We start from the raw sequence: 56,787 nt of genomic DNA, 5'->3' as shown, positions 1-56,787 counted from the left end.
TGTAGACGGGGTATGCGGGGGAGGGGGGATGCGCGGGATTTAATCTGCCATATAAACAAAACCCCCGGCCTGGGCCGGGGGTTCTGGTATCACTCGTCGAGGAAGGAGCGCAGATGCTCGCTTCGCGTCGGGTGGCGCAGCTTGCGCAGCGCCTTGGCTTCGATCTGACGGATCCGCTCACGCGTTACGTCAAACTGTTTGCCCACTTCTTCGAGTGTGTGGTCGGTGTTCATGTCGATACCGAAACGCATGCGCAGTACTTTGGCTTCACGGGCAGTGAGGCCGGACAGCACTTCGCGAGTCGCTTCTTTGAGGCTCTCAACAGTGGCGACATCGATTGGCGACTGCATGGTCGAGTCTTCGATGAAGTCACCCAGATGGGAGTCTTCGTCATCACCGATCGGCGTTTCCATGGAGATCGGCTCTTTAGCGATCTTCAATACCTTGCGGATTTTATCCTCAGGCATTTCCATGCGTTCGCCCAGCTCTTCCGGAGTCGGTTCGCGACCCATTTCCTGCAACATCTGCCGGGAAATACGGTTGAGCTTGTTGATCGTCTCGATCATGTGCACCGGAATACGGATGGTGCGGGCCTGGTCGGCGATCGAGCGAGTGATCGCCTGACGGATCCACCAGGTGGCATAAGTCGAGAACTTGTAACCACGACGGTATTCGAACTTGTCTACCGCTTTCATCAGACCGATGTTGCCTTCCTGGATCAGATCGAGGAACTGCAGGCCACGGTTGGTGTACTTCTTGGCGATCGAGATCACCAAACGCAAGTTGGCTTCAACCATCTCTTTCTTCGCGCGGCGGGCCTTGGCCTCACCGATCGACATGCGACGGTTGATGTCCTTGATTTCAGCGATGGTCAGACCGGTCTCGGTTTCCAGCGCAATCAGCTTCTGCTGGCAACGAAGGATATCCGGCTGCACGCGACCGATGGCTTCGGCGTACTTGCTCTTGCCTTTGGCCAGAGCGTCGGACCAGCTTTCGTCGACTTCATTGCCCGGGAACTGACGCAGGAAATCGGCGCGTGGCATACGTGCATCACGTACACACAGTTGCATGATCGCGCGCTCTTGCTGACGCAGACGATCCAGGGCGCCGCGAACACGCTCGACCAAACCTTCGAATTGCTTCGGTACCAGTTTGATCGGCATGAACAACTCGGCCAGAGCCAACAATTCGGCAATCGCTGCCTTGTTGTTGCGACCGTGTTTTTTCAGCGCCTTGCGGGTGACTTCCATCTGATCAGCCACGGCGCCGAAGCGCTGGGCAGCGATGACCGGATCCGGACCGCTTTCGGCTTCTTCTTCGTCATCGGAAGATTCGGCTTCATCGTCGTCGGTTTCGTCGTCGGCTTTCGCTGCTTTCGCTTCGACAGGCGGCGGCACTTCGGCAGGCGGCGCGATGCCGTCGTCCGGGTCGATATAACCGCTCAGGACGTCGGACAGGCGACCACCTTCGGTGGTGACGCGGGTGTACTCGGAGAGAATGTGGTCAACCGTGCCAGGGAAGTGCGCGATTGCGCTCATCACTTCACGAATGCCCTCTTCGATCCGCTTGGCGATTTCGATTTCGCCTTCACGAGTCAGAAGCTCGACCGTACCCATTTCACGCATGTACATGCGCACTGGGTCAGTGGTGCGACCGATATCGGTCTCCACCGCTGCCAACGCAGCGGCTGCTTCTTCCGCAGCGGCCTCGTCGGTATCGGCGTCGGCCAACATAAGGGCGTCCGCATCCGGAGCACTCTCGTGTACGGGGATCCCCATGTCGTTAATCATGCGGATGATGTCTTCCACCTGCTCAGGATCTGAAATATCCTCGGGCAGGTGGTCGTTGACCTCGGCGTAAGTCAGATACTTCTGCTCACGACCCAGTTTGATCAACTCAATAATACGAGACTGCTGTTGCGCTTTTCCGGACATAACACCCTATCCACTGAAGGTCTTGGCGGGCAAAAAACAAGCCGAGGATTATACCTGAGCTATGACCTCACGCGCCAGTTGAGGTCGGGTTTGATGCGGAAACATTGCGACTAAGAAGGTCGCGCAGTTGATTTTTCTCTTCAATACTCAGTTCGCTTTGACGGGCTTTCCTGAGTAACTGTTCAAGATTTCGCTCGCGTTGGCGGGCTGACAAGCTAGTAATGGTGTCGAAAAACTGTTGTTCAAGGTTATCTCCGTCAATCAACCACTCCTTTTCTGCCAGTGCCTTGAGCAAGCGTCCCTGTTCAGTGCCGTGCCATCGCGCGATCAACTGAAATGAGTTTAGCTTGGGATTCTTCTGTACGGCTTCGAGCAGCGCCACAAGTAGTTGGGCGTTGGTCTGATTTTCGTCGGCAATGTGCCCAGCATCTTCGACGCGCTCGGCCAATTGCGGGTGATGAAGCAGTGTGCGCAGGGCGGTCAAGGTCGGCGACTCGACGCCAATCGGCGTACGTGGGCGTTGCTGATCGCGATCACCGCCACGCTTGCCGTTCTTGTCCCAGGGCTTCTTGTCCCATTTCTTGCCGCCAGCGCCGGGTTTCTTCGGCGTCCATTCCTGCTGCGGCACATACATGTCCTGTGCCTGCGGCTGATGGTAGTCGCTGTAGTCCGGCATTGCGTCGTAATCGATGCCCGGATCGTAGGCTGGCGGCGCTTCCTGCGGCGCATTTTGTGCCAGCTGACTGACGGTTTCGCTGCTCAGGCCGGTAATTTCGGTCAGGCGCTGACGCATCAGAATGCGCAGGTTGGCGCCCGGCACTTTGTCGATCAACGGTGCCGCGAGGGTGGCCATGTGGGCCTTGCCCTCGAGCGAGCGGGGGTCGGCTTCTTCGGTCAGTTGCTGGAAGAAATAGTCCGCCAGCGGCTGAGCGTGTTGATTGATTCGCGCCTTGAACGCGTCAGTGCCTTCGGCGCGTACCAAGGTGTCCGGGTCTTCGCCTTCGGGCAGAAACAGGAAGCGTGCACGACGCCCGTCCTGCAGGCTCGACAGCGTTGCTTCCAGTGCGCGCCAGGCGGCGTTACGGCCGGCCTGGTCGCCGTCGAAACAGAACAAAACGTTCGGCACGACGCGGAACAGGCGTTTCAAGTGTTCTTCGCTGGTCGCGGTGCCCAGCGTCGCGACGGCATTTTTCAGGCCTTGTTGGGCGAGGGCGATGACGTCCATATACCCTTCGACGACAATGATTTCGTCGAGGTTGCGGTTGTTCTTGCGCGCTTCATAAAGGCCGTAGAGCTCCTGGCCTTTATGGAATACCGGGGTTTCCGGTGAGTTCAGGTACTTCGGCTTGTCGTCGCCGAGTACGCGACCGCCGAAAGCGATGATCCGCCCACGGGTGTCGCGGATCGGGAACATCACGCGATCGCGGAAGCGGTCATAGCGTTTGCCGGTTTCGGCGTTCTCGATCAACAGGCCGGCGTCGATCATGGCTTTTTGCTGCAAAGTGTCGCTGCTCAAGTGCTTGAACAGGTTGTCCCAGCCCGGTGGCGCAAAGCCGAGGCCGAAATCCCGGGCGATCTCGCCGGTCAGGCCGCGGCCTTTGAGGTAATCCACGGCTGCCTTGCGGGCGGGATGGCTCTTGAGCGCCTGCTTGTAAAAATCCGCAGCAGCGGTGAGCAACGGGTATAGCGGCGAATCGGTCGGTTGCCGTGGCTTGCGCTCGCGGCCACTTTCTTCGCGGGGGATTTCCATGCCGGCGGCTTTCGCCAGATCCTCGACAGCCTGGGGGAAATCCAGGTTGTCGTGGTCCATGAGAAAGCCGAGGGCATTGCCGCCGGCGCCGCAGCCGAAGCAGTAATAGAACTGCTTGTCGGGGCTGACGCTGAAGGACGGGGTTTTCTCTTTGTGAAACGGGCAGCAGGCGGTGTAGTTCTTGCCGGCCTTCTTCAATTGCACGCGCGAGCTGACCACGTCGACGATGTCGGTGCGGTTCAGCAGGTCGTCAATGAAGCTCTGGGGTATCAGCCCGGCCATGGCATTCTCGTCGTCTGCGCTGCAATAAGTCCGATGCGAAAGGCTGGCGGACGCGGGTCATTATAGGAAGCACGCAAAATGTGCGGCTCGACCGGTGTCGTCTGCGTAATCGCTGTCGGGAAGTGTATCTGCCGAAAATCCACTGACGTTAGTAGCCATCAGTCTTCGACTATTTGAAAGTGTTGCGCTGAATCCGCTGGCGGCCGGTAAAGGGCCTCGGATAGCTCAATAAAGCGGGCACGCATGCAGGTGCCTTGGGCTGATCGTCGTAAGAGGAATCAGTGGGTGTGCTCGTCAGTAGCCTTGAAAGGCTCGTCAGAAAAGACGTGCACCGCTGGCAAAAGAGCCAGGTCTGACGCGTGAAGCAGATTTGTCTCGGTCGCGTGTGCGGCTTCGACGGTGAAGCATCAAGCGTTTTACGCAAATGCCATTAGCCCGGCTGAGAGCCGGGCTTAGGCAAGAAGCTTGCTACGAACGTCTGTGTATTAGTACAGACGAACGGCGCGGCGCTGTTCGCGCTGAACTTTCTTGGCGTGACGCTTAACAGCGGCTGCTGCTTTGCGCTTACGCTCAGAAGTTGGCTTCTCGTAAAATTCGCGGCTACGAACTTCAGCCAGTACACCGGCTTTTTCGCAGGAGCGCTTGAAACGACGCAGAGCTACGTCGAAGGGTTCGTTCTCTTTAACTTTGACGGCTGGCATCCAGAGCTACCTTCATTCATTACCGGGGTCAACATCCTCGCGGCAAAAGAGCACTTGAAGACGTCGGTTTTTAAGGGTTGCGGATGTTAACCCCTCATCGCTCGGAATGCAAAGCCTCTGATCGAAAACCGCTGGTCGGGGCATCACGCGGCGACTAGAATGCGCGCCTTCGAATTCAGCCTAAACAAGGCGCAAACCCATGCTAGTACTGGGATTAGAAACCTCCTGCGACGAAACCGGCGTCGCATTATATGACAGTGAACGCGGCCTGCTGGCCGACGCACTGTTCAGTCAGATCGACCTGCACCGCGCCTATGGCGGTGTGGTGCCGGAGCTCGCCTCGCGTGACCACGTCAAACGCATGCTGCCCTTGATTCGTCAGGTGTTGGCCGAGGCTGACTGCGTGCCGACCGAGATCGATGCAATCGCCTACACCGCGGGCCCTGGCCTGGTTGGCGCGTTACTGGTTGGTGCTTCCTGCGCTCAGGCGCTGGCGTTTGCCTGGGGTATTCCGGCACTCGGTGTGCACCACATGGAAGGGCATTTGCTCGCGCCGATGCTCGAGCCAAAACCGCCGGAATTCCCGTTCGTCGCTTTGTTGGTCTCCGGTGGTCATACACAGCTGGTTCAGGTCGATGGCATCGGCCAATACAGTCTGCTCGGCGAGACCCTCGACGATGCCGCCGGCGAAGCGTTCGATAAAACCGCGAAGATGATGGGCCTCAATTATCCGGGCGGACCGGAAATCGCCAAGTTGGCGGAGAAGGGCGTTGCAGGACGTTTCACCTTTCCGCGTCCGATGTGCGATCGCCCGGGCCTGCAATTCAGCTTCAGTGGTCTGAAAACCTCTGCGCTCAATGCCTGGCAGCAGTGCGTCAGCGCCGGGGACGACAATGATCAAGCCCGTTGCGACATCGCGCTGGCGTTCCAGCAGGCCGTGGTGGAGACTTTGACCATCAAGTGCAAGCGTGCCCTGAAACAGGCCGGCATGAAGCGTCTGGTGATCGCTGGTGGCGTCAGCGCCAACAAGGCATTGCGGGTGTCGCTGGAGAAAATGCTCGGCGACATGAAGGGCGATGTATTTTATGCGCGTCCGGAGTTCTGCACCGACAACGGCGCGATGATCGCGTTTGCTGGTTGCCAGCGGTTGCAGGCCGGTCAGCAGGAAAGCCTGGCGATCAGCGTGCAGGCGCGCTGGCCGATGGAGCAGTTGTCGGCGTTGTGATGAGCGGCGCTCATGAGCTGTATTTAAAAATGCCGTTCGCGCCCGGCAAACAGGTCGCGTAGATTGCCGCGGTGGCGCCAGACGATCAGCAATGTCAGCGCGCTCATCGGCAACAGCGCCTCCGGTTCCTGCCAGGCGAGCAACGGCAGGGTCAGCGGCGTGGCGATCAGCGCCGCCAGTGAGCTGGTGCGGGTCAGGTAGAACGTCAGCAGCCAGGCGCAAACCGCCAGCAGCGCGGCGGGGGGATACAGGCCCAGCAGCATGCCGGCAGCGGTGGCGACGCCTTTGCCGCCACGAAAGCGAAAGTACAGCGGGAACAGGTGACCGATCACGGCGCACACGCCAATCCACGCCTGATCCTGCAGCGAAAGACCGACAGCCGAGGCGATCAGCACCGGCACCAGGCCTTTGCACAGATCACCCAGCAGGGTCAGGATCGCCAGTTTGCGACCGGCCAGGCGCAGCATGTTGGTGGCGCCGGCATTGCCCGAGCCACTCATTCGCGGATCCGGATTTCCGGTCAGGCGGCTGAGCAAAATGGCGAAGGACAGCGAGCCGAGCAGGTAGGCGAGAGTCGCCAGTAACCAAAACATGCTAACTATTCCGGGCGAGGACGCCCTGATTCTAACGGCGCATTGCGCCCTTGTCGTGCAGTGGAGAGAAGTGCTTGGACAGAGTGTTTATCGAGGGCCTGGAAGTCGACACTGTGATCGGTGCCTACGACTGGGAGCGCGGCATTCGACAGTGCTTGCGTCTTGATCTGAGCTTCGCTTGGGACAATCGCCCGGCCGCCGCCGGTGACGACCTGACCCTGGCGCTCGATTACGCCAGTGTTTCCACGCGGATTCAGGCTTTTGCCGAGCAAGCTCAGTTTCAGCTGGTCGAGACCTTCGCCGAGCGTTTGGTCGAAGTGCTGATGAGCGAATTCAAGATCACGTGGGTACGCCTGAAGCTGACCAAGCCCGGCGCCGTTCCAGCCGCCAAGGGTGGCGTGGGTGTGGAGATCGAGCGCGGATGTCGCTGACTCAGGTCTATCTCGGGCTCGGTAGCAATATCGAGCGCGAAACCCATTTGTGTGCAGGTCTCGATGCATTGGCGACGTTTCTGGTGGATATCCGCTGTTCGGCGGTGTTCGAGAGCGCGGCGGTGGGGATCAAGAGCGGGCCGTTCTTCAACTTCGTGGTGTCGGCGTATACCGATCTGCCGTTGATGGAGCTGGATCGGCGCTTGAAATTCATCGAGGCGGATAACGGACGTTACGCGCCGGATCGCAAGGGCCTGCCCCTGGATATCGACGTGCTGTTGTATGGTGATCAGGTGGGGAATTTCGACGGTCTGGTTTTGCCGCGTGCGGAAATTCTGAAAAAGGCTTTTGTGTTGTGGCCGTTGTCGCTGATTGCGCCGGATCGCGTGCATCCGGGGGTGGGAAAAAGCTTCGCGACGTTGTGGGCAGAGGCGCAGATTGATCAGGTGCTGGCGCCGGTAGCGTTCGAGTGGCGGGGTAAGCAGTTAACCCCGCCGAATCTTTAAAACAAAAGATCGCAGCCTGCGGCAACTCCTACAGAGAAACGCATATTCCCGAGTAGGAGCTGCCGCAGGCTGCGATCTTTTGATCTTGCTTCAGGCGTTCTCTTTGTAAGCCTTCAATGCCTTGAGCCGCTCACGCTTCAGCGCTTCGCCCAACTCAGGGCCCTTGAATCCCTTCTCCAGCAACGGCTGCACCGCGACCTCTCGCGCTGCCTTGGCCGCGCCACGCAAATAATCCGCCTGTGGATAACTTCTCTGCTCCAGCCCTTTACGGCCTCGGGCGTCCATTTCGCAGGCAGCGATAAACTCTTCAAACCTTTGCGGCCGGCGATACACGTCAAAGCTCTGCAACAACTCCAGTAGCGTAGATGCCTTCAACTCCAGGGCCCGGTGGCCATGGGTGTGGTACTTGCCAACCAGCAAGGCCAATTCCTGGCAATCCTTCGGCGCCTTGAAGCGTTCGTTGACCGCTTTGATCAGCTTCAATCCGGTGTGCTCATGGGCTATATGCCGAGGCCACTGTTCTTCCGGGGTCAGGCCTTTGCCGAGGTCATGCAGCAGACAAGCCCAGCGCACGGTCAGCGGTTGTTTGTGCAGCGCCGACTGCTCCAGCACGCTGAGTGTGTGCAGGCCGGTATCGATTTCCGGATGATGCGCTTCCGGTTGCGGCACGCCAAACAGCGCATCCACTTCCGGCATCAGCACTTTTAGCGCACCGCAGTCGCGCAGAACCTGAATGAACACCTGTGGCTGATCTTCCATCAGTGCGCGGGAGATTTCTTTCCAGCTGCGCTCAGCGGTCAATGCTTCCAGTTCGCCGGATTCGCTGAGTTGGCGCATCAGTTCGAGGGTTTCCGGTGCGACAGTAAAACCCAGCCCGGCATAGCGCGCGGCGAAGCGGGCAACACGCAGAACGCGGAGGGGATCTTCGGCAAACGCCGGGGAAACGTGGCGCAGGATTCGAGCTTCAAGATCGCGCTGGCCATCGTATGGATCGGTGAGATTCTGCTGATCGTCCTCGGCCATGGCATTGATGGTCAGGTCCCGACGAATCAGATCTTCTTCAAGAGTTACTTCGGGGCTGGCGTGAAAGGTGAAGCCGCCATAACCGCGACCGCTTTTGCGTTCGGTGCGGGCGAGGGCGTATTCCTCACCGCTTTTCGGGTGAAGAAAAACCGGGAAATCCGCACCGACCGGGCGATAGCCCTTGGCGAGCATTTCTTGCGTGGTGGCGCCGACCACCACCCAATCGATGTCCGTGACCGGTTTGCCCAGCAAGCGATCACGTACGGCACCGCCAACCTTGAAAATCTGCATAAAAAACCTCCGTTAGCCCGACAGGATAACCCTTGCGCCGGACTTGCGGAGGCCAGAACCGTTTCAAAGATGAATGACGGCGAGGTCGAGCCGACCGTAATCCCCTTCGCTGTGTTCACTGCGTGGCGGAACGTGATGGGTTTTCATGATCTGGTCGCCTTGCAGGGTTTCCAGGTGGATATCGAAGCCCCATAAGCGATGCAGATGTTTAAGCACCTCGTCAGTGGAATCTCCCAGCGGTTTGCGATCGTGTTGCTGGTGACGCAAGGTCAGCGAGCGATCGCCGCGCCGATCGATGCTGTAGATCTGTACGTTCGGTTCGCGGTTGCCGAGGTTGTACTGTGCCGCCAGGGTTTCGCGGATGATTCGATAACCGGGTTCGTCATGGATCGCCGGCACCAACAAGTCATCCTTTTGATCGTCATCCATAATGCTGAACAGCTTCAGATCACGGATTACCTTGGGTGACAGGTACTGCAGGATGAAGCTCTCATCCTTGAAGCTGCTCATGGCGAATTTGATGGTCGATAGCCAGTCCGTTCCGGCGATTTCCGGGAACCAGTGACGATCTTCCTCGGTAGGTTCTTCGCACATGCGCCGAATGTCGCGGTACATGGCAAAACCCAGTGCATAGGGGTTGATGCCGCTGTAGTACGGACTGTCGAAGCCAGGCTGGAACACCACGCTGGTGTGTGACGTCAGAAACTCCATCATGAAGCCGTCAGTGACCAGGCCTTCGTCGTACAGGTCGTTCATCAGGGTGTAGTGCCAGAACGTCGCCCAGCCCTCGTTCATCACCTGGGTCTGACGCTGTGGGTAAAAGTACTGGGCGATCTTGCGCACGATGCGCACGATCTCGCGCTGCCAAGGCTCCAGCAACGGCGCGTGCTTCTCGATGAAATAGAGGATGTTTTCCTGCGGCTCTGCCGGGAAACGTGCGTTGTCCTTGTCGCTGTATTTGTCCGCGCCTTTGGGAATGGTGCGCCACAGATCATTGATCTGCTTCTGCATGTGTTCTTCACGATCCTTCTGCCGCCGGCGTTCCTCCTCGGCGGAAATCGGATACGGGCGTTTGTAACGGTCGACGCCGTAGTTCATCAGTGCATGGCAGGAGTCGAGCAAGTCCTCCACGGCATCGATGCCGTGGCGTTCCTCGCACTGCATGATGTACTGCTTGGCGAACACCAGGTAGTCGATGATCGAACTGGCATCCGTCCAGGTGCGGAACAGGTAATTACCCTTGAAGAAGCTGTTGTGGCCATAGCAGGCGTGAGCCACCACCAGCGCCTGCATGCAGATGGTGTTTTCTTCCATCAGATAGGCGATGCACGGGTCGGAGTTGATCACGATCTCGTAGGCCAGGCCCATTTGTCCGCGACTGTAGGATTTTTCGGTGCTGAGGAAGTGTTTGCCGTAGGACCAGTGGTGATAACCCAGCGGCATGCCCACCGACGCATAGGCGTCCATCATCTGCTCGGCGGTGATCACTTCGATCTGGTTGGGATAGGTGTCCAGCGCATAGCCGGCCGCGATACGGGCGATTTCGCGGTCGTAGGTCTGGATCAGCTCGAATGTCCATTCGGAGCCGGTGGAAATGGGTTGGCGCTTCTGCTCTTTGGCGGTCATGTCACTAACCTGCGCTGGAAGAGTTCACGGAAGACCGGATAGATATCCCCGGCCGAGACCAGTTGCTGCTGGGCAAATGTGTCAGAAAAGGCTTCGGCGATGCGTTCGTACTCGTACCACAAGGCCTGATGTTCACGCGGGGTGATCTCCACGTAAGTGTAGTACTGCACAAACGGCATGATCTGGTTGATCAGGATGTCACGGCAGATCGGCGAGTCGTCGTTCCAGTTGTCACCGTCGGAGGCCTGAGCCGCGTAGATGTTCCACTCGTTACTCGGATAACGCTCGGCCATGATCTCCTGCATCAGCTTCAGCGCGCTGGAGACGATGGTGCCGCCGGTTTCCCGCGAATAGAAAAACTCCTCTTCGTCGACTTCCCGGGCGCTGGTGTGGTGGCGGATGAATACCACGTCGATCTTGTCGTAGTTCCGTTTCAGGAACAGGTACAACAGGATGAAAAAGCGTTTGGCAATGTCCTTGGTCGCCTGGGTCATGGACCCGGAAACGTCCATCAGGCAGAACATCACGGCTTTCGAGCTCGGGTTCGGTTGTTTGATCAGCAAGTTGTATTTCAGGTCGAACGTATCGAGGAACGGCACGCGATGGATGCGCGCGCTAAGTTTTTCGATTTCCGCCTCGAGTTCCTGAATATCGCCGAAATTGTCCGGCTCTTCGCGTCTTAGTCGCTCAAGTTCTTCTTTGACTTCGCGTAGCTTCGCCCGGCTGCTGCCGGACAGGGCGATGCGCCGCGCATGGGCGGAACGCAGGGTGCGGATGATGTTGATCCGGGACGGGTTGCCTTCGTTACTGATCCCGGCGCGCACGGTTTTGAAAGTGTCGGTACCGCTCAGGTTGCGTTTGACCAGGTTCGGCAATTCGAGGTCTTCGAACATGAATTCGAGGAATTCTTCCTGGGTGATCTGGAAGACGAACTCGTCCATGCCCTCGCCGGAATTACCGGCCTTGCCCGGACCGCGTCCGCCACCACCGCCCGGTGGTCGGGCAATATGCTCGCCGGCGGTGAATTCCTTGTTGCCAGGGTGAACCACGGTCTGCTTGCCGCCGCGGCCGTGGTGAAGCACCGGTTCGTCGATGTCGCGACCGGGAATGCTGATTTGCTCGCCGTGTTCCATATCGGTAATGGAACGGCGGCTGACGGCCTCTTCGACAGCCTTTTTGATGTGATCACGGTAACGCCGCAGGAAACGCTGGCGGTTCACCGTGCTCTTGTTCTTGCCATTCAGACGTCGGTCGATCACATAACTCATAGGAAGCCCTCCGGGCAGCTTCAAGTTGTGAGCTTCAAGCTGCAAGAAAAAGCAGGTTCCCGGGCATCAGTGGGTTACGCGCTTTGTTCTTGCAGCTCGTAGCTAGAAGCTTGCAGCTGCTTCACTGCGACTTCCGTACCCGCAGGTACCATTCGGAAAGAAGCCGTACCTGTTTGTCGGTGTAGCCGCGCTCGACCATTCGAGTGACGAAGTCGTTGTGCTTCTGTTGGTCCTCCTTGCTGGCCTTGGCGTTGAAGCTGATGACGGGCAGCAGATCCTCGGTGTTGGAGAACATTTTCTTCTCGATGACCACGCGCAGTTTTTCGTAGCTGAGCCAGGTCGGGTTCTTGCCGTTGTTGTTGGCCCGGGCGCGCAGGACGAAGTTGACGATCTCGTTGCGGAAATCCTTCGGATTGCTGATACCGGCCGGTTTCTCGATTTTTTCCAGTTCTTCATTCAACGCGACGCGGTTGAGGATCTCGCCGGTTTCCGGATCGCGGTATTCCTGATCCTGAATCCAGAAGTCCGCGTACAGCACGTAGCGGTCGAAGATGTTCTGGCCGTACTCACTGTAAGACTCGAGGTAAGCGGTCTGGATCTCCTTGCCGATGAATTCGATATAACGCGGTGCCAGGTATTCCTTCAGGTAGCGCAGGTAGCGCTCGCGGGTTTCGGCCTGGAACTGTTCCTGTTCGATCTGCTGTTCCAGCACATAGAGCAGGTGCACCGGGTTGGCGGCGATTTCATGCGGATCGAAGTTGAACACCTTGGAGAGGATCTTGAACGCGAAGCGGGTCGACAGACCGTTCATGCCTTCGTCAACACCTGCCGAGTCGCGGTATTCCTGGATCGACTTGGCCTTCGGATCGGTGTCCTTGAGGTTCTCACCGTCGTAGACGCGCATTTTCGAATAGATGTTGGAGTTTTCCGGCTCCTTGAGGCGTGACAGCACGGTGAACTGCGCGAGCATCTTCAGGGTGTCGGGCGCGCAATGGGCCTTGGCCAGAGAACTGTTGAACAACAGTTTGTCGTAGATCTTCACTTCGTCGCTGACGCGCAGGCAATACGGTACTTTGACGATGTAGATCCGGTCGATGAACGCTTCGTTGTTCTTGTTGTTGCGGAAGGTGTGCCATTCCGATTCGTTGGAGTGAGCGAGCAGAATCCCGGTGAACGGAATCGCGCCGAGGCCTTCGGTACTGTTGTAGTTGCCTTCCTGTGTCGCGGTCAGCAACGGGTGCAGCACCTTGATCGGTGCCTTGAACATTTCGACAAATTCCATCAGGCCCTGGTTGGCCCGGCACAGCGCACCGGAGTAGCTATAAGCGTCGGCGTCGTTCTGTGGGTATTCCTCGAGTTTCCGGATATCGACCTTGCCCACCAGCGCCGAGATGTCCTGGTTGTTCTCGTCGCCCGGTTCGGTCTTGGCCACCGCGATCTGGTTGAGGATCGACGGGTACAGCTTGACCACGCGGAACTGGCTGATGTCGCCGCCGAATTCGGCCAGGCGTTTGGTCGCCCATGGCGACATGATGGTGTTCAGGTAGCGCCGCGGGATACCGAAGTCTTCTTCGAGGATCGCGCCATCTTCGGTGGCGTTGAACAGACCCAGCGGCGACTCGAATACAGGTGAGCCCTTGATCGCGTAGAAGGGCACTTTCTCGATCAACTGTTTCAGCTTTTCGGCCAGGGACGATTTACCGCCGCCGACAGGGCCGAGCAGATAGAGGATCTGTTTCTTCTCTTCCAGGCCTTGGGCGGCGTGGCGGAAATACGAGACGATCTGGTCGATGCATTCTTCCATCCCGTGGAAGTCTTCAAAGGCCGGATAGCGACGGATCACCTTGTTGGAGAAGATGCGTGACAGCCTCGAATTGGTCGAGGTGTCGAGCAATTCCGGCTCGCCGATTGCCAGCAATAGACGCTCGGCGGCGGAAACGTAGGCGCTACGGTCTTTCTTGCACAGCTCCAGGTACTCTTGCAGCGAGAGTTCTTCCTGGCGTGTGGACTCGAAGCGTTGTTGGAAGTGGCTAAAGATACTCATGACGTCACCTCGCTCGATACGTGGAGCCGACGCCGGATCACTCAGTCGATGCTGGCAAACAACCGTTTTGGCGGCTGTTTGTTTACCCCCCAGAACACTTCCACGATCGACAATCGTGAAAGTCACTCCCGATGACCCGTGCGCCGGTGTACCGGCTCTCCCCTGATTTGGATGGCCTGGGCTTAAGGATAGTTGGGAATTCGGGAGGTAAAGGCGAGATACGTAATTAGTTGTGGCAAGACCGTTCGTCTGCCAGCGCAGGCCCACGGCAGCCGGGGCCTGCGCGTTGCAAAAAAATTATTCGGCGGTGCCTTGCGCGGTTTCCGCAGGATACGTCGTACGCCACAGCTCAAAGCCGCCGTCCATGCTGTAGACGTCGGAAAAGCCTTGGCTGATCAGGTAAGCCGCAGCGCCCTGGCTGGAATTACCGTGATAGCAGACGACCACGGTCGGGGCATCGAGGTCAGCGCCCTGAATGAAGGCGTGCAGCGAGTGATTGTCCAGATGCTTCGAACCACTGATGTGTAGCGCTGCAAAAGTTGCCGGATCACGGACGTCGACGACGACCGCGCCTTGTTCACGCAGGGCCTGGGCCTGTTCCGGGGGGATTCGTTTGAATTCGCTCATGACGGGTTCCTGTTGCTCGGCTGAAAGCGCAGTCTAACGCGGTGCGCTGACTGGCGAAGATTCGGGGATAAGTGGTGCGACGGTCTGAGCTAGACCGCCGTGTTCGTCGCATTTGCACGACAGGCGTTCGCCGCTGTCGACGTTCATCAGGGTCAGGCTGCCGCCCCAGACACAACCGGTGTCCAGCGCCGAGATGCCAGGCTCATGGATATTGCCTTCAAGGGCCGCCCAGTGGCCGAAGATGATCCTCAGGCCCCTGGTCTTGCGCTCCTTGTGCTGGAACCACGGTTTGTAACCCGCTGGCGCGGTGTCGAGGCCTTCCTTGCTCTTGAGGTCGAGCTTGCCCTCGGTGGTGCAGAAGCGCATGCGCGTGAAATAGTTGGTGATGACGCGCAAGCGGGTCACACCTTTGAGGTCGTTGTCCCATTTCGCTGGATCGTTGCCGTACATGCCGTCGAGGTAAGCGGGGAACAGATTATCGTCACGCAGGGCGCTTTCGACTTCGGCGGCGCACTTCAGCGCGCGGTTCAGCGACCATTGCGGCGGAATGCCGGCATGCACCATGGCGACATCGCGAGTCTCGTCGTAATGCATCAGCTTTTGCTGGCGTAACCACTCAAGCAACTCGGCGCTGTCCGGTGCCTCGAGAATCTCGCGCAAGGTGTCCGACTTCTTCAGGCGCTCGATGTTTTTCGCCGCCGCCAGCAGATGCAGGTCATGGTTGCCGAGCACGCAGACCAGCGACTCACGCATGCCATAGAGAAAACGCAGGGTTTCCAGCGATTGCGGGCCACGGTTGACCAGATCGCCGACCAGCCACAGACGATCAAGCTTGGGGTCGAACGCCACCTGCCTGAGCAGGCATTTCAGCGGTTCGAGGCAGCCCTGCAGGTCGCCGACAGCATACGTCGCCATCAGTGCAAGGCTCCGGGCACCGCCAGACGGAAAGGTTTGATGATGGCGTCGAAATGCTTGCCGTCGTCGGCGACCATTTCGTAGGTGCCCTGCATGGTGCCGACCTTGGTGGTCATCACCGTGCCGCTGCTGTAGGTATGGCTCTGGCCCGCATCGATCAGCGGTTGCTGGCCGACGACACCGGCGCCGCGCACCTCTTCGACATGGCCGTCACCATCGGTGATCACCCAATGTCGCGACATCAGGCGCGCGGGCTGCTCGCCATTGTTCTGCACGGTGATGGTGTAGGCGAAGGCGAAGCGGTCGTGCTCGGGTTGCGATTGGTCTGCCAGATAGCGGGTAACGACACTGACATCGACCTGGTAACGGGAATCGGACATGCAAGGGGCCTTAAACGAAGCGGAACGCGGGGCGTAGCTGATGGGGAATCAGTCTAGGCAAGTATCGGGCAGTAAACCAGAGTGGCGTCCTGCCCGATAGCGCTCATCGCTTGTCAGTCGGCGGCGGGGGAGGCCGGAACCTGTATGGCGAGTTGGTCAGCCAAGCGTACGAACGCGGCCAGGTCCAGTTGCTCCGGACGCAGGCTGCCATCGACACCAGCGGCTTCGATCTCGGCATTGCTGAGCAATTGCTTGAGCGTGTTGCGCAGGGTTTTACGGCGCTGGTTGAACGCTTCGCGCACGACGCGCTCCAGCAACTTGTGATCCTTGGCCGGGTGCGGCAGTACGGCGTGCGGCACCAGGCGAACGATCGCCGAGTCGACTTTCGGCGGCGGGTTGAACGCGCCGGGGCCGACATTGAACAGATGTTCCACGCGGCAGTGGTACTGAACCATGATCGACAGACGACCCCAGTCACCACCGCCCGGGCCAGCAGCGAGGCGTTCGACCACTTCTTTCTGCAGCATGAAGTGCATGTCGCGAATGATGCCGGCGTTGTTCAGCAGGTGAAAAATCAGCGGCGTCGAGATGTTGTAAGGCAGGTTGCCGACCACACGCAGGCTGTTCGGCGCGGCATTGAGCGTGTTGAAGTCGAACTTCAGCGCATCGCCCTGATGCAGGTTGAAGTTGCTCTTGCCGGCAAACTGCTGATTGAGGATCGGGATCAGATCCTTGTCCAGTTCCACCACGTCCAGTTGCGCGCCGGAGTTGAGCAAACCGGCAGTCAGTGCGCCCTGGCCCGGGCCGATTTCCAGCAGGCGGTCTCCAGACTTGGCACTGATGGAGCGCAGGATGCGATCGATGACGCCGGCATCGTGCAGGAAGTTCTGGCCAAAGCGTTTGCGCGCCTTGTGTTGGTATTGCTCGGTCATAAACGGGTCTCGGCCATCTGGTAGGCGGTTTCCAGGGCGACTTGCAGGCTGCCGGTGTCGATCTTGCCGCTGCCGGCCAGGTCCAGGGCGGTGCCATGGTCGACCGACGTGCGGATGATTGGCAAACCCAGGGTCACGTTGACGGCAGCGCCGAAGCCTTTGTACTTGAGCACAGGCAAGCCCTGGTCGTGGTACATCGCCAGCACTGCGTCGCAGTGCTCCAGATATTTGGGGGTAAACAGAGTGTCGGCGGGCAGCGGGCCACGAAGGTCCATGCCCTCGCTGCGCAGGCGCTCTAAGGTGGGTTCGATGATGTCGATTTCTTCATGGCCCAGATGTCCGCCTTCACCCGCGTGCGGGTTGAGCCCGCAGACGAGGATGCGTGGCCGGGCGATGCCGAATTTGTTTTGCAGTTCGCTGTGCAGAATCCGCGTGACCCGCTCCAGGCGCTCTGGCGTGATCGCATCGGCGATGTCACGCAGGGGCAGGTGAGTGGTGACCAGTGCAACGCGCAAACCGCGTGTCGCCAGCATCATGACGACCTGTGCGGTGTGGGTCAGGTCAGCGAGAAATTCCGTGTGCCCGGAGAACGCGATGCCCGATTCGTTGATCACGCCCTTGTGCACAGGCGCAGTGATCATCCCGGCGAAGTCGCCGTTGAGGCAGCCATTGCCGGCGCGGGTCAGGGTTTCGAGGACGAACGCGGCGTTGGCCTTGTCCAGTTGCCCGGCAACCACGGGGGCGCTGAGCGGTGTATCCCAGACGTACAGGCTGTTCGCAGGCGCCGGGGCCTTCGGCCAGTGATCAGGGCCGACCTCCAGCAAGTTGACGGCCAGCCCCAGCTGCGCGGCCCGCTCTTTGAGCAGGTCGCGGCTGGTAATGGCAATCAGGGGATGTGGCTGGGCTTGCGAGGCGAGCAGCAGGCACAGGTCGGGACCGATGCCGGCTGGGTCGCCGGGTGTCAGCGCGAAACGCTGGGGGTTCACTGCGCTGCCTGGTCTGCACCAGGGAGTTTGATCTCTACGTACGCTTCGTCACGGATCTGACGCAGCCAGGTTTGCAGCTCTTCGTCGTATTTGCGGTTACGCAGTACGGTCATGGCTTGTTGCTCGCGAGCTTGTTCAGTGCTGTCGGTGGCGCGGCGGCCAAGGACTTCCAGAACGTGCCAGCCGTATTGGGTCTGGAATGGCTTGGACAGCTGACCTTGTGGGGTCTTGGCCATCACTTCGCGGAATTCCGGCACCAGTGCGTTCGGATCGATCCAGTTCAGGTCACCGCCGTTGAGGGCCGAACCCGGGTCTTCGGAGTAGTTCTTCGCCAGTTCGGCGAAATCTTCACCGGCCAGGATGCGCTCGTACAGCGATTGCACCAGCGCCTGAGTCTTGGCTTCGTCACGGATCGGACTTGGTTTGACGAGGATGTGGCGGACATGCACTTCGTCACGCATCTGCGCTTCGCCACCACGTTTGGCCAGCAGCTTCAGGATGATGAAACCACCTGGAGTGCGTGCAGGCTGAGTGATGTCGCCAACCGCCATGCTGCTCAGCTCGCGATCGAACGGCGGTGGCAGTTGCGCGGCTTTACGCCAGCCCATGTCGCCGCCTTCCAGAGCGTTGTCGCTGCCGGACTTGGCAACGGCCATTTGACCGAAGTCGGCGCCTTGCTTGAGTTGCTGGTAAACCTCCATGGCCTGACGGGCAGCGCTCTGAATGGCGTCAGAGTTGGCGCTTTCCGGCGTCGGGATCAGGATGTTGGCCAGGTGCAGCTCTTCGGACAGTTGCATCTTGCCGAGGTCGGAGGCGAGGAAGTTTTTCACTTCCTGCTCGGATACCTGAATGCGTTCTGCCACACGACGCTGACGCACACGGCTGATGACCATTTCGCGTTTGATCTGGTCACGAGCGTCGTCATAAGACAGACCATCGCGAGCCAGAGCGGCGCGGAATTGATCCACTGTCATATTATTGCGCTGGGCAATCGTACCGACAGCCTGGTTCAGCTCTTCATCGGTGATACGGATGCCGGAACGCTCGCCGATCTGCAATTGCAGGTTCTCGACGATCAGGCGCTCAAGCACCTGTTGATCCAGCACGCCTGGTGGTGGCAAACCACCCCCACGCTTGGCGATGGTCTGCTGAACTTCGTGGACGCGCTGGTCCAGTTGGCTCTGCATGACCACGTCGTTATCGACGATCGCTACCACTTTATCGATGGACTGTACGGCGGCGTTGGCCGCCGTACCCAGGAACAGCGCGCCCAGCATCAGCGGGCGCAGACAATCAGAAAGCTTGGTCTTCACGTTGACGATAACCTTGGATGCCTTTGTCGAGGAAGCTCTCTACCTTGGCGCCGGTAAGGCCGCCGAGTCCCTTCAGAACAATTTGGAGGAAGACGCCGTGGTCGCCTTTTTCGTTTTCCGGGGCGTTCTGACTGAATTCGTCATAGCTGACCCAGTAACGGTTGATCAGGCGCAGTTTCCAGCAGCAGTTGTCATATTCGAAACCACCGAAGGCTTCCAGCGTACGGTTGCGGTTGTAGTCGTACTGCCAGCGGCTGATCGCGCTCCACTGCGGAACGATCGGCCAGATGACCGAGAAGTCATGCTGCTGGATCTTGTAGTAGTCCTTCACGTAGTTCGGTTGGCCCGGGGTGCCATAGTCACCACCACCCACCGACCATTTACCGGTGTTCTGGTCGTAACGAACCTGGTCGTTGCGATAGCGATAGCCGAGGTTGACGACCTTGTTCGGGTTGTCTTCCGGCTGGTAGTGGAACATCGCGCTGCCGGAACGTGGGCTGCGGCTGTCCGGATCCCAGTTGTAGTCGGCCGTGGTCCGCCAATCGCGGTTCCAGCGATATTCGTATTCCAGGGCGTAAGGCGAGACATTGGCCTGGGCATCGTCGCGGGTTTTCGCATCGATACCCGGCAGCTGTACTTCACGATCCTTGAAGTACAACGCCTGACCGACGCTGATGCGTTGACGTTCGAAACCGTCGTCTTCGATCCAGCGGCTGGTTACGCCCAGCGACAGTTTGTTCTCGTCACCGACACGGTCGGAGCCGGAGAAGCGGTTGTCGCGGAACAGCGAGGCGTAGTTGAAGGTGTATTCGCTGGTGTCGAACACTGGAATGTCTTCTTGATCAACCTCAGGTACGTAGAGGTAGAACAGGCGCGGCTCCAGGGTCTGGCGGTAGTTCTTGCCGAAGAACGACGTGTTGCGGTCGAAGTACAGGCCGCTGTCGATGCTGGCAATCGGTACGCCACGGTTCTGATTGCTGTCGAACTTGCCGTTGATCTTCTGCTGTTCGGCAGTCTGAGCAGCAATCTGCGACTTGCCGGTGCCGTCGAGATCAAGCTGGTACTGAGTGTACTGATACTTGAGCGACGGCTTCAGGAAGCCATAAGTCCAGTTCATCGGCAGGCTCACACCTGGCTTCAGATTCAGACGGTCGCCGTTGGCGCGAGCCAAGCCGGTAACGTTGTTGTCGAGGCGGGACTCGACAGTGCCGTCTTCATTGGTGAAGTTGCCGTTTTCCAGATCACGATCAAAACGAACCAGTTCGGTCTCGTAATCGAAGTTCAGGCCTTCCGGGTGATACGGCAGCCGACCATTGAAGGTGATCTGCGGCAGACGGTCATACGGGGTGATGTTCGACACGGTCGCCAGCTGATACGCCTGAGCGTTCAGTCGAGCGGTGTAGCTGTCGCCACGGTAAGTCACCGAACCCTGCTGGTTGACGAAGTCTTCGCTCTTCACGCCAATCTGGTCAGTGGTCAGATCCTGGAAGTAGTACGGATCACTGATCTTGGTGTAGTCAACCTGAGTGAGCACACGGGAGTCGAGACCGCCCTTGTGCTGCCAGTTGTACATGTAGCGATTCTTTTCGTAGTCGGTCTGTTTGCTGCGATCAGTATCTTCGTCGTTCAGATACGCCGCACCGAACTGGCCTTCACTCGACTTGGTCAGGTAACGGAATTCGCCTTCCACCAACATGCCGCGTTTGCTCATGTAACGCGGATACAACGTGGCATCGTAGTTCGGCGCCAGGTTGAAGTAGTACGGAGTGACCAGCATGAAGCCGGTATCGCTGCCGGTGCCGATGGTCGGCGGCAGGAAGCCCGACTGGCGACGGTCGTCGATCGGGAAGTAGATGTACGGCGTGTACAGGATCGGAATGTCCTTGACCCGCAGTGTCACGTTGGTCGCAGTACCGAAACCGGTCGCCGGGTTCAAGGTGATGTTGTTGCCCTTGAGCTGCCAGGCGTTGCTGTTCGGTTCGCACGTGGTGTACGTGCCGTCCTTCAAGCGGATGATCGCGTTCTCGGCACGCTTGGCGTACAGCGCGTTACCGCGGATGCGCGACTTGTGCATCACGTATTCGGCGTTGTCGACCTTGGCTTCACCGGTGTCGAGCTGTACATCGGCGTGATCGCCGACGATCAGCGCGCCGTTGTCACGGATGCGCACATCGCCATTGAGTTCGGCGCGGCTCTCGGCCTGGTACAGGCTCGCTTCATCGGACTCGACCTGCATGCTGCCCTGACGCAGGACAACATCACCGGCCAGGGTGCCAACTTGATCATCGGTGTTATAGCGCGAAGCTTTTGCGCCGATAAAGGTCGGAGCATCGCTTTTATTCGTCTTGTCATTCATGCCAGGACGAGTCGGCTCGATGTAGGCACCAGAGCAGTACGGACCGGTCTCGGCCAGTTGGGCGGCGGTGAGTTTCTCGCGCGGAACCCAGTCGAGATGACTGAAGTCTTCGCTACGGGATTTCAGGCCACGGCCTTTGGCTTCGGTGACCAGTGCCGTTTTAGGGCCTGTGTCGGCAACCGAACCATTTTCGGCCGGGGCGTCGCCGGTGGCGCTGATGGCACTGCCCTCGTGCACTGGACGTGGCGGCAATGCTGCTGCCGACGTCTTGGGCGCACAGGCCCAACCACCCGAAGCCGAGACGGAGCAGTCATACTGCTCGGCGGCGACAACGAATTGACTGGCCAGAGGTTGCATAGCCAGCAGACTGCCGGTTACCAACAACGGAAATTTTTTACGAAACGCGGGGGATTTCAATGCCATCTTATTAGTCCGGGCTTCCTGCGTGCCATCTGCCCGCGGTGTGGGCCGCACGCCTCTCGATGGTCTGAAAAAGATGCTGGATAATAAAGCATGACCCGCTTGACGGCTAGCGCCGTCGGAGACCCTTGCAATGCCTGACCAAGATGTACGCTTGCAACACCTGAAAGTTTGGCTCGATGAGCAGTTGGCAATCCTTTTTGCAGATCAGGGTTGGGGCGCCGTGCCCCCGGCCACGTTGACTGCGGCCAGTAGCGACGCGAGTTTCCGCCGCTACTTCCGTTGGGAAGGAGCCGGTCGCAGCTTTGTCGTGATGGACGCGCCACCACCGCAGGAAAACTGCAAACCGTTCGTGGATATCGCGTTTTTGCTGGCGAAATCCGGAATAAATGTGCCAAAAATTTATGCCGAAGACCTCGATCGTGGATTTCTTTTGCTCAATGACCTGGGCAACAAGACCTATCTCGACGTGATCGATGGCGAAAATGCCGAGCAATTGTTCAGCGATGCCCTGCAAGCGCTGCTGGCTTTTCAGCAGTTGCCGATGGTGGCACCGTTGCCGAGTTATGACGTTGCGTTGCTGCGCCGTGAACTGGAACTGTTCCCCGAGTGGTACGTGAAGCGTGAACTCGGCGTCGAGTTCGATACGGCCCAGCAGCAGCAATGGCAGCGTGTCAGCGATCTGTTGATCAACAGCGCCCTGGCCCAGCCGAAAGTCCTGGTGCACCGCGACTACATGCCGCGCAACCTGATGCTCAGCGAGCCGAACCCTGGCGTGCTGGATTTTCAGGATGCCGTTTACGGCCCGGTGACCTACGACGTGACCTGCCTGTTCAAGGACGCCTTCCTCAGTTGGCCTGAAGAGCGCGTGCGTGGCTGGCTGGAAAGTTACTGGCAGCAAGCCTCGGCGCTGAACATTCCGGTGCAGCCGGACTTCGAAGACTTCCTGCGCGCCAGCGACCTGATGGGCGTGCAGCGTCACCTGAAAGTGATCGGCATTTTCGCGCGCATCTGTCATCGCGACGGCAAGCCGCGTTACCTGGCCGACGTGCCGCGCTTCTTCTCCTATATAGAAGCAGTGACTGCCCGTCGTCCTGAGCTGGCCGAGCTGCAAGCGCTGTTCACCAGCCTGCGGGGTGGAGCAACAGTATGAAGGCAATGATTCTGGCGGCGGGCAAAGGCGAGCGCATGCGCCCGCTGACCCTGACCACTCCAAAACCGCTGGTGCGTGCCGGCGGCGTGCCGTTGATCGAGTATCACCTGCGCGCCCTCGCGGCAGCCGGCTTCAACGAGATCGTCATCAACCATGCGTGGCTCGGTCAGCAGATCGAAGATTATCTAGGCGACGGTTCGCAATTCGGCGTAAGCATCGAGTACTCGCCGGAAGGCGAGCCACTGGAAACCGGCGGCGGGATTTTCCGTGCGCTGCCGTTGCTCGGCGATGATGCGTTTCTGGTGGTCAACGGTGATATCTGGACCGATTACGACTTCAGCGTGCTGCACCAGCCGATTAATGGTCTGGCGCATCTGGTGCTGGCGGACAATCCGGCGCATCACCCCACCGGCGACTTTTCTCTGATCGACGGGCAAGTGTTCGACGGCCAGCCGGACGCGGCGACTTTGACTTACAGCGGCATCGCTGTGCTGCATCCGCAACTGTTCGACGGGTGTGTAGACGGTGCTTTCAAACTCGCGCCGTTATTGCGCAAAGCCATGGCGAACGGTGAAGTCACTGGCGAGCGGCTAAAGGGTCACTGGGTGGATGTCGGCACCCACGAGCGTCTCGCCGAAGCTGAAACCTTGATAGAAGCGAGTCGCTGACATGTTGTGGCCAGGGACTCTGATTGGAGCCGGAGCGGGTTTTGCGATTGCCAGCATTCCGGGGGCCATGCTTGGGGCATTGTTGGGGCAGGCGCTGGATCGGCGTCTGCATTTGCAGAGCTGGGGGCATTTGCGCGAGAAGCTCGGCGGGCGGCCAATGCTGCGCAATGACGAGTTGTTGTTTGTGCTGCTTGGGCGTCTGGCCAAGAGCGACGGTCGGGTCACCGACGGGCATATCCAGCAGGCGCGCAACGAGATGCGCGCGCTGGAAATGAGCGAGCCGGCGACGCGCCGTGCAATTGCCGCGTTCAATCGCGGCAAGTCCGGCAGCGATCATCTTCGCGGTTATCTGAAGCGTCTGAGTGCGCAACCGCATGCTGCCGAAGGTGTATTGCGCGCCTGTTGGCGAATGGTCTGGGCCGATGGTCGCGCGGGTGTCAGCGAGCGTGAGTTGCTGGCGCAGTGGGGCAAGTGGCTGGGCTGGACGACGCAGCAGGTGCAGGCACTGGCCAGTGATTACGAGCCGGGCAAGCGCCCGATCGTCAGTGCGGCGGTGAGTTATCAGGAAGCAATGAAATTGCTTGGGGTATCGGCGACCAGTGAGCCGGCGCAGATCAAACGGGCGTACCGGCGGCTGTTGAGCCGGCATCACCCGGACAAGATTGCCGGCACCGGCGCAACGGCGGCGCAGGTGCGGGAGGCGACCGAGAAAACCCGGGAGTTGCACAATGCCTACACGTTGGTTCGTGAGCGGCGGGATTTTCGCTAACCGTTAGATGTAGCGACTGCGCTGGCCCCTTCGCGAGCAGGCTCGCTCCCACACTGGATCTGCGTATACAAACCATTGTGGGAGCGAGCCTGCTCGCGAAGGGGGCGACGCGGTTTAACGGTCAGTCCGTGCTCTGCGGATTCAACCAGCCGCGCACCCGGCGGAACAATTGTTCCTGTTCAGCCTTGTTATCCGGCAGCGCCTTGAGCGCGACCTGGCTGAACGCCGAGGTCTTCAAGCGCTTGTTCGCCTGCATGCGCTCCAGCGCGGCGTTGCGATCCAGCGGTTTGTCCATGTAGAAAATATCCGCAGTCGGCAGCTTCAGTGTCGGCGTCAGTTCAACCAGTTGCGGCTTGGCCTTGGCGGGTGCCTGCGCATCGACCATGACAAACTTTTCGATTTGCGCCGTTTGTTTTTCGCTCAGGTAGCGTGCGGCCCAATAGGCGCCAGTACCGTGTCCAAGTACGACAATGCTGCGCGCGCTCTGTTGCTCGGCGTAGGCAATCGCCGCGTCGATGCGCGCGAAGATTCGCTCGGCGTCAGCCTTGGACTGCTCTTCAGTGGTTTCGGCGACCACTTGATCGGCCACTTCGGCTTCACCGCCAGCGGCTTGCTCGATCGGCTGTGCGGTGGTGGCATCCTTGCTGCCTGTTTCCGGCGCTTTCGGCGCAGCGGCGGGCTCGATCACCCGCGGGGCGATGGCATCGCTTTGCAGATCGGGCAGAGTGATACTCAGGCTGCTCCACTCGGCGTCCGGCAATTTGCGCCGCAATGGGCCGATTGCCTGCGGCCAGTCAGCGGTTTCGCCCGCGCCGGGGATGATGATCACTGCGCCCTTGGGCTCGGCGGTGTTGGCCGGGTTCCACAGGGCGGGAAATGTGTCGCTGCCCGCCTGCAATTGTTGCTGTTCTTGCGCCGGGACCTTACGTTCCAGTGCGGCCGCCTCTTCCTGACTACGCTCAAGCAGTGGCTGGCGTTCGGCGGGTTTTTCTTCGGCAGGTTTTTCCGTGGCGGCGGCAGGTGCCGGATCGGCGGCTTCGACGGAAAACGCACAAGGCAGGATCAGCGACAGGCACAATGCTGGCATTGCCAGGCGGTAGACAGAGGGCATCGGTTATTCCAGGCCAGAAAGTATCCCGGCAGCCTAATGGGTTGGTCAGAATTTGTCAGTGTATGAGACTTCAATGAAGCGATTTTGCTGCCTGTGGGTTATCGGCTGTTTGTGGTTTCCCTTGATGGGCTGGGCGGCGCCTGCGCCACCGACACACGCGGCGCAGTTGTCGGCGAGCCAGCAGCAATGGCTGGCGCAACACAATGAGTTGCGCGTCGGTCTGGTGTTGCAGGCGCCGTATGCAACCTACGATCGACGCCTGCAGCGGCTGTCGGGGGCCAACGTCGAGTTGATGAAGTTGCTGGCCAAGGCGCTCAACGTCGAACTGAGCTGGCGCAATTTCCAGGACCTGGCGCAACTGGAAACGGCGCTGCGCGAAGGCGAGATCGACATCGCTCCAGGCCTGAGTCAGACCCCGAGCGCACTGCGCCTGTGGCAGTTTTCCGATCCGTACATGCGCGTGCCGCAACTGATTGTCAGCGATCAGAAGGGCGGCGCTGTCGTCGATCTGGAAAAACTCGACAGCCAGACTCGCGTGGCGGTGCGGATGCCGAGTAACACGGCCGATTATCTGCGCGGCACCTACCCACATCTGAACCTGCAAGGCGTGCCGCTGGAGCGTCAGGCGCTGCAGTTGCTGTTGAGTCAGCAGGCGGCTTACGCGGTGGTCGATGAGGCGCAGCTCGGGCGTCTGTCGGCAGAGCCGGAGTTCGCCGAACTGGTGGTGGTCGGTGATATCGGTCTGCCGCAGTTGTTGCGGGTCGCCTCGCGCCGCGATTGGCCGGAACTGGCCGGCATCGTCCAGAGTGCTTTACGCGCTATCCCGGCCAAGGATCTGGAGCAGTTGCACAATCAATGGCTGCAACCGAAATACCCGCGACTGTCGGAGTCGCCGGGGTTCTGGCAGAACCTCAGCCTGTTGTTCGCGGTGATGCTGTTCAGTTGCGTGGCCATTGTGTTCTGGCAACGACGCCAGCAGCACAGCCTTGAACAGCGCTTGCTCGCCGCCCGAGAAGACATCGCCTTGCGCGCCGCCAGCGAAGAAGCCTTGCGGCTGACACAGTTTTCCATCGATCAAAGCACCGTCGGCATTCTCTGGGTGAATTGGGACAGCCATGTGCGTTACGCCAACCGTGCCGCCGAAGTCATGCTCGGTTATCCCTCGGGCGGACTGATCGAGCGACCGCTGATCGACTTCGAGCCGGGCCTGCACATGGATCGCTGGCTCAATCTGTGGAAACGCGCGCGGGCCAGTGAAGAGGGGCCGCTGAGTTTCGAGACCAGTTGCGTGCGCGCCGATGGCAGTGTTTTGCCGGCGGACGTGTCGCTGAGTTTTCTGCGCTTTCGCGACAGCGAATACCTGGTGGTTTATCTCACTGACGTCACCGAACGCCGTCGCGCGCTGGCGGCTTTGCAGGAGAGCGAGGCACGCCTGCAAGGCATCGCGGCGAATGTGCCGGGGCTGGTTTTCCGGCTGGAGCGCGCGCCGGTGACCGGGCAGATCGACTTTGCCTACATCAGTGAAGGCAGCGAAAGCCTGGTCGGTTACGCGCCGGCCGTTATTGCTCATCGCGACATGGGCCTGCGCAGTCTGGTGCATCCGGATGACAAGGCCAGTTACCACCGCACTCAGGATCAGGCGCTGGACACCGACAGCGACTGGTCATGGCAGGGTCGAATCCTCACGCGTCAGGGCGAGCAACGCTGGGCAGAAATCAAGGCGATTACCCGTCAACTGGAGGATGGCGCCTACGTTTGGGATGGCATCGTCTGGGACATCACCGAGAGCAAGCGTATCGAGCTTGAGCTGGCGGCATCCCGTGAGCAGTTGCGCGAACTGTCGGCGCACCTTGAGAGCGTGCGTGAAGAAGAGAAGGCGCGGATTGCCCGCGAGGTTCACGATGAGTTAGGGCAGATGCTTACGGTGCTGAAACTGGAGACATCGATGTGCGAATTGGCCTACGCGCAACTCGACCCCGGTCTGAACGAGCGATTGAACAGCATGAAGCGCCTGATCGCCCAGCTGTTCCAGTTGGTGCGCGATGTGGCGACGGCGCTGCGACCGCCGATTCTCGACGCCGGGATTGCCTCGGCGATCGAATGGCAGGCGCGCCGATTTGAGGCGCGCACACAGATCCCGTGTCTGGTGCAGGTGCCGGACAATCTGCCGGCGCTCAGTGATGCCAAGGCAATTGGCCTGTTCCGGATTTTGCAGGAAGCGCTGACCAACGTGATGCGCCATGCTCAGGCGCATACTGTGGAGCTGACACTGGCGCTGGAAGGCGACGAATTGTGTCTGACGGTCAGTGATGATGGCGTAGGATTTGTCGCCGCTGCCAGTCGGCCGACTTCGTTTGGTCTGGTCGGCATGCGTGAGCGGGTGTTGATCATGGGCGGGCGGTTGGAGCTGGAGAGTGAGCCGGGGGAGGGTACCAGTCTGAATGTCTGGGTACCTTTGGATCGCTAGAAGATCGCAGCCTACGGCAGCTCCTACAGGGGAATGCGATCAATGTAGGAGCTGCCGCAGGCTGCGATCTTTTGCCCTTAGAAACAACAACCGAGGAGAGTGCGAGTGATCCGTGTACTGGTAGCCGAAGACCACACCATCGTCCGCGAAGGCATCAAGCAATTGATCGGCCTGGCCAAGGATCTGCAAGTGGTGGGGGAGGCGAGCAATGGTGAACAGTTACTCGAAACCCTGCGCAGCGTGCCGTGTGAGGTTGTGTTGCTGGACATCTCCATGCCCGGCGTCAACGGCCTCGAAGCGATCCCGCGCATCCGTGCATTGAACAACCCGCCAGCGATTCTGGTGTTGTCGATGCACGACGAAGCGCAGATGGCTGCGCGAGCATTAAAAGTCGGCGCCGCCGGGTATGCGACCAAGGACAGCGATCCGGCGCTGTTGCTCACGGCGATTCGCAAGGTCGCGGCGGGTGGGCGATATATCGATCCGGATCTGGCGGACCGCATGGTGTTTGAAGTCGGCCTGACTGACACGCGGCCATTGCATTCGTTGCTGTCCGAACGCGAATTCTCGGTGTTCGAGCGCCTGGCCCAAGGCGCCAACGTCAACGACATCGCCCAGCAACTGGCGCTGAGCAGCAAAACCATCAGCACCCACAAGGCGCGGCTGATGCAAAAGCTCAACATCACCTCGCTGGCTGAACTGGTCAAATACGCGATGGAGCACAAACTCCTCTAACAGTCACCGCGATCAAAATGTAGGAGTGAGCCTGCTCGCGATAGCTTTCTCTCAGTCAACACTGCAGTGACTGATCCACCGCTATCGCGAGCAGGCTCACTCCTACAGGGGATCTCCATAGCGCCGGAAATTTCGGGCATGTCCATAAGCGACACGCGCTTTGGCTTGTTCTTACGGCTCGCAGCTCAACCCTCGCCACTGCCTTACCTGTTAGCGCCATCCTTGTAGGGCAATCCCTACCCCCAACCTTCCATCCGGCTGAGGCGATTCTCTCCTGCGCCCCGATTTGCGCGCCTGTCAGCAACCACTAGGCTTAACCCACAAGCAGTCATCAACAACAAAGGTGTGGGTATGAGCCAGGTCGATACAAACGCAGGGGCCAGTGATGTGCTGGTCAGCTTTCGTGGAGTGCAGAAGAGCTACGACGGCGAGAACCTGATCGTCAAAGACCTCAACCTGGACATTCGCAAAGGCGAATTTCTCACCCTGCTCGGGCCGTCCGGTTCCGGCAAGACCACCAGCCTGATGATGCTCGCCGGTTTCGAAACACCGACCGCCGGCGAAATTCTGCTGGCCGGGCGCTCGATCAACAACGTGCCGCCGCACAAGCGCGACATCGGCATGGTGTTCCAGAACTACGCGCTGTTCCCGCACATGACCGTGGCGGAAAACCTCGCCTTCCCGCTGACCGTCCGTGGCCTGAACAAAAGCGATGTCAGTGACCGGGTGAAGAAAGTCCTCAGCATGGTTCAGCTCGACGCGTTCGCCTCGCGCTACCCGGCGCAGCTGTCCGGCGGTCAGCAGCAGCGTGTGGCACTGGCCCGCGCGCTGGTGTTCGAGCCGCAACTGGTGCTGATGGACGAACCCCTAGGCGCCCTCGATAAACAACTGCGTGAACACATGCAGATGGAAATCAAACATCTGCACCAGCGCCTTGGCGTGACCGTGGTCTATGTAACTCACGATCAGGGTGAAGCGCTGACTATGTCCGACCGCGTTGCGGTATTCCATCAAGGTGAAATCCAGCAGATCGCGCCGCCACGCAGCCTTTACGAAGAACCGAAAAACACTTTCGTCGCCAACTTCATCGGTGAGAACAACCGCCTCAACGGTCGTCTGCTCAGCCAGAACGGCGAGCGCTGCGTGGTCGAGTTGGGCCGAGGCGAAAAGGTCGAGGCGCTGGCGGTCAACGTCGGCAAGACCGGCGAACCGGTGACCCTGTCGATCCGTCCCGAGCGCGTCAGCCTCAACGGTTCCAGCGATCAATGCGTCAACCGCTTCTCAGGGAGGGTGGCGGAATTCATCTATCTGGGCGACCACGTCCGGGTGCGCCTGGAAGTCTGTGGCAAGACCGACTTCTTCGTGAAACAACCGATTGCCGAGCTCGATCCCGCGCTCGCCGTCGGTGACGTGGTACCGCTTGGCTGGCAGGTCGAGCACGTTCGCGCGCTTGATCCACTTCTAGAGGCGCATTAATCGCCCCGGCAATACCAACACCAACCCTGCACGTGGAGAGAACAATAAATGTTGAGATCCCTGAAGTTCACCGCCCTGACCCTGGGCCTGATGGGTGCGGCCAGCGCAATGGCCGCTGGCCCGGATTTGACCGTGGTGTCGTTTGGCGGGGCGAACAAGGCGGCGCAAGTCAAAGCCTTCTATGCACCGTGGGAAGCGGCGGGCAACGGCAAGATCGTCGCCGGCGAATACAACGGCGAAATGGCCAAGGTCAAAGCCATGGTCGACACCAAGAGCGTGTCGTGGGACCTGGTGGAAGTTGAATCGCCAGAACTGTCCCGTGGCTGCGACGAAGACATGTTCGAACAACTCGACCCGGCGCTGTTCGGCAAAACCGAAGATTACGTCAAAGGCGCGATCCAGCCGTGCGGCGTAGGTTTCTTCGTTTGGTCGACCGTACTGGCTTACAACGCCGACAAGCTGAAAACCGCACCGACCAGTTGGGCGGATTTCTGGGACACGAAGAAATTCCCGGGCAAACGTGGCCTGCGTAAAGGTGCCAAGTACACCCTCGAATTCGCTCTGATGGCCGATGGTGTGGCGCCGAAAGACGTCTACAAAGAGTTGGCGAGCAAGGGTGGCCAGGATCGCGCGTTCAAGAAACTCGATGAGCTGAAACCGAATATCCAGTGGTGGGAAGCCGGCGCGCAACCGCCGCAATACCTCGCTTCCGGTGACGTAGTGATGAGCTCGGCCTACAACGGTCGCATCGCTGCCGTGCAGAAAGAATCCAACCTGAAAGTGGTATGGAACGGCGGTATCTACGACTTCGACGCGTGGGCCATCCCGAAAGGTCTGGACGCCAAGCGCGCGGAAGCTGCGAAGAAATTCATCGCCTACTCGGTGCAGCCGCAACAGCAGAAGACCTACTCGGAAAACATCGCCTACGGCCCGGCCAACACCCAAGCCGTACCGCTGCTGGCCAAGGATGTCCTGAAAGACATGCCGACGACTCCGGAAAACATCGCCAACCAGGTGCAGATCGACGTCAGCTTCTGGGCTGACAACGGCGAGCAACTGGAGCAGCGCTTCAACTCCTGGGCTGCGAAATAAGCACGTCACACGGGCCGACAGTGCACCGGATGATCGTTCCCACGCTCTGCGTGGGAATGCCGCCCGGGACGCAGAGCGTCCCTGTGTGACGCAGAGCGTCACTGGATTCATTCCCACGCGGAGCGTGGGAACGATCAGTAGCAAAAGTTCGAGGTGGTCTTCACCACCTCTGTAACGATCAAAGATTTGCGGAGTACGTCATGGCCATCGCCGTTCCCCTGAACGAGGGCAGCAGCCCCACCTTGAAGCAGAAGCTCAAGCGCGCCGAGCGGGTCAACCGCTGGAAGGCTCAAGCGCTGATTGCGCCGCTGGTGCTGTTTCTGCTGCTGGTGTTTCTGGTGCCGATCGTGGCGCTGCTCTACAAAAGCGTCGGCAACCCCGAAGTGGTCGGCGGCATGCCGCGCACCGTGGCAGTCATCGCCAGTTGGGATGGCCGTGGCCTGCCCGCTGAACCCGTCTACAAAGCCGCCGGCGAAGACCTCGCCGAAGCGCGCAAAAACCAGACGCTGGGCGATCTGTCCAAGCGCTTGAACATGGAGTTGGCCGGCTATCGCAGCCTGCTGACCAAAACCGCCCGGGCGCTGCCCTTCGCCAGCGAACCGGCCTCTTATAAAGAAGCCCTCGAAGCACTCGACGAACGTTGGGGCGACCCCGCCTACTGGCAGGCGGTGAAACGCAACACCAGCAGCATCACACCTTATTACCTGCTGGCGTCCGTCGATCACCGCATCGACGACCTCGGCGAAATCGCCCCGGCGACCCCGGATCAGGCGATCTACCTCGACATCTTCGCCCGCACGTTCTGGATGGGCCTGGTCATCACCGTGATCTGCCTGCTGCTGGCTTATCCGTTGGCGTACCTGCTGGCGAACCTGCCATCGCGGCAAAGCAACCTGCTGATGATTCTGGTGCTGCTGCCGTTCTGGACCTCGATTCTGGTGCGCGTCGCCGCATGGATCGTGCTGTTGCAATCGGGCGGTCTGATCAACAGCGGCCTGATGGCCATGGGCATCATCGATAAACCGCTGGAACTGGTGTTCAACCGCACCGGTGTGTACATCTCGATGGTGCACATCCTGCTGCCGTTCATGATCCTGCCGATCTACAGCGTGATGAAAGGCATCTCGCCGACCTACATGCGCGCCGCAATTTCCCTCGGCTGCCACCCGTTCGCCAGTTTCTGGCGGGTGTACTTCCCGCAGACCTACGCCGGTGTCGGCGCCGGTTGTCTGCTGGTGTTCATCCTCGCCATCGGCTACTACATCACCCCGGCGCTGCTCGGCAGCCCGAACGATCAAATGGTCAGCTACTTCGTCGCCTTCTACACCAACACCAGCATCAACTGGGGCATGGCCACCGCGCTGGGCGGGCTGTTGTTGCTGGCGACCGTGGTGCTTTATCTGATTTACAGCTGGCTGGTGGGCGCCAGTCGCCTGCGCCTGAGCTAAGGGGAATTCGAGATGCTGAGTCCTTACATGTCGCCCATCGAACGGGTGTGGTTCTACAGCCTGCGGATTCTCTGCGGCCTGATTCTGTTGTTCCTGATTCTGCCGGTGCTGGTGATCATTCCGCTGTCGTTCAACTCGGGCAGTTTTCTGGTCTATCCGCTGCAAGGCTTCTCGCTGCAGTGGTATCACGACTTCTTCGCCTCGGCGGAATGGATGCGCGCGCTGAAGAACAGCATCATCGTCGCCCCGGCGGCGACGGTGCTGGCGATGATCTTCGGTACGCTCGCAGCGATTGGCCTGACCCGTGGCGACTTCCCCGGTAAAGCGCTGGTGATGGCGCTGGTGATTTCGCCGATGGTGGTGCCAGTGGTGATCATTGGTGTGGCGAGCTATCTGTTTTTTGCGCCATTGGGCCTGGGTAATAGCTTCTTCTCGCTGATCGTCGTGCATGCGGTGCTGGGCGTGCCGTTTGTGATCATCACAGTGTCGGCGACGTTGCAGGGCTTTAACCACAATCTGGTGCGTGCGGCGGCGAGTCTTGGTGCTTCGCCACTGACGGCGTTCCGCCGGGTGACCTTGCCGCTGATTGCGCCGGGGGTGATTTCCGGGGCGCTGTTTGCGTTTGCGACTTCGTTTGATGAGGTGGTGGTGACGCTGTTTCTTGCCGGGCCTGAGCAGGCGACGTTGCCTCGGCAGATGTTTAGCGGGATTCGCGAGAACCTCAGCCCAACCATCGCCGCCGCCGCTACTTTGCTGATCGCCTTCTCGGTCATCCTGCTGCTGACCCTGGAATGGCTGCGGGGACGTAGCGAGAAGCTGCGTACCGCTCAGGTTTAAGGGCCAGATCAAAAGCTTACCCCCTCACCCCAGCCCTCTCCCCCAAGGGGGTAGAGGGGGAAAGGGAGCAGATCTTCATGGGTTTCAAAATCTGAGTTCGACTCGGTATCGCAAGTCGGTGTATCTCCTCCATCCGCCTCGGTCAGTCTTTTCACCTTCGGGGGAAAGGGAGCAGATCGTTGTGCCTTTCAAACCCGAGTTCGACTCGGTATCTCAAGTCGGTGTACCTCTCACATTCACCTCGGTCAGTCCCCTCTCCCTCCGGGAGAGGGCTAGGGTGAGGGGCTCTTGATCTTCTACCCGATCAACCATTCACACCCTGAATAGCAGACAACCCCAAATCCCCAGCTAATCTTGTGCCCAGCTCCCACATCTATAAGAGGCTGCGCACGATGAGTCTGTCCCAGTTCAAAATCGCTCACAAACTGATCACCGGCGCCGGAGCCATCGAACAACTGGCCGCCGAACTCACACGCCTGGATATCGACAACCCGCTGATCGTCACCGATGCCGCGCTGGTCAAATCCGGCACGGTAGAGCTGGCGCTGGTGCAACTCGGCGGGCGCGACTACGAGATTTTCGACCGCGTACTGCCCGACCCGGAAATCGCCATCGTCGAAGACTGCATGCGTGTTTACCGCGAAGGCGGGCATGACGGTTTGATCGGCCTCGGTGGCGGTAGCGCCATCGACATCGCCAAAAGTGTCGCTGCGTATGCCGGTTACCACGGCGCACTGGAAGATCTGTTCGGTGTCGACCAGGTGCCACGCAAAGGCCCGCCGCTGATCGCCATCCCGACCACCGCCGGCACCGGTTCCGAAGTCACCAACGTCGCAATCCTCTCGGACAAAGTCGCGCAGTTGAAGAAAGGCATCGTCAGCGACTATCTATTACCGGACGTCGCACTGGTCAGCCCGCAAATGACCCTGACCTGCCCCCGCGGCGTCACCGCCGCCAGTGGCGTCGACGCCTTGGTGCACGCCATCGAATCCTATCTGTCGGTGAATGCCTCGCCGATCACCGACTCCCTGGCCATCGGCGCCATCAAGTTGATCGCCAACGCGTTGCCCAAGGCCTACGCCAACGGCGCCAACCTGCAAGCGCGCGAAGACATGGCCACCGCCAGCCTGATGGCCGGCATGGCGTTCGGCAATGCCGGGGTCGGCGCGGTGCATGCGCTGGCGTACCCGCTGGGCGGGCGTTTCAACATTGCCCATGGCGTCAGTAATGCCTTGCTGCTGCCGTATGTCATGACCTGGAACAAGATGGCTTGCGTCGAACGCATGCAGGATATTGCCGAAGCCATGGGGGTGAAGACCGCTCATCTGAGTGCAACCGAGGCGGCGGACAAAGCCGTGCAGGCGATGAGTGATCTGTGCGCAGCCGTGGAAATCCCGGCCGGGCTGCGTAGTTTCGGCGTGCCGGAAGAAGCGATCCCGGCCATGGCTGCAGAAGCCGCGGGCATCGAGCGCTTGATGCGCAACAATCCGCGCAAACTCAGCGCCGTCGATATCGAGAAGATCTACCGAGCGGCGTACTGATCATCGCGGTCACGGTGCGCGCAGCAATCCATGAGGCTACAATGCGCGCCATCGTGATTTAGCTCAGAAAAGGTGCGTCATGCAGCCCTTCGTAATTGCTCCGTCGATTCTCTCCGCCGACTTCGCCCGCCTCGGCGAGGAAGTGGACAACGTTCTCGCCGCTGGCGCCGACTTCGTCCACTTCGACGTCATGGACAACCACTACGTGCCAAACCTGACCATCGGCCCGATGGTTTGCGCGGCGTTGCGCAAGTACGGCGTCACCGCGCCGATCGCCGCGCACCTGCTGGTCAGCCCGGTGGATCGCATCGTCGGCGACTTCATCGAAGCCGGCGCGACCTACATCACCTTCCACCCGGAAGCCACGCTGCACGTTGATCGTTCGCTGCAACTGATCCGTGAAGGCGGCTGCAAATCCGGTCTGGTGTTCAACCCGGCGACCCCGCTGGACGTGCTCAAGTACGTGATCGACAAGGTCGACATGGTCTTGCTGATGAGTGTCAACCCGGGCTTCGGCGGGCAGAAATTCATTCCTGGCACCCTCGACAAACTGCGCGAAGCGCGGGCGATCATCGATGCCTCGGGCCGTGACATCCGTCTGGAAATCGACGGCGGCGTCAACGTCAACAACATCCGCGAAATCGCCGCGGCTGGCGCTGACACCTTTGTCGCGGGCTCGGCAATTTTCAACGCGCCGAACTACCAGGAAGTCATCGACAAGATGCGCTCCGAACTGGCGCTGGCGCGCCCATGAGCGGATTTGAGCAGCTGTTCCCGGGAAAACTGCCACGGCTGGTGATGTTCGATCTGGATGGCACATTGATCGACTCGGTTCCAGACCTGGCAGCGGCGGTGGACACCATGCTGCTCTCGCTCGGCCGCAAGCCCGCGGGTATCGAATCGGTGCGCGAGGGGGTGGGCAACGGCGCGCCAGTGTTGGGGCGCCGGGCGTTGGCCGGTGGCATTGATCATTCGACGGTGGATGACGTCGAGGCCGAGCATGCGCTGGAAGTGTTCATGGAGGCTTACGGCGCCAGCCATGAGCTGACCGTGGTCTATCCCGGCGTGCGCGACACCCTCAAGTGGCTGCACAAGCAAGGCGTGGCCATGGCGCTGATCACCAACAAGCCGGAGCGTTTCGTCGCGCCGTTGCTGGATCAGATGAAGATCGGCCGCTACTTCAAGTGGATCATCGGCGGCGATACCTTGCCGCAGAAGAAACCTGATCCGGCGGCGCTGTTCTTTGTGATGAAAATGGCCAATATTCCGGCCTCGCAATCGTTGTTCGTCGGCGACTCGCGCAGCGACGTGCTGGCAGCGAAAGCGGCGGGGGTCAAATGCGTGGCGTTGAGTTACGGTTACAACCATGGCCGGCCGATTGCCGAAGAATCACCTGCCTTGGTGATCGACGATCTGCGCAAGCTAATTCCCGGTTGCCTCGTCACGGCCGCTGAGATAACGTTGCCCGACGCTTCTCAATCCCCTTCTGGAAACGCCATCGTGGTGGTCACTCGCAAACTCTGGATGAAAGTCATCAAGGCCCTGGCCCGCTGGCGTTGGCGCGCCTGACTTGTTTCTGGCCGGCCTGCCGGCGCGTTTGCATACCTGACTGATTTGCCCCTCACACCACGAGGCACCTTATGATCCGCGAAGAATTCCTGCGCTTGGCCGCTGACGGCTACAACCGCATCCCGTTGGCCTGCGAAACCCTGGCCGACTTCGACACGCCGCTGTCGATCTACCTGAAACTGGCTGACCAGCCCAACTCCTACCTGCTCGAATCGGTGCAGGGCGGCGAGAAATGGGGCCGTTACTCGATTATCGGCCTGCCATGCCGCACCGTGCTGCGGGTTCACGATCATCACGTCAGTATCACCGTTGATGGCGTCGAGACCGAAAGTCACGACGTTGAAGACCCGCTGGCCTTCGTTGAAACCTTCAAGGCGCGTTACAACGTGCCGACCATCGCCGGTCTGCCACGCTTCAATGGTGGTCTGGTCGGTTACTTCGGTTACGACTGCGTGCGTTATGTCGAGAAGCGCTTGGGCAAGTGCCCGAATCCGGATCCACTGGGCGTGCCGGACATTCTGCTGATGGTTTCCGACGCCGTTGTCGTTTTCGACAACCTTGCCGGCAAGATGCACGCAATCGTGCTGGCCGACCCTGCCGAGGCCGATGCTTTCGAACAGGGTCAAGCACGTTTGCAGGAACTGCTGGAGCAATTGCGCCAGCCAATCACGCCGCGCCGTGGTCTGGACTTCAGCAAACAGCAATCCGCTGATCCGGTATTTCGTTCGAGTTTCACCCAGGACGATTACGAAAAAGCCGTCGACACCATCAAGGAATACATCCTGGCCGGTGACTGCATGCAGGTCGTGCCGTCGCAGCGCATGTCGATCGACTTCAAGGCTGCGCCGATTGATTTGTACCGCGCCCTGCGTTGCTTCAACCCGACGCCGTACATGTACTTCTTCAACTTCGGCGATTTCCACGTTGTCGGCAGTTCGCCGGAAGTGCTGGTGCGCGTTGAAGACAACCTGATCACCGTGCGCCCGATTGCCGGCACGCGCCCACGTGGCGCGACCGAAGAAGCCGATGTGGCGCTGGAAGAAGACTTGCTGTCGGATGACAAAGAGATCGCCGAGCACTTGATGCTGATCGATCTGGGGCGCAACGATACCGGTCGCGTTTCGGAAATCGGTTCGGTGAAACTCACCGAGAAGATGGTCATCGAGCGCTATTCCAATGTGATGCATATCGTCTCCAACGTCACCGGTCAGTTGAAAGCCGGGCTGACGGCGATGGACGCGTTGCGGGCGATTCTGCCGGCCGGCACCTTGTCGGGTGCGCCGAAGATTCGCGCGATGGAAATCATCGACGAACTGGAGCCGGTCAAGCGTGGTGTGTATGGCGGTGCGGTCGGTTACTTCGCCTGGAACGGCAACATGGACACCGCGATTGCCATTCGTACAGCGGTGATCAAGAACGGCGAACTGCACGTGCAGGCCGGTGGTGGCATCGTCGCCGATTCGGTGCCGGCACTGGAATGGGAAGAGACCTTGAACAAACGCCGCGCGATGTTCCGCGCCGTGGCGCTGGCCGAGCAAACTCCGGAAGCCTGAGCCAACGCAACCCCCCCTGTAGGAGTGAGCCTGCTCGCGATAGCGGATTGACATTCAACGGATATGTTGTCTGAACCACCGCAATCGCGAGCAGGCTCACTCCTACATTTGATCTGTGTTCGGCCATAAAAAAAGCGGCGCCTGTGAGGGCGCCGCTTTTTTTGTGCCTGCGGTTTTAGAAATCCAGCACCACTCCGACGTTAACGCCCTGCTGAGTAAAGTCATCATCCTTGCGCAACGTATACCCGCCACGCAACGCCAGATCAGCCGTGAGCTTGTGGCTGACGCCCAGGCTCAAGCGGTTCAAATGGCTCTGCGGCGTGTAACCCTCAAGTTTGAAGTCATTGGCTGGCAGTGTATTGAGTGCGATGCGGACCTTTTGCACGTCATCTTCGTACTCACGCTCGTGGGCGTATTCGCCAAATACCTGGGTTTGCGGGGTGATGTTGTATTTGCCCTGCAAGCCGAGACCGAGGCGTTTCGAATCGCGGGTCTGATCATCGAAGGTCAGCGCGGTGGCGCGGTTGCTCTTCTCTGAATAGCCGTCGACATCGACGCTGGCGTAATCGGCGCTGACGAACGGCGACAGGTGCCATTCGCTGCCCGGCTGGGCAATGTCATAACCGATGCGAGTGCTGAACGCCCACAGGCTGCCGTCGGTATCGCCTTTCTCCGCACCCTCGCTCGCGCCGAGATCGAACTTGCGCTTGAGGTTGTCGTAGTCGAGTTTGCCGCCGGTCAACGCCATGTCAGCCCACCAGCGATTCTGCTGAAACTGAGCAAACGCGGTGGCCATGTAACTGTTGAGTTTGTAGTCCGAGTCGTTGTGACCGGCCTCCAGGTTCTGCCGGTAGAAACCCCCCGCCACACCGACACGCCAGTCTTCGTTGAGACGATAGCTGCCGCCGACGTTGAGGTTGTAACCGCTGCCGTCGGCGCTGGCGCCGCTGCTTTGGCTGTCGACATCCAGATGCTGACCGCCAGCGGAAACAATCGCCCGCCATTGACCGACTGCTTGCCAGTTTTCCCAATCCGCCTGCCATTGGCTGCGCAATTCATCCTGATGCGCACGTACGGTGGCGTGGGCCATTTCCGGCAGCAGCGTCAGTTCCCACGGCGCGGCCAGCAGGGAGTAGGCGTAGTCGGAGATCAGTTTCTGGCCGGCTTCGGTGGGGTGCACGCCGTCGTTGTAAATCAACTTGCTCGGATCCGGGGTCGCACTGTTGATGCCGTAACGGGCGTTTTCCGGGCAACTGCTGCCGCTGAAGCAGGTCGCGGTCAGGTTCTGATCGGTGGCGAGACCAAAGCGGCCCGGATCGGCAAACACCTCCGATAGCAGCACCGGAATGTTCAAAGGAATGATTTCGGCGTTGATGCCTTGCAGGCGCGTGACCAATTGGCTGTTGAACTGGCTGGCGAGCTGACTGCTGAAAGCCTGCAGCGGCGTGCCATTGATCGCCGGAGTCAGACCGACGTCAGGCAGCAACCAGACCATCACGTATTTGGCACCGGCGGTTTGCAGTGTCTGCACGCTGTCGGCCAGTCGATCTGCTGCGGCGTTGGCTTGCGGCAGACTGAGAATGCGCCCCTGCAGGAAGTCGTTACCGCCTCCGGAAATGTAATACAGCGCATTCGGGTCGGCACGGAAGCCGTTCGAAGGCAGGTAGCCGGCGCGGGTGCGTTCGCCGGTAGCGGACTGTGTGGTGATCGAGTCGAGGATCTGGTCGGTGCGATAGCCGCCGACCGCCCAGTTGTTGCCGTCAGGCTGGCCGTTTTCAGCGCGCACGGCGGAGCTGGAAGAGGCTGTCTGGTCTGGCGAAAAGCCAAGGCGTCCGCCGAGCAACTGCGTGGAGTTCAATGAATACAGTTCACCGCTGCCATTCTGATACACCGGCCCGGTCCGGTTGGTGTAACGCTCGGTGGAGCCGGTCGGTCCGCCAGTGTCGGCGAAGGTTCCGGCGTCATTGAGACTGTCGCCGAAAACTATGAAATTCGAATAGGGATTGGGTGCTGCATTCGCCTGAGCACAAGCCAGTGCGAGCAGGCAGCCAGCCAGCGGTACAAACAACGTCTGTTTGATCATGAGCAAGTCCGTTTATTTATTGTTGTAGGTGAACGAAACGACAGTACCAAAAACTTCCGGCGTTTTGCCATCGGTCGCGAATCCTCCACTGGATTTAACCCCCAAATCCCCGGCCATATTGCACGCTCCGCCCAGCTAAGTTACTGTGCTGGAACGTATGAACGAGACCTTCCCCGTGTTGATCACCAGCAAACTTCTGGATCAAGTCATCAAGGCACACGCCCGCTGGCGTTGGCGCGCCTGAATCTTTTCTGCCGGCCCCGCCGGATCTGTATCGCTTTGCCTTCCTTGCCTGTTTGAAATGCCGCTGTGCCGACGCATCTACCTGCGTCCGACATCGTGCAGCGCCCTGCGGGCAAGTGATCTGAAGGCTGTTTTCAAATCAGAATTCAAGAGGTTCGACACGCCATGTTGCTGATGATCGACAACTACGACTCCTTTACTTACAACGTTGTGCAATATCTCGGCGAGCTGGGTGCCGAGGTCAAAGTCGTGCGCAACGACGAATTGACCGTCGCTGAAATCGAAGCGCTCAAGCCTGAACGTATCGTCGTCTCGCCAGGTCCTTGCACGCCGACCGAAGCGGGCATCTCCATCGAAGCCATCAAACACTTCGCTGGCAAACTACCGATCCTCGGTGTCTGCCTTGGTCACCAGTCCATCGGCCAGGCCTTTGGCGGTGACGTTGTACGTGCGCGTCAGGTAATGCACGGTAAGACTAGTCCGGTATTTCACGAGGACAAGGGTGTTTTCGCAGGACTGAATCATCCACTGACGGTTACCCGCTATCACTCGCTGATCGTCAAGCGCGATACTTTGCCCGATTGCCTGGAGCTGACCGCGTGGACGCAACACGACGACGGTTCGGTCGACGAAATCATGGGCCTGCGTCACAAGACCCTGAACATTGAGGGTGTACAGTTCCACCCCGAGTCGATCCTGACCGAGCAGGGTCATGAACTGTTTGCCAACTTCCTCAAACAAAGCGGCGGCACGCGCTAAGGACTTCCCATGAATATCAAGACAGCCCTGAGCCGTATCGTCGAACACCTCGACCTCAGCACCGATGAAATGCGCGACGTGATGCGCGAAATCATGACCGGCCAATGCACCGACGCGCAGATTGGCGCGTTCATGATGGCCATGCGCATGAAGAGCGAGAGCATCGATGAAATCGTCGGCGCGGTCTCGGTGATGCGTGAGCTGGCCGATCAGGTTGAACTGAAGACCCTTGATGGCGTGGTCGATGTGGTCGGTACCGGCGGTGACGGTGCAAACATCTTCAACGTCTCGACCGCTTCTTCCTTTGTAGTTGCCGCTGCTGGTTGCACCGTCGCCAAGCACGGCAACCGCGCGGTATCGGGCAAGAGCGGCAGCGCCGACTTGCTCGAAGCCGCCGGTATCTATTTGAACCTGACGCCGGTGCAGGTCGCGCGTTGCATCGACAACGTCGGCATCGGTTTCATGTTTGCCCAGACTCACCACAAAGCCATGAAGTACGCCGCCGGTCCGCGCCGCGATCTCGGCTTGCGTACGCTGTTCAACATGCTCGGCCCGCTTACGAATCCGGCCGGTGTGAAGCATCAGGTAGTGGGCGTATTCAATAAGGCGCTGTGCCGGCCCTTGGCCGAAGTCTTGCAGCGTCTGGGCAGCAAGCATGTGCTGGTGGTGCACTCGAAGGACGGTCTGGACGAGTTCAGTCTCGCCGCGCCGACCTTCGTCGCTGAGCTGAAGAACAATGAAATCACTGAATATTGGGTCGAGCCGGAAGACCTCGGCATGAAAAGCCAGAGCCTGCACGGTCTGTCGGTCGAAGGCCCGGAGGCGTCGCTGGCGCTGATCCGCGATGCCCTCGGCAAGCGCAAAACCGAAAACGGCCAGAAAGCTGCCGAAATGATTGTGCTCAACGCCGGCGCCGCGCTGTACGCCGCCGACGTGGCCAGCAGTTTGAAACAGGGCGTCGAGCTTGCGCACGACGCGCTGCACACCGGCCTCGCTCGGGAAAAGCTCGAGGAGCTGGGTGCCTTTACCGCGGTATTCAGAGTGGAGAATGAGGGATGAGTGTACCGACGGTTCTGGAAAACATTCTGGCCCGCAAAGTTCAGGAAGTCGCCGAGCGTAGCGCCCGCGTCAGCCTGAGCGAGCTGGAAAGTCTGGCCAAGGCGGCCGATGCACCTCGTGGTTTTGCCCAAGCATTGCTGGCGCAGGCAAAGAAGAAGCAGCCGGCGGTGATCGCTGAAATCAAAAAGGCTTCGCCAAGCAAAGGCGTGATTCGCGAGGACTTCGTCCCGGCCGATATTGCCAAAAGCTACGAGAAGGGCGGGGCGACCTGTCTGTCCGTGCTGACCGACATCGATTACTTCCAGGGCGCCGATGCGTACCTGCAACAGGCGCGCGCCGCGTGCAGCCTGCCGGTGATCCGCAAGGACTTCATGATTGATCCTTACCAGATCGTTGAAGCCCGCGCCTTGGGCGCCGACTGTGTGCTGCTGATCGTCTCCGCGCTGGATGACGTGAAAATGGCTGAGCTTGCAGCCGTCGCCAAAAGCGTCGGTCTCGATGTGCTGGTCGAAGTGCACGATGGCGATGAGCTGGAGCGCGCGTTGAAAACCCTCGACACGCCGCTGGTCGGGGTCAACAACCGTAACCTGCACACCTTCGACGTCAGTCTGGAAACCACGCTCGACCTGCTGCCACGGATTCCACGTGATCGTCTGGTCATCACCGAAAGCGGCATTCTTAATCGTGCCGATGTCGAACTGATGGAAATCAGCGACGTGTATTCGTTCCTGGTCGGTGAAGCGTTCATGCGTGCGGAAAATCCGGGCACTGAACTGCAGCGTCTGTTCTTCCCGGAGCGCGGCGTGTCGATCAGCGGTTCGACCCTCGACTGATTCGCTTCAGGCCGAGTCGACGCCATCGTCGGAACGCCGCCCGGAGCAGGCTCACTCCTACACTTGGAATGCGTTCCCCCTGTAGGAGTGAGCCTGCTCGCGAAGGGGCCCTCAAATCCGCTAAAGAGATTCAACGGAGCCTTCCATGTCGCTGCCAACCCTCCTGACCATCGAAGCCGGCCTGCAAGCCGAACAGGATTTGCTGGCCTCGGTCTGCGCCGGCGACTCTGAATTCGGCCTGCTGTTCTGGCAACCCAGCGATCGCGCCCTGGTCATGCCGCGCCGCCTCAATCGTCTACCCGCTTTCGAGCACGCCAGCGAAGTCTCCGCCGCTGCTGGCTGGCCCGTCCTGCTACGCGAAACCGGCGGCGAACCCGTGCCGCAATCTGCCGCCACTATCAACATCGCCCTGGTCTACGCACCACCGCGTAGCGAAGGCGATTTGAACCGCATAGAAACCGGCTACCACCGCCTCTGCGATCCGATCTGTCAGTTGCTGGATGAATTGGGTGGTACCTCGTCGTTGGGCGAAATCGACGGCGCATTCTGCGACGGTCGCTTCAACGTCAACCTCGACGGCCGGAAAAGGGTCGGCGCCGCCCAGCGCTGGCGCCAGAGTCAGGGCGGGCAGCGTCCGGTCGGTCTGGTTCACGGAGCGATGTTGATGGATAACGAGCGTGAGTCGATGGTGGCGGCGGTCAATCGCTTCAACGAAGCGTGCGGCCTGGAGCAGCGGGTGCGGGCGCAAAGCCACATTGCCCTGCATGAAAAATTCAACGCGCCACAGGCCTTGGCGCGTCTCGATGAGCTGTATCGTTTGATGCTGGCGCAAATGTACGTTTAACGCGTACCGAAGACCACCATGGTCTTGCCTTTCACATCGACCAGGTTGCGTTCTTCAAGATCCTTGAGCACGCGACCGACCATCTCCCTTGAACAACCGACAATTCGCCCAATCTCTTGACGCGTCACTTTGATCTGCATGCCGTCCGGGTGGGTCATCGCGTCCGGCTGTTTGCACAACTCCAGCAAACAACGGGCTACCCGGCCAGTGACGTCGAAGAACGCCAGGTCGCCGACCTTGCGCGTGGTGTTGCGCAGGCGTTGTGCGATTTGTCCGCTGAGTACGTAAAGAATGTCCGGATCCTGCTGCGATAATTCGCGGAACTTGGCGTAACTGATTTCCGCAGTTTCGCACTCGACCTTGGCGCGCACCCAGGCACTGCGTTCCTGTTCCTGGCCGGCTTGTTCGAACAGACCCAGCTCACCGAAGAAATCCCCGGCGTTGAGGTAGGCGATGATCATTTCGCGACCGTCGTCGTCCTCGATCAGGATCGTCACCGAACCCTTGATGATGAAGTACAGCGTGTCCGAACGATCGCCCGCACAGATGATGTTGCTCTTGGCTGCATGACGACGGCGCTGACAATGCATCAGCAGCTTGTCGAGGTTCTTGATTTTGGGTGTGGGGGTAATAGCAACCATGGTTGTATCCCGAAAAGACTGCACGGTGATGTTTGATTTTTTTATGAGGCGCTGAAGGCGGTCGCTACACAGCTGGCATGGGCGCCAGTGAATTGGCGCCAGCTTAACAGACACTTCGTCGAGAATTCGAGAAATTACCTACACCGCAGAGGCATCCGTCCTAGGAACGCCGCCGCTGTCCGGGCAAAGCCCTGTGCTAAGCTGGCGACCCTTTTTTCTACAGTGGAGTCTTGGCGATGAAGGCACGCATCCAATGGGCTGGCGAAGCCATGTTCCTCGGCGAATCCGGCAGCGGTCATGTCGTAGTGATGGACGGTCCGCCGGACGCCGGTGGTCGTAATCTGGGTGTTCGCCCGATGGAAATGCTCCTGCTCGGTGTTGGCGGTTGCAGCAATTTCGACGTGGTCAGCATTCTCAAGAAGTCGCGTCAGGCCGTTGAGAGTTGCGAAGCCTTCCTTGAAGCCGAGCGCGCGACCGAAGATCCGAAGGTGTTCACCAAGATTCACATGCATTTTGTGGTCAAGGGCCGTGGCTTGAAAGAAGCCCAGGTCAAACGTGCGATCGAGTTGTCTGCAGAGAAGTATTGCTCGGCCTCGATCATGCTCGGCGCGGCTGGCGTGGCGATCACTCACGATTACGAAATCGTCGAACTCGGTTGAACCGACATTCAACTATCATAAAAGCAGTGCAGACTCTGGCGATCCCCCGCTGACGTCTGCATAATGCGCCACTTTTTTCAGGGCAGTGATCGGTCAGCCGACAGGTCATCCGCCTGAACAGATAACCAAAATCGCCATCGCGAAGAGGTGTTAACCGTCCTACGCAGGTGCGTTGTTCGCACTTGACGGGCATGCTTGATCACGCGGCCGGGCCGCATACATAGAGAGTTTTTAACGGTGAAAAGCAAACTCAAGCTCCACGGGTTCAATAACCTGACAAAGACCTTGAGCTTCAACATCTATGACATCTGCTACGCGGAAACCCCGCAAGACCAGCAGGCTTACGTTGAGTACATCAATCAAGAGTACAACGCGAAACGCCTGACGCAGATTCTCACAGAAGTTGTCGAGATCATTGGTGCCAACATCCTGAACATTGCCAGTCAGGACTATGAACCTCAGGGCGCCAGCGTCACGATTCTGATATCTGAAGAGCCGGTAACCCCGACTGAAAGCCAGATCGAAGAGTCGCCGGGCCCGTTGCCCGAAATTATCCTGGCCCACCTCGACAAGAGTCATATCACGGTGCACACCTACCCGGAAATCCATCCGGACGACGGTATTGCAACCTTCCGTGTGGACATCGATGTGTCGACCTGTGGTGTCATTTCACCGCTCAAAGCGCTCAATTTCCTCATTCACCAGTTCGATTCGGACATTGTGACTGTGGATTATCGTGTGCGTGGCTTCACCCGTGACGTTGAAGGCAACAAGCACTTCATCGACCACGAGATCAATTCGATCCAGAACTACCTGTCCGAAGATACCCGCGACGCGTACCAGATGACCGACGTGAACGTGTACCAGGAAAACCTGTTCCACACCAAAATGCTGCTGAAGAACTTCGAACTGGACAACTACCTGTTCGGCGACGCCACCAGCAACCTGTCTGCGGAGCAACGTGCTCAGGTGACTGACCGGGTGAAACACGAAATGCTCGAAATCTTCTACGCGCGCAACATGCCGACCTAAGATTCCCGGGCACAAAAAAGGCGACTGTCTCAGGACAGTCGCCTTTTTTATTGTTGAAACAAAGACCCCTGTGGGAGCTGGCCTGCCAGCGGGGGGCCCTGTCCGGCAATACAATTCTCAAATCCGATAAGTACTCTTGGTCATCACCTTAGCCAAAATACTCATCCCGAACTTCACCGGCGCCGGAAAACGAAACCCTCCAGCCTCCAGCGCACTCTCCGCATGATGCTCTTCATCAATGCGCATCTGCTCCAGAATCGCCCGGGACTTCTCGTCCTCAGCCGGCAATTGTTCCAGGTGTTCATTCAAATGCTTGCACACCTGATGCTCGGTCGCTGCAACAAACCCCAGGCTGACCTTGTCGCTGATCAATCCGGCCACCGCGCCAATGCCGAACGACATCCCGTAAAACAGCGGATTGAGCACGCTGGTATGACTGCCCAACTGGTGAATGCGCTGTTCGCACCACACAAGGTGATCAATCTCTTCTTCGGCGGCGTGCTCCATGGCTTCGCGCACTTGCGGCAGCTTGGCGGTCAGCGCTTGCCCTTGATACAGCGCCTGGGCGCAGACTTCACCAGTGTGGTTGATGCGCATCAGCCCGGCAACGTGGCGGGTGTCTTCATCGCTCATTTGCGTGTCCGGCTGCAAAATCGCCGGCGACGGACGGTACGGCTGGCCACTGAAGGGCAGCAGGGTACGCATGGCGGCATCGGCTTGCAGCAGCAGACGGTCAATGGGCGAGTAGTGACGTTGGGTAGTCATGCTGACCTCCGGGAAGAATCTCGGCGGCCAGTTTAACCGAATCGGCCGGGGAAGGTTTGCGCTGGGTCATCAGTAACACTGGATGTGCTTTTTGCTTTATGTAGGAGCTGCCGAAGGCTGCGATCTTTTGATCTTGTTTTTGATACTCGAAGATCAAAAGATCGCAGCCTTCGGCAGCTCCTACACACAGGTTTGCTGGGTATCAGCCCGGTGGCCAGTTCATCTGGCGCTGACCGAGTACGTGCATATGAATGTGGTAGACGGTTTGCCCACCCTTTTCATTGCAGTTCATCACCACACGGAAGCCTTCCTCGCAACCCAGTTCCAGCGCCAGACGTTGTGCAGTGAACAGGATATGCCCGGCCAGTGCCTTGTCGTCTTCGGTCAGGTCATTGAGGGTGCGCACCGGTTTCTTCGGGATCACCAGAAAATGCACCGGTGCCTGAGGAGCGATATCGTGGAAGGCCAGAACCTGGTCGTCTTCGTAAATGATCTTGGCCGGGATTTCCCGGTTGATGATCTTGGTGAACAGAGTATCCACTGCTGTTTTCTCCGTTGTTTGGGCTGGTCTGAGTGTACGCAGGGCGGCTTATCCCGCCCAGTGTTTTACCTGTAGGGCATTTCAGCGCGGGCAGTAAGCCTTGTTGACCATGCCGACAATGGTGCGATTGAGCCAGCGCGACCCCAATCTGGGCAGGAAGGCGAACCATCGATTGCGTCGCCCCGGGATGATGATCGCGCGGTTCTTGTCGAGGGCGCGTACGGTGTATAGCGCGACTTCCTCTGGGCTCATCATTAACTTGCTGTCTTTGAGTTTTTCGCTGTTGAGCTGTGCCGTGCGGAAAAAAGCCGTACGGGTCGGGCCTGGGCAGAGTACCGAGACATTCACCGCACTCTGTTTGAGTTCGACCCGCAAGGCTTCGGAGAAGTGCAGAACATATGCCTTGCTGGCGTAGTAAGTGCTCATCCACGGGCCCGGGTTGAACGCGGCCATTGAGGCGACATTGAGAATCTGCCCGCCACCCTGCAGCGCCATGCTGTTGCCGATCGCGTGGCACAGACGGGTGAGGGCGAGGATGTTCACCTCGATCAGATCCTGCTCGGTCATCCAGTCCTGAGCAAGGAACGGCCCGCAAGTGCCGATGCCGGCGCAGTTCACCAGTAAATCGATCTGCCGGTCGCCTTCTTCCAGCTCAAGCAGAAAACCGGACAAGCGCAATGGTTCGCCCAGGTCGCAGGCGCGGAACAGCACCTCGACACCAAAACGTTGGGTCAACTCGATCGCAATGCTTTCCAGCTGATCACGCTGTCGAGCCACAAGAATCAAACTGCGGCCGCGCCGGGCCAGCGCTTCAGCCATGGCCAGGCCAATGCCGCTGGAAGCGCCAGTGATCAGTGCGTAACGGGTCATGCAATTCTCCATCGCAACAGCTCCGCGCCGACGACGCGGGTGTCACGGCGGGGAGCGCTGTTCATTCTTTCGCAGAGTCTACAGGGGCCTGCGCCGCTTCGGCTGCATCGTCGGCGGAATTCGCTGCGGGTTCGACTTCCACGTCGATTTCGTCGGTGGTCACCGAGCCGCTTTCGTAGCTGCTTTCCAGATTGCTTTCGTATTCCTGCTGGATAGCCGAGATTCCGCCGAGGATGCCGCTGACGAAAAACAGGGCGATAAACACGATCCACAGGGAACACAGGACCTTGACCGCAGTGCTGTTCGGTGGCGGCGGGGGGCCATAGCGGTTGGCGACGGTATTACCCGGTACGATCATGACCACAAACGGGAAGAAACTGCCCACGAAAGGTACCAGTGTCAGCAACCAGAGCCAGCCGGACCAACCGATATCATGCAAGCGTTGAACACTGAACATGATGCTGACGATGAGCAGTGCCAAAAACAGGAAGACCGCGACGATGCCGCCGATGATCAGGCCGCTGGTGGAGTCGGCGCCGACAAGTCCCAGCGCGATCAACGCAAAGATGCCGATAATCGGCAGGGTCACCAGCGTCAGTACCATCGACCAGGCGAGGTAGCGTAAACGTCCGATCCGGCCTTCCACCCCAAACGGTTTGAGCGTAGCGAACGCAGGCAGGCTTTCGCCGACGTTCGCTCGAGGTGGCGCGTACGGTGAGCTCGGTTCCATCGCGGCAGCGGCGTGTTCATGCACGTCCGCCAGATTCAGTTCGATGGGGGTTTCGGTTTCGATGCGGGCATTGATACCGGTCTTGTTCAGCGCTTGCAGGTAGGTCTGCGCATCGCTGTGGGATAGATCGCGCTTGATCGCGACGACGCTGCCATTGAAGAGTCGCTCGATGGCGGCTACTTCGCTTTTGAACAGGTTCGCCAGATTGAGTTTGGCAGTGGTGATGTCGACACCGGGCTGTAGAGCTCCGTCGAAAACGATCTTGTAACGGGTGTCGCTCATGGCCGAGGCATCCTTGTCGCGAATAGATTGAAAGGTCGTCAGTGTAAGGCCAGTCCTTCAGAGACTGGCCTGATTTTTTAACGTGGCCAGCGTCGTGGCAGTTGCGCTGCGTGTTGCTGGGCCTGCCGGTATTCAGCGTCAAGGCGAGCGATCAACTGATCGACGCTTGGCAGGTCGTCGATCTGCCCGACGCCTTGGCCGGCAGACCATACGGTCTTCCAGGCTTTGGCTTCGTCGCTGACCGGTTTGAGTTTGTCGCCGAAATTCACCTCGCCTTTGCCTTGCAGAGTTGCCATGTCGAAACCGGCCGCCTCCAGGCTCTGGCGCATGAAACTGGCCGGAACGCCCGACACCGCTGGGGTATGGATGATGTCCGCAGCCTTGGCTGTCAGCAGCATCTCCTTGTAGGCGTCAGGCGCATGGCTTTGCGTGGTGCCGATGAATCGCGTGCCGAAGTAGGCCAGATCCGCGCCAAGCAGCTGTGCGGCGAGAATCTCGTGGCCGTGGTTCAAACATCCTGCAAGCAACAGTGTCTTGTCGAAGAACTGACGGATCTCGGCGATCAGTGCAAACGGGCTCCAGGTGCCGGCATGGCCACCTGCGCCGGCGGCAACGGCGATCAATCCATCGACACCGGCTTCGGCGGCTTTCTCGGCATGTCGCCGAGTGGTGACGTCGTGGAAGACCAGGCCACCATAGCTGTGCACGGCATCGACCAACTCCTTCACCGCCCCGAGGCTGGTAATGACGATGGGGACTTTATGCTCGACGCAAATGTTCAAATCCGCCTGCAAGCGTGGGTTGCTGTTATGAACGATCAGGTTCACCGCGTACGGCGCCGGGTTGTCCAGTGTCGCCAGTCCCGCTTCGATCTGTTCCAGCCAGGCTTTGAAGCCGCTGCTTTCGCGCTGGTTAAGTGCCGGAAAGCTGCCAACCACGCCGTTGCGGCAACAGGCGAGCACTAACTCGGGGTTGGAAATCAGAAACATCGGCGCTGCAACTACAGGCAAACGCAAACGTTGTTCGAGCAGAGCGGGCAGCGACATGATGAACACCCCAGAGATCTGTACTTGTTGAAGTTAGAACGGCTTGACCACGACCAGAATTACGATAGCCAGCAATATCAGAACCGGGACTTCATTGAACCAGCGATAAAAGACATGGCTGCGGGTGTTTTCGCCACGGGCAAAACGTTTTACCTGCGCGCCGCACATATGGTGATAGCCGATCAACAAGACGACGAGGGTCAGTTTGGCGTGAATCCAGCCACCCATGCTGAAGATGGTCGGATTGAGGTAAATCAGCCAGCCACCGAAGATCAGCGTAGCGATCATCGCCGGGCCCATGATGCCGCGATACAACTTGCGCTCCATGACGCTGAAGCGTTCCTTGCTGATCGAGTCTTCGCTTTGCGCGTGATACACGAACAGTCGCGGCAAGTAGAACAGTCCGGCAAACCAGCAAACGATGCTGACAATGTGGAAAGCCTTGATCCATAGATAGAGCATTTTTAGTTATTTCCTTAATCACGGTAAGCCGGATAGTAGAGGCTTGAGCGCCCGCACGTCACCTTGACGGTTGTCGCAGGGGCGCGCGGCCCCTATTATCGACGGCTTTCCAGTGGGTTCGTTGAGGGCAGGTTTATGGTCAAGGTCGGTATCGTCGGCGGCACGGGTTACACCGGTGTCGAACTGCTGCGTCTGTTGGCGCAACATCCGCAGGCAGAAGTGGTTGTGATCACTTCCCGATCCGAGGCAGGTCTGGCCGTGGCTGACATGTACCCGAACCTGCGCGGTCACTATGACGGCCTGGCTTTCAGTGTGCCGGACATCAAAACCCTCGGCGCTTGCGACGTGGTGTTCTTCGCCACGCCACACGGTGTGGCTCACGCACTGGCGGGCGAACTGCTGGCGGCGGGCACCAAAGTCATCGACCTGTCGGCAGACTTCCGTCTGCAAGACGCCGAAGAATGGGCCAAGTGGTACGGTCAGCCGCACGGCGCGCCTGAGCTGCTGGATGAGGCGGTCTACGGTCTGCCGGAAGTCAATCGCGAGCAGATCAAGAAAGCGCGTCTGATCGCCGTGCCGGGTTGCTATCCAACCGCTACGCAGCTGGGTTTCCTGCCGCTGCTTGAGGCTGGTCTGGCGGATGCTTCGCGTTTGATTGCCGACTGCAAATCCGGTGTCAGCGGTGCCGGTCGCGGTGCGGCTGTAGGCTCGTTGTACTCTGAGACTTCGGAAAGCATGAAGGCTTACGCGGTAAAAGGTCACCGTCACCTGCCGGAAATTCGCCAGGGTTTGCGTCGTGCCGCAGGTAAGGACGTTGGCCTGACCTTCGTTCCGCACCTGACTCCGATGATTCGTGGCATTCATTCCACGCTCTATGCGACCGTGGTCGATCGCTCGGTAGATCTGCAGGCTCTGTTTGAAAAGCGTTATGCCAACGAACCGTTCGTCGACGTGATGCCTGCCGGCAGTCATCCGGAAACCCGTAGCGTACGTGGCGCCAACGTGTGCCGTATCGCCGTTCACCGTCCACAGGATGGGGATCTGGTTGTAGTGCTGTCAGTGATCGACAATCTGGTCAAAGGCGCCTCGGGTCAGGCGGTGCAGAACATGAACATCCTGTTCGGGCTGGACGAGCGCTTCGGCCTGTCCCACGCTGGTATGTTGCCGTAACACTTTAAGCTGCACAGTAAAAAGGCCCGTTGAACGGGCCTTTTTGCATGCTGAGCAGCTCATCGGGTTTATTGATATACCGTAACAATAGTTGACCGATTTTCTAGGACAAGCGGATAATGCCCGTCATCACGCATTATGGCGGCGTAACGCCGGGAGATAGTCAGCATGAGCGTCGAATCCTTCACCCCCACGGCTTTGCAATTCACCCACGGTGCCGCGCACAAGGTGAAGAGCCTGGTCGATGAAGAGGGGAATGATCGCTTGAAGCTGCGCGTATTCGTTACGGGCGGCGGTTGTTCAGGTTTTCAGTACGGTTTCACCTTCGATGAAGATGTGGCCGATGACGACACCATTGTCGAGCGCGAAGGTGTGAGTCTGGTGGTTGATCCGATGAGCTTCCAGTACCTGGCCGGTGCTGAAGTGGATTACCAGGAAGGTCTGGAAGGTTCGCGATTCGTGATCAAGAACCCGAACGCCACCACCACGTGTGGTTGCGGGTCGTCGTTCTCGATCTGATCGTTTTTCGCTACAGACAACAAAACGCCGCAGAGCCTTACGGTTCTGCGGCGTTTTTTGTTGCTCGCGTTTTATTCAGTTGGGGTAGATGGCGCCGAGTACGCGAAGACCTTTGGCGCCTGTGACGCTTGGCCGGTTGGCGGCGATGCCTTCAAGGCAGCAATGGGCAAGCCAGGCGAAGGCCATGGCTTCGACCCAGTCCGGATCAACGCCGTGGGTCGCGGTGCTGGCAACCGTTGTGTTGGGCAGCAACTGGGCCAGGCGTTTCATCAGTGTGGCGTTGTGTGCGCCGCCGCCACAAACCAGCAGCTCCTGCGTGTCGCCCTGTGCGCTTTGCAGCGACTCGACGATGGTCAGGGCCGTCAGCTCAAGCAGCGTGGCCTGTACGTTTTCCGCTGCGAAGGCTGGCAGATGGGACAGGTGTTGTTCCAGCCACGACAGGTTGAATACTTCGCGGCCGGTGCTTTTCGGGCCTTTGGTGACGAAGAATGGATCGCTGAGCAATGCCTTCAATAGGGTTGGCTCAACAGAGCCTGACTTTGCCCAGTCTCCATTGCGATCATAGTTTTCGCCGCGTTGCTGCTGAATCCAGGCATCCATCAGAACATTCCCCGGGCCGCAGTCGAAACCGGCTACAGGCCTGGTCGGCTCTATCAGACTCAGATTGCTGAAACCGCCGACATTCAAGACTGCCTGATTGCCGGTACTCTCTTCAAACAACGCCTCATGGAAGGCGGGAACCAGAGGTGCACCCTGACCGCCGGCAGCGACATCGCGGCTGCGAAAGTCGCTGACTACGGTGATGCCGGTCAACTCGGTGAGCAGAGCAGGGTTGCCGATCTGCACGGTGAAGCCGCGCGCCGGTTCGTGGCGAATGGTCTGGCCATGGCTGCCGATCGCCCGTATATCTTCAGGTTTGAGTTGCTGCTGATCAAGGAGGGTGTGAATACCCTGCGCGGCGAGTTTCACCCAGTGATGCTGGGCAATCGCCGAGCGGGCGATTTCGTCCGGGCCGCTGGCGCACAAGCCAAGGAGCTCGGCGCGAAGGGAAGCAGGCATGGGAATGTAGTGCGTGGCGACCAGTTTGATCGCCTGGGTCTGTTCGATCAGAGCAATGTCCAGACCGTCGAGACTGGTTCCGGACATCACACCGATATACCGGGCCATGGCTTAACGCTTGCTCGAGGCCAGCATGGTGGCCTTCTCTTGATCCATGCGCGCCATCAGCGGTTGGCTCTGCGCCAGGAAGCGAGCGCGTTCGGCTTTGGCGATTGGATCGGCCATTGGCAGCTTCTGACCCAGTGGGTCTACGTGAACGCCGTTGACCTGGAACTCATAATGCAAGTGCGGGCCGGTGGAAAGACCGGTGGTGCCAATGTAGCCGATCACCTGGCCTTGCTTGACGGTGCCGCCGGTTTTCACGCCTTTGGCGAAACCTTGCATGTGGCCATAAAGCGTACGGTAAGTGTTTCCGTGCTGAATGATCACGGTGTTGCCGTAGCCACCACGGCGGCCCGCCAACAAGACTTTGCCGTCGCCGGCAGCCTTGATGGGTGTGCCGCGGGGCGCAGCGTAATCGACGCCTTTGTGAGCGCGGATCTTGTTAAGGATCGGGTGCTTGCGGCCCATGGAGAACTTCGAGCTGATGCGGGCGAAGTCCACCGGAGTACGGATGAACGCTTTACGCATGCTGTTGCCGTCAGCCGTGTAATAGCTGCTGTTGCCTTGTTTGTTGGTGTAACGCACAGCGGTGTAGGTCTTGCCGCGGTTGGTAAAACGGGCGGACAGGATCGGGCCGTTGCCGACCGACTTGCCGTTGACCACTTTCTGTTCGTAGATCACATCGAATTCGTCGCCCTGGCGGATGTCCTGCGCGAAGTCGACGTCATAGCCGAAGACGCTGGCCATATCCATGGTCAGGCTGTGAGACAGGCCTGCGCGGGCGGCGGATTGGGAGAGCGAGCTATTGATCACGCCGTGGACATAAGCGGTGCGAACGGTAGGTTTTGCCGTGACCCGGTTGAAGGCGTAGCCCTTGTCATTCTTGGTGAGAGTGATGGTTTCGACGTCACTGACCTTGCTGTGAAGGCTGGTCAGTTGGCCTTCCGGGCTCAATTCGAATTCGAGTTTCTGGCCGTGTTTGAGTTGGCTGAACTGTTTGGCTTGTTTATCGCTGGCCAGCACTTCGTGCACGGAAGCGGCTGGGAGGCCGACCTTTTCGAACAGGGTGGACAGTGTGTCGCCCTTGGCGACAACGACTTCGCGGTGACCGGGAGCCCTTGCTTTTTCCGTTGCCGGCGCAGGTGCGGGCTCGGTTTCAGCAGTTTGCGGGGTATTTTCGTCGCTGTTTTCGATCTGGGCGAACGGTGAAGCTACTGGCTCATTTGTGGCTTGAGCTGCGTCAGCGGCGTCTTGATCTTGTGTCAGTTGTTCAGCAGGACTTTCCAGTTCAAGGCTCAGGGTCGTCTTTTTGGCTTCAACATCACTGGAAGGGAATACCAGGAGAGCCAGGCTAAGAAGGGCGGCGATTCCACTTGCAGCAAGCAGGTGGGTCTTTGGGTAAAGCGGGGGCGCTTTAGACGGTTCTGTGGTCATAAGTAATTTTTGACTTTGAAAAATGATGAATTGGAAAAGATGAATGACATGATGAAGATGAAATAACTGTATAAAATATAACCAAATCATCTCTGAAGCAAGTCTGCAGACATCGCGTCTGTGGATTGGTGTCCGTGCGCCGGGCAAAACTTGTAATTGGTGCGCGATCTTGTATGGTTGGTTCCCTTTGAATCTGAGCCTTGCGGGTCTGTTATGAAGTCGGTTGAAGAGCAGCTAGCGCTGATTAAACGTGGTGCGGAAGAACTATTGGTCGAGTCCGAGCTGATCGAGAAGCTCAAGCGCGGCCAGCCGCTGCGTATCAAGGCTGGTTTTGACCCGACCGCTCCGGATCTGCACCTGGGTCACACAGTGCTTATTAACAAGCTGCGCCAGTTCCAGGAGCTGGGGCATCAGGTGATCTTCCTTATAGGTGACTTCACCGGGATGATCGGTGATCCGAGCGGCAAGAGCGCCACGCGTCCGCCGCTGACTCGCGAGCAGGTTCTGGAAAACGCCGAAACGTATAAAACTCAGGTGTTCAAAATTCTCGACCCGGCGAAAACCGAAGTGGCGTTCAACTCCACCTGGATGGATCAGATGGGGCCGGCGGACTTCATTCGCCTGACTTCGCAATACACCGTCGCTCGCATGCTTGAGCGCGATGACTTCGACAAGCGCTACACCACTAATCAGCCAATCGCTATTCACGAGTTTCTGTATCCGCTGGTTCAGGGTTATGACTCGGTGGCTCTGCGTGCGGACGTGGAGTTGGGTGGTACTGATCAGAAGTTCAACTTGCTGATGGGGCGCGAGCTGCAGCGTGGTTATGGTCAAGAGGCTCAGTGCATTCTGACCATGCCGTTGCTTGAGGGGCTGGATGGTGTGAAGAAGATGTCCAAGTCGTTGGGCAACTATGTCGGCATTCAGGAAGCGCCGGGTGTCATGTACAGCAAGCTGGTTTCGATTCCTGATGCATTGATGTGGCGTTACTTCGAGCTGCTCAGCTTCCGCTCGATGGATGAGATCAATGCGCTGCGCGCTGAAGTTGAGGCGGGTGCCAATCCGCGCGACGTCAAAATCAAGCTGGCGGAAGAAATCGTTGCGCGTTTCCATGGTGAGGAGGCTGCGGCCAGTGCTCATCGCGCGGCGGGCAATCGCATGAAGGATGGCGAGCTGCCGGAAGATCTGCCAGAGATCGAGCTGGCTTCTTCGGAAGATATGCCGATTGCGGCCGTTCTTAATAAGGCGGGCCTGGTAAAGAACTCGGCTGCTGCGCGCGACCTGTTGGCGTCTGGCGGTGTGCGCGTTGATGGTCAGGTGGTTGATCGTTCCTTTATATATGTACTGGGCGCGACCCACGTCTGTCAGGCGGGCAAGAAGGCGTTTGCGCGGATTGCGCTGAAATCCGAGTAAAACTGAAAATAGGGGTTGACGGCGAATTTTAGATGTCTATAATTCGCCCCACTTCCGGCGCAGTCGAAACGGAAAACTCCTTGAGATTCAAAGAGTTATGTAGGTTTCGGCAGCAGGTTGCTTCAGTTCATCGAAGCCAGAAAGGAAGTTGAAAAAGAGGTGTTGACAGCAGCGTGTAACGCTGTAGAATTCGCCTCCCGCTGCAGAGAGATCTGGAGC

Annotated in this window: 51 protein-coding genes; 25 read left to right on the top strand and 26 right to left on the bottom strand. The window is 59.0% G+C overall.

Features of this window, described 5'->3' with window-relative positions:
- Window positions 1-89: 89 nt before the first annotated feature.
- From rpoD to rpsU, 3 genes are all read right to left on the bottom strand, one after another.
- Window positions 90-1,934: an RNA polymerase sigma factor RpoD gene (gene rpoD / locus AK821_RS17240; RefSeq protein ID WP_064390793.1), complete on the bottom strand. Its 1,845-nt coding sequence runs from the start codon at window positions 1,932-1,934 to the stop codon at window positions 90-92.
- Between the two features lie 67 nt (window positions 1,935-2,001).
- Window positions 2,002-3,966 (bottom strand): DNA primase, encoded by a 1,965-nt coding sequence (gene dnaG, locus AK821_RS17235; RefSeq protein ID WP_064390792.1) that lies wholly within the window; start codon window positions 3,964-3,966, stop codon window positions 2,002-2,004.
- 485 nt (window positions 3,967-4,451) lie between these two features.
- The gene (rpsU, locus tag AK821_RS17230; RefSeq protein ID WP_002551877.1) at window positions 4,452-4,667 is read right to left on the bottom strand and encodes a 30S ribosomal protein S21; all 216 of its coding nucleotides are present in this window, start codon (window positions 4,665-4,667) and stop codon (window positions 4,452-4,454) included.
- Window positions 4,668-4,866: 199 nt separating this feature from the next.
- On the opposite strand from rpsU, the gene tsaD reads away from it, so the two are divergent.
- Entirely contained in the window at window positions 4,867-5,892 is a 1,026-nt protein-coding gene (gene tsaD / locus AK821_RS17225) for a tRNA (adenosine(37)-N6)-threonylcarbamoyltransferase complex transferase subunit TsaD (protein ID WP_064390791.1), read from the top strand.
- A gap of 23 nt (window positions 5,893-5,915) precedes the next feature.
- On the opposite strand, the gene plsY is transcribed toward tsaD, so the two are convergent.
- Entirely contained in the window at window positions 5,916-6,485 is a 570-nt protein-coding gene (gene plsY, locus AK821_RS17220) for a glycerol-3-phosphate 1-O-acyltransferase PlsY (protein WP_064390790.1), read from the bottom strand.
- Between the two features lie 74 nt (window positions 6,486-6,559).
- Between plsY and folB the strand changes: the two genes are divergently transcribed.
- Window positions 6,560-6,916, top strand: coding sequence for a dihydroneopterin aldolase (folB, locus tag AK821_RS17215; RefSeq protein WP_064390789.1), 357 nt, complete (start codon window positions 6,560-6,562; stop codon window positions 6,914-6,916).
- A complete protein-coding gene (gene folK / locus AK821_RS17210; protein WP_064390788.1) occupies window positions 6,907-7,422 on the top strand; it encodes a 2-amino-4-hydroxy-6-hydroxymethyldihydropteridine diphosphokinase in 516 nt (171 codons plus the stop codon). The genes folB and folK overlap by 10 nt, the downstream gene beginning before the upstream one ends.
- A 90-nt stretch (window positions 7,423-7,512) precedes the next feature.
- Here the strand turns inward: folK and AK821_RS17205 are convergent, their stop codons facing one another.
- From AK821_RS17205 to AK821_RS17155, 11 genes are all read right to left on the bottom strand, one after another.
- On the bottom strand, window positions 7,513-8,736 hold the full coding sequence (locus AK821_RS17205) for a multifunctional CCA addition/repair protein (RefSeq protein WP_064390787.1): 1,224 nt from the start codon (window positions 8,734-8,736) through the stop codon (window positions 7,513-7,515).
- Window positions 8,737-8,799: 63 nt separating this feature from the next.
- Window positions 8,800-10,362 carry a SpoVR family protein gene (locus tag AK821_RS17200; RefSeq protein ID WP_064390786.1) on the bottom strand — a complete coding sequence of 521 codons (1,563 nt, stop codon included), beginning with the start codon at window positions 10,360-10,362 and terminating at the stop codon, window positions 8,800-8,802.
- Window positions 10,359-11,630: a YeaH/YhbH family protein gene (locus tag AK821_RS17195; RefSeq protein ID WP_007910114.1), complete on the bottom strand. Its 1,272-nt coding sequence runs from the start codon at window positions 11,628-11,630 to the stop codon at window positions 10,359-10,361. The genes AK821_RS17200 and AK821_RS17195 overlap by 4 nt, the downstream gene beginning before the upstream one ends.
- A 121-nt stretch (window positions 11,631-11,751) precedes the next feature.
- Entirely contained in the window at window positions 11,752-13,674 is a 1,923-nt protein-coding gene (locus tag AK821_RS17190) for a PrkA family serine protein kinase (RefSeq protein ID WP_007910115.1), read from the bottom strand.
- Between the two features lie 297 nt (window positions 13,675-13,971).
- On the bottom strand, window positions 13,972-14,301 hold the full coding sequence (glpE, locus tag AK821_RS17185) for a thiosulfate sulfurtransferase GlpE (RefSeq protein WP_016983139.1): 330 nt from the start codon (window positions 14,299-14,301) through the stop codon (window positions 13,972-13,974).
- A gap of 33 nt (window positions 14,302-14,334) precedes the next feature.
- Window positions 14,335-15,216: a symmetrical bis(5'-nucleosyl)-tetraphosphatase gene (locus AK821_RS17180; protein ID WP_064390785.1), complete on the bottom strand. Its 882-nt coding sequence runs from the start codon at window positions 15,214-15,216 to the stop codon at window positions 14,335-14,337.
- Entirely contained in the window at window positions 15,216-15,596 is a 381-nt protein-coding gene (gene apaG, locus AK821_RS17175) for a Co2+/Mg2+ efflux protein ApaG (RefSeq protein ID WP_007910127.1), read from the bottom strand. Before apaG ends, AK821_RS17180 begins: the two co-directional genes overlap by 1 nt.
- A gap of 113 nt (window positions 15,597-15,709) precedes the next feature.
- Window positions 15,710-16,528: a 16S rRNA (adenine(1518)-N(6)/adenine(1519)-N(6))-dimethyltransferase RsmA gene (rsmA, locus tag AK821_RS17170; RefSeq protein WP_064390784.1), complete on the bottom strand. Its 819-nt coding sequence runs from the start codon at window positions 16,526-16,528 to the stop codon at window positions 15,710-15,712.
- On the bottom strand, window positions 16,525-17,514 hold the full coding sequence (gene pdxA / locus AK821_RS17165; protein WP_064390783.1) for a 4-hydroxythreonine-4-phosphate dehydrogenase PdxA: 990 nt from the start codon (window positions 17,512-17,514) through the stop codon (window positions 16,525-16,527). The genes rsmA and pdxA overlap by 4 nt, the downstream gene beginning before the upstream one ends.
- Window positions 17,511-18,827: a peptidylprolyl isomerase SurA gene (gene surA, locus AK821_RS17160; protein ID WP_146117577.1), complete on the bottom strand. Its 1,317-nt coding sequence runs from the start codon at window positions 18,825-18,827 to the stop codon at window positions 17,511-17,513. The genes pdxA and surA overlap by 4 nt, the downstream gene beginning before the upstream one ends.
- The gene (locus AK821_RS17155) at window positions 18,808-21,606 is read right to left on the bottom strand and encodes an LPS-assembly protein LptD (RefSeq protein ID WP_064390782.1); all 2,799 of its coding nucleotides are present in this window, start codon (window positions 21,604-21,606) and stop codon (window positions 18,808-18,810) included. The genes surA and AK821_RS17155 overlap by 20 nt, the downstream gene beginning before the upstream one ends.
- A 130-nt stretch (window positions 21,607-21,736) precedes the next feature.
- On the opposite strand from AK821_RS17155, the gene AK821_RS17150 reads away from it, so the two are divergent.
- The 3 genes from AK821_RS17150 to AK821_RS17140 are packed head-to-tail and all read left to right on the top strand — an operon-like array spanning window position 21,737 to window position 24,193.
- Complete coding sequence (locus AK821_RS17150) at window positions 21,737-22,756, top strand: aminoglycoside phosphotransferase family protein (protein WP_064390781.1); 1,020 nt, start codon at window positions 21,737-21,739, stop codon at window positions 22,754-22,756.
- On the top strand, window positions 22,753-23,424 hold the full coding sequence (gene murU, locus AK821_RS17145) for an N-acetylmuramate alpha-1-phosphate uridylyltransferase MurU (RefSeq protein ID WP_064390780.1): 672 nt from the start codon (window positions 22,753-22,755) through the stop codon (window positions 23,422-23,424). The genes AK821_RS17150 and murU overlap by 4 nt, the downstream gene beginning before the upstream one ends.
- A gap of 1 nt (window position 23,425) precedes the next feature.
- Complete coding sequence (locus tag AK821_RS17140; RefSeq protein ID WP_064390779.1) at window positions 23,426-24,193, top strand: TerB family tellurite resistance protein; 768 nt, start codon at window positions 23,426-23,428, stop codon at window positions 24,191-24,193.
- Between the two features lie 121 nt (window positions 24,194-24,314).
- Here AK821_RS17140 and AK821_RS17135 read toward each other — a convergent pair whose 3' ends face one another.
- On the bottom strand, window positions 24,315-25,304 hold the full coding sequence (locus AK821_RS17135) for an alpha/beta hydrolase family protein (protein ID WP_064390778.1): 990 nt from the start codon (window positions 25,302-25,304) through the stop codon (window positions 24,315-24,317).
- A gap of 73 nt (window positions 25,305-25,377) precedes the next feature.
- Here AK821_RS17135 and AK821_RS17130 point away from each other — a divergent pair, with 73 nt between their 5' ends.
- The 10 genes from AK821_RS17130 to trpE all read left to right on the top strand — a co-directional run bounded on the left by AK821_RS17130 (window position 25,378) and on the right by trpE (window position 38,022).
- On the top strand, window positions 25,378-27,771 hold the full coding sequence (locus tag AK821_RS17130; protein ID WP_064390777.1) for a PAS domain-containing sensor histidine kinase: 2,394 nt from the start codon (window positions 25,378-25,380) through the stop codon (window positions 27,769-27,771).
- Window positions 27,772-27,876: 105 nt separating this feature from the next.
- Window positions 27,877-28,506 (top strand): response regulator, encoded by a 630-nt coding sequence (locus tag AK821_RS17125; protein WP_064390776.1) that lies wholly within the window; start codon window positions 27,877-27,879, stop codon window positions 28,504-28,506.
- A 351-nt stretch (window positions 28,507-28,857) separates the two neighbouring features.
- Window positions 28,858-29,982, top strand: a complete 1,125-nt coding sequence (locus AK821_RS17120) for an ABC transporter ATP-binding protein (protein WP_064390775.1) — start codon at window positions 28,858-28,860, stop codon at window positions 29,980-29,982.
- Between the two features lie 48 nt (window positions 29,983-30,030).
- A complete protein-coding gene (locus AK821_RS17115) occupies window positions 30,031-31,074 on the top strand; it encodes an ABC transporter substrate-binding protein (RefSeq protein ID WP_016983607.1) in 1,044 nt (347 codons plus the stop codon).
- A gap of 200 nt (window positions 31,075-31,274) precedes the next feature.
- Window positions 31,275-32,522, top strand: coding sequence for an ABC transporter permease (locus AK821_RS17110; protein WP_064390774.1), 1,248 nt, complete (start codon window positions 31,275-31,277; stop codon window positions 32,520-32,522).
- A gap of 12 nt (window positions 32,523-32,534) precedes the next feature.
- Window positions 32,535-33,359 carry an ABC transporter permease gene (locus AK821_RS17105; protein ID WP_008084123.1) on the top strand — a complete coding sequence of 275 codons (825 nt, stop codon included), beginning with the start codon at window positions 32,535-32,537 and terminating at the stop codon, window positions 33,357-33,359.
- Between the two features lie 392 nt (window positions 33,360-33,751).
- Window positions 33,752-34,900, top strand: coding sequence for an iron-containing alcohol dehydrogenase (locus AK821_RS17100; protein ID WP_064390773.1), 1,149 nt, complete (start codon window positions 33,752-33,754; stop codon window positions 34,898-34,900).
- A gap of 79 nt (window positions 34,901-34,979) precedes the next feature.
- Window positions 34,980-35,654 carry a ribulose-phosphate 3-epimerase gene (rpe, locus tag AK821_RS17095; protein WP_064390772.1) on the top strand — a complete coding sequence of 225 codons (675 nt, stop codon included), beginning with the start codon at window positions 34,980-34,982 and terminating at the stop codon, window positions 35,652-35,654.
- On the top strand, window positions 35,651-36,469 hold the full coding sequence (locus AK821_RS17090) for a phosphoglycolate phosphatase (protein WP_064390771.1): 819 nt from the start codon (window positions 35,651-35,653) through the stop codon (window positions 36,467-36,469). Before rpe ends, AK821_RS17090 begins: the two co-directional genes overlap by 4 nt.
- A gap of 71 nt (window positions 36,470-36,540) precedes the next feature.
- Complete coding sequence (gene trpE, locus AK821_RS17085; RefSeq protein ID WP_064390770.1) at window positions 36,541-38,022, top strand: anthranilate synthase component I; 1,482 nt, start codon at window positions 36,541-36,543, stop codon at window positions 38,020-38,022.
- A gap of 175 nt (window positions 38,023-38,197) precedes the next feature.
- Here trpE and estP read toward each other — a convergent pair whose 3' ends face one another.
- Entirely contained in the window at window positions 38,198-40,105 is a 1,908-nt protein-coding gene (gene estP / locus AK821_RS17080) for an esterase EstP (RefSeq protein ID WP_064390769.1), read from the bottom strand.
- Window positions 40,106-40,513: 408 nt separating this feature from the next.
- Between estP and AK821_RS17075 the strand changes: the two genes are divergently transcribed.
- The 4 genes from AK821_RS17075 (at window position 40,514) to AK821_RS17060 (ending at window position 43,843) form a co-directional block, all read left to right on the top strand.
- Window positions 40,514-41,107 carry an aminodeoxychorismate/anthranilate synthase component II gene (locus tag AK821_RS17075; RefSeq protein ID WP_064390768.1) on the top strand — a complete coding sequence of 198 codons (594 nt, stop codon included), beginning with the start codon at window positions 40,514-40,516 and terminating at the stop codon, window positions 41,105-41,107.
- A gap of 9 nt (window positions 41,108-41,116) precedes the next feature.
- Entirely contained in the window at window positions 41,117-42,166 is a 1,050-nt protein-coding gene (trpD, locus tag AK821_RS17070) for an anthranilate phosphoribosyltransferase (protein ID WP_064390767.1), read from the top strand.
- Window positions 42,163-42,999, top strand: a complete 837-nt coding sequence (gene trpC, locus AK821_RS17065) for an indole-3-glycerol phosphate synthase TrpC (protein WP_064390766.1) — start codon at window positions 42,163-42,165, stop codon at window positions 42,997-42,999. The genes trpD and trpC overlap by 4 nt, the downstream gene beginning before the upstream one ends.
- A 145-nt stretch (window positions 43,000-43,144) precedes the next feature.
- Entirely contained in the window at window positions 43,145-43,843 is a 699-nt protein-coding gene (locus AK821_RS17060) for a lipoate--protein ligase family protein (RefSeq protein ID WP_064390765.1), read from the top strand.
- Here the strand turns inward: AK821_RS17060 and crp are convergent.
- Window positions 43,840-44,484 (bottom strand): cAMP-activated global transcriptional regulator CRP, encoded by a 645-nt coding sequence (gene crp / locus AK821_RS17055; RefSeq protein WP_008088598.1) that lies wholly within the window; start codon window positions 44,482-44,484, stop codon window positions 43,840-43,842. The genes AK821_RS17060 and crp overlap by 4 nt on opposite strands.
- 236 nt (window positions 44,485-44,720) lie before the next feature.
- On the opposite strand from crp, the gene AK821_RS17050 reads away from it, so the two are divergent.
- A complete protein-coding gene (locus AK821_RS17050; protein WP_003228794.1) occupies window positions 44,721-45,143 on the top strand; it encodes an OsmC family protein in 423 nt (140 codons plus the stop codon).
- Between the two features lie 237 nt (window positions 45,144-45,380).
- Window positions 45,381-46,175, top strand: a complete 795-nt coding sequence (gene speD / locus AK821_RS17045) for an adenosylmethionine decarboxylase (RefSeq protein WP_007918883.1) — start codon at window positions 45,381-45,383, stop codon at window positions 46,173-46,175.
- A 117-nt stretch (window positions 46,176-46,292) separates the two neighbouring features.
- Here the strand turns inward: speD and coq7 are convergent, their stop codons facing one another.
- From coq7 to hemJ, 6 genes are all read right to left on the bottom strand, one after another.
- Window positions 46,293-46,940, bottom strand: a complete 648-nt coding sequence (coq7, locus tag AK821_RS17040) for a 2-polyprenyl-3-methyl-6-methoxy-1,4-benzoquinone monooxygenase (protein ID WP_008077993.1) — start codon at window positions 46,938-46,940, stop codon at window positions 46,293-46,295.
- A 202-nt stretch (window positions 46,941-47,142) separates the two neighbouring features.
- Window positions 47,143-47,481, bottom strand: a complete 339-nt coding sequence (locus AK821_RS17035) for a histidine triad nucleotide-binding protein (RefSeq protein WP_003228789.1) — start codon at window positions 47,479-47,481, stop codon at window positions 47,143-47,145.
- An 81-nt stretch (window positions 47,482-47,562) separates the two neighbouring features.
- Window positions 47,563-48,351, bottom strand: coding sequence for an SDR family NAD(P)-dependent oxidoreductase (locus AK821_RS17030; protein WP_064390764.1), 789 nt, complete (start codon window positions 48,349-48,351; stop codon window positions 47,563-47,565).
- 61 nt (window positions 48,352-48,412) lie between these two features.
- Entirely contained in the window at window positions 48,413-49,363 is a 951-nt protein-coding gene (locus tag AK821_RS17025) for a DUF805 domain-containing protein (protein ID WP_064390763.1), read from the bottom strand.
- Between the two features lie 77 nt (window positions 49,364-49,440).
- Complete coding sequence (locus AK821_RS17020; RefSeq protein WP_064390796.1) at window positions 49,441-50,409, bottom strand: NAD(P)H-dependent flavin oxidoreductase; 969 nt, start codon at window positions 50,407-50,409, stop codon at window positions 49,441-49,443.
- Between the two features lie 33 nt (window positions 50,410-50,442).
- The gene (gene hemJ, locus AK821_RS17015; RefSeq protein WP_064390762.1) at window positions 50,443-50,871 is read right to left on the bottom strand and encodes a protoporphyrinogen oxidase HemJ; all 429 of its coding nucleotides are present in this window, start codon (window positions 50,869-50,871) and stop codon (window positions 50,443-50,445) included.
- 135 nt (window positions 50,872-51,006) lie between these two features.
- Between hemJ and argC the strand changes: the two genes are divergently transcribed.
- Together argC and erpA are read left to right on the top strand one after the other, a co-directional pair.
- Window positions 51,007-52,041 carry an N-acetyl-gamma-glutamyl-phosphate reductase gene (gene argC / locus AK821_RS17010; RefSeq protein WP_016983465.1) on the top strand — a complete coding sequence of 345 codons (1,035 nt, stop codon included), beginning with the start codon at window positions 51,007-51,009 and terminating at the stop codon, window positions 52,039-52,041.
- 168 nt (window positions 52,042-52,209) lie between these two features.
- Complete coding sequence (erpA, locus tag AK821_RS17005) at window positions 52,210-52,560, top strand: iron-sulfur cluster insertion protein ErpA (RefSeq protein WP_003176443.1); 351 nt, start codon at window positions 52,210-52,212, stop codon at window positions 52,558-52,560.
- 75 nt (window positions 52,561-52,635) lie between these two features.
- Here erpA and AK821_RS17000 read toward each other — a convergent pair whose 3' ends face one another.
- Window positions 52,636-53,727, bottom strand: a complete 1,092-nt coding sequence (locus AK821_RS17000; protein WP_064390761.1) for an anhydro-N-acetylmuramic acid kinase — start codon at window positions 53,725-53,727, stop codon at window positions 52,636-52,638.
- A 3-nt stretch (window positions 53,728-53,730) separates the two neighbouring features.
- Entirely contained in the window at window positions 53,731-55,155 is a 1,425-nt protein-coding gene (locus tag AK821_RS16995; protein ID WP_064390760.1) for a peptidoglycan DD-metalloendopeptidase family protein, read from the bottom strand.
- A 213-nt stretch (window positions 55,156-55,368) separates the two neighbouring features.
- On the opposite strand from AK821_RS16995, the gene tyrS reads away from it, so the two are divergent.
- Window positions 55,369-56,568 carry a tyrosine--tRNA ligase gene (gene tyrS, locus AK821_RS16990; protein WP_064390759.1) on the top strand — a complete coding sequence of 400 codons (1,200 nt, stop codon included), beginning with the start codon at window positions 55,369-55,371 and terminating at the stop codon, window positions 56,566-56,568.
- Window positions 56,569-56,787: the final 219 nt, after the last annotated feature.

Origin of the sequence: Pseudomonas sp. RIT-PI-r (assembly GCF_001297015.1) — a bacterium.
GTDB lineage: Bacteria > Pseudomonadota > Gammaproteobacteria > Pseudomonadales > Pseudomonadaceae > Aquipseudomonas.
This window is presented reverse-complemented; position numbering and strand designations above follow the sequence as displayed.

Excerpts from the sequence above, each read along its gene's own strand:
- argC (WP_016983465.1), top strand. The coding sequence starts at position 51,007 with ATGGTCAAGGTCGGTATCGTCGGCGGCACGGGTTACACCGGTGTCGAA.
- AK821_RS16995 (WP_064390760.1), bottom strand. The coding sequence starts at position 55,155 with ATGACCACAGAACCGTCTAAAGCGCCCCCGCTTTACCCAAAGACCCAC.
- AK821_RS17190 (WP_007910115.1), bottom strand. The coding sequence starts at position 13,674 with ATGAGTATCTTTAGCCACTTCCAACAACGCTTCGAGTCCACACGCCAG.
- rpe (WP_064390772.1), top strand. The coding sequence starts at position 34,980 with ATGCAGCCCTTCGTAATTGCTCCGTCGATTCTCTCCGCCGACTTCGCC.
- glpE (WP_016983139.1), bottom strand. The coding sequence starts at position 14,301 with ATGAGCGAATTCAAACGAATCCCCCCGGAACAGGCCCAGGCCCTGCGT.
- AK821_RS17195 (WP_007910114.1), bottom strand. The coding sequence starts at position 11,630 with ATGAGTTATGTGATCGACCGACGTCTGAATGGCAAGAACAAGAGCACG.
- plsY (WP_064390790.1), bottom strand. The coding sequence starts at position 6,485 with ATGTTTTGGTTACTGGCGACTCTCGCCTACCTGCTCGGCTCGCTGTCC.
- apaG (WP_007910127.1), bottom strand. The coding sequence starts at position 15,596 with ATGTCCGATTCCCGTTACCAGGTCGATGTCAGTGTCGTTACCCGCTAT.
- AK821_RS17075 (WP_064390768.1), top strand. The coding sequence starts at position 40,514 with ATGTTGCTGATGATCGACAACTACGACTCCTTTACTTACAACGTTGTG.
- AK821_RS17150 (WP_064390781.1), top strand. The coding sequence starts at position 21,737 with ATGCCTGACCAAGATGTACGCTTGCAACACCTGAAAGTTTGGCTCGAT.
- trpE (WP_064390770.1), top strand. The coding sequence starts at position 36,541 with ATGATCCGCGAAGAATTCCTGCGCTTGGCCGCTGACGGCTACAACCGC.
- rsmA (WP_064390784.1), bottom strand. The coding sequence starts at position 16,528 with ATGACCGAGCAATACCAACACAAGGCGCGCAAACGCTTTGGCCAGAAC.
- AK821_RS17060 (WP_064390765.1), top strand. The coding sequence starts at position 43,145 with ATGTCGCTGCCAACCCTCCTGACCATCGAAGCCGGCCTGCAAGCCGAA.
- folK (WP_064390788.1), top strand. The coding sequence starts at position 6,907 with ATGTCGCTGACTCAGGTCTATCTCGGGCTCGGTAGCAATATCGAGCGC.
- rpsU (WP_002551877.1), bottom strand. The coding sequence starts at position 4,667 with ATGCCAGCCGTCAAAGTTAAAGAGAACGAACCCTTCGACGTAGCTCTG.
- tsaD (WP_064390791.1), top strand. The coding sequence starts at position 4,867 with ATGCTAGTACTGGGATTAGAAACCTCCTGCGACGAAACCGGCGTCGCA.
- AK821_RS17110 (WP_064390774.1), top strand. The coding sequence starts at position 31,275 with ATGGCCATCGCCGTTCCCCTGAACGAGGGCAGCAGCCCCACCTTGAAG.
- AK821_RS17105 (WP_008084123.1), top strand. The coding sequence starts at position 32,535 with ATGCTGAGTCCTTACATGTCGCCCATCGAACGGGTGTGGTTCTACAGC.
- tyrS (WP_064390759.1), top strand. The coding sequence starts at position 55,369 with ATGAAGTCGGTTGAAGAGCAGCTAGCGCTGATTAAACGTGGTGCGGAA.
- dnaG (WP_064390792.1), bottom strand. The coding sequence starts at position 3,966 with ATGGCCGGGCTGATACCCCAGAGCTTCATTGACGACCTGCTGAACCGC.
- murU (WP_064390780.1), top strand. The coding sequence starts at position 22,753 with ATGAAGGCAATGATTCTGGCGGCGGGCAAAGGCGAGCGCATGCGCCCG.
- trpD (WP_064390767.1), top strand. The coding sequence starts at position 41,117 with ATGAATATCAAGACAGCCCTGAGCCGTATCGTCGAACACCTCGACCTC.
- AK821_RS17020 (WP_064390796.1), bottom strand. The coding sequence starts at position 50,409 with ATGTCGCTGCCCGCTCTGCTCGAACAACGTTTGCGTTTGCCTGTAGTT.
- crp (WP_008088598.1), bottom strand. The coding sequence starts at position 44,484 with ATGGTTGCTATTACCCCCACACCCAAAATCAAGAACCTCGACAAGCTG.
- AK821_RS17000 (WP_064390761.1), bottom strand. The coding sequence starts at position 53,727 with ATGGCCCGGTATATCGGTGTGATGTCCGGAACCAGTCTCGACGGTCTG.
- AK821_RS17050 (WP_003228794.1), top strand. The coding sequence starts at position 44,721 with ATGAAGGCACGCATCCAATGGGCTGGCGAAGCCATGTTCCTCGGCGAA.
- estP (WP_064390769.1), bottom strand. The coding sequence starts at position 40,105 with ATGATCAAACAGACGTTGTTTGTACCGCTGGCTGGCTGCCTGCTCGCA.
- hemJ (WP_064390762.1), bottom strand. The coding sequence starts at position 50,871 with ATGCTCTATCTATGGATCAAGGCTTTCCACATTGTCAGCATCGTTTGC.
- AK821_RS17025 (WP_064390763.1), bottom strand. The coding sequence starts at position 49,363 with ATGAGCGACACCCGTTACAAGATCGTTTTCGACGGAGCTCTACAGCCC.
- AK821_RS17120 (WP_064390775.1), top strand. The coding sequence starts at position 28,858 with ATGAGCCAGGTCGATACAAACGCAGGGGCCAGTGATGTGCTGGTCAGC.
- AK821_RS17115 (WP_016983607.1), top strand. The coding sequence starts at position 30,031 with ATGTTGAGATCCCTGAAGTTCACCGCCCTGACCCTGGGCCTGATGGGT.
- AK821_RS17090 (WP_064390771.1), top strand. The coding sequence starts at position 35,651 with ATGAGCGGATTTGAGCAGCTGTTCCCGGGAAAACTGCCACGGCTGGTG.
- AK821_RS17130 (WP_064390777.1), top strand. The coding sequence starts at position 25,378 with ATGAAGCGATTTTGCTGCCTGTGGGTTATCGGCTGTTTGTGGTTTCCC.
- AK821_RS17030 (WP_064390764.1), bottom strand. The coding sequence starts at position 48,351 with ATGACCCGTTACGCACTGATCACTGGCGCTTCCAGCGGCATTGGCCTG.
- rpoD (WP_064390793.1), bottom strand. The coding sequence starts at position 1,934 with ATGTCCGGAAAAGCGCAACAGCAGTCTCGTATTATTGAGTTGATCAAA.
- AK821_RS17180 (WP_064390785.1), bottom strand. The coding sequence starts at position 15,216 with ATGGCGACGTATGCTGTCGGCGACCTGCAGGGCTGCCTCGAACCGCTG.
- AK821_RS17100 (WP_064390773.1), top strand. The coding sequence starts at position 33,752 with ATGAGTCTGTCCCAGTTCAAAATCGCTCACAAACTGATCACCGGCGCC.
- AK821_RS17200 (WP_064390786.1), bottom strand. The coding sequence starts at position 10,362 with ATGACCGCCAAAGAGCAGAAGCGCCAACCCATTTCCACCGGCTCCGAA.
- AK821_RS17140 (WP_064390779.1), top strand. The coding sequence starts at position 23,426 with ATGTTGTGGCCAGGGACTCTGATTGGAGCCGGAGCGGGTTTTGCGATT.
- erpA (WP_003176443.1), top strand. The coding sequence starts at position 52,210 with ATGAGCGTCGAATCCTTCACCCCCACGGCTTTGCAATTCACCCACGGT.
- AK821_RS17135 (WP_064390778.1), bottom strand. The coding sequence starts at position 25,304 with ATGCCCTCTGTCTACCGCCTGGCAATGCCAGCATTGTGCCTGTCGCTG.
- trpC (WP_064390766.1), top strand. The coding sequence starts at position 42,163 with ATGAGTGTACCGACGGTTCTGGAAAACATTCTGGCCCGCAAAGTTCAG.
- AK821_RS17155 (WP_064390782.1), bottom strand. The coding sequence starts at position 21,606 with ATGGCATTGAAATCCCCCGCGTTTCGTAAAAAATTTCCGTTGTTGGTA.
- AK821_RS17205 (WP_064390787.1), bottom strand. The coding sequence starts at position 8,736 with ATGCAGATTTTCAAGGTTGGCGGTGCCGTACGTGATCGCTTGCTGGGC.
- coq7 (WP_008077993.1), bottom strand. The coding sequence starts at position 46,940 with ATGACTACCCAACGTCACTACTCGCCCATTGACCGTCTGCTGCTGCAA.